Genomic DNA, 54,899 nt, shown 5'->3' on the forward strand with positions numbered 1-54,899 from the left:
GGCCACCGGGCCCCGGATCAGCATCCAGTTCCGGCCCGCCGGGGTGGGCTGACCCTCATCACAGGACGGCGCCCCTGGCCGCCGGGCGGGCCCCGGCGGCCCGACGCGGGCGGCGGTTCGCGTCACATGTGCGGCGTGAGCCGGGCCACGAGACGGCCCCCGGGAGAGAAAGATCCACTTCCAGCCGCCCCGGACAGGGCGGAACTTCCTGTTCCGGCACGCCCGCGGCAGCTCCGACAGCAAGATCATCTTGATTCAACTTTGCAGGACATGGCGGCACTTGTCCTGATCGTGGCCAACCACCCTTCGGCGATTTCCGGGTCGCGCCCGTCGGCGGATAGGCAGGACGCGTCACGTCAACCCCGCATTGACCCGGAGGATTCGCCATGCCCCGACTCACCCGCCGTCGCGCCCTTACGGCAGGCGCCGCCGTCGCCGCCGCCGGCCTCCCCGCCCCGTCGGCCGCGGCGTCGGGACACGCCCACGACGACGACCGCGGCCCGAGGCACGGCCACGACCAGAGCCACGGCCACGACCACGGCGCACCGGAAGACTTCGACGAGGTCTATCTGGGCCGCCGGATACAAGGCCGGTCCCGGGCCGGCGAGCACCACCACGGCGCGGGATACGGCGTGTTCATCGACGGGGTCGAGCTGCACGTGATGCGCAACGCGGACGGTAGCTGGATCAGCGTGGTCAGCCACTACGACCCGGTGCCGAGCCCGCGTGCCGCCGCGCGCGCGGCCGTGGTCGAGCTGCAGGGCTCTCCTCTTGTCCCCCTCACCTGACAGCCCGCACCGCCAGCACCGTCCGCACCGCCCGCACCCAGGACCCTTCGGAGCCTTCCGCACATGACCGTACGCAAGAACCAGGCGACCCTCACGGCCGACGAGAAGCGACGGCTGGTCGCCGCGCTCGTGGAACTCAAGCGCAGTGGCCGCTACGACGCCTTCGTCACCACCCACAACGCCTTCATCATGGGCGACACCGACACAGGGGCACGGACCGGGCACCGCTCGCCGTCCTTCCTGCCCTGGCACCGCAGATTCCTGATCGAGTTCGAGCAGGCCCTGCAGTCCGTCGACTCCTCCGTCGCCCTGCCGTACTGGGACTGGACCGCCGACCGCTCGGCGCGCTCCTCGCTGTGGGCACCGGACTTCCTCGGCGGCACCGGGCGCAGCCTGGACGGGCGGGTCATGGACGGGCCGTTCGCCGCATCCGCCGGCAACTGGCCCATCACGGTGCGCGTGGACGGCCGTACGTATCTGCGGCGCTCACTCGGCGGCGGACGCGCGCTGCCGACCCGGGCCGAGGTCGACTCCGTGCTCGCGATCCCCACGTACGACACGGCGCCCTGGAACAGCGCCTCGGACGGCTTCCGCAACCATCTCGAAGGATGGCGCGGCGTGAACCTGCACAACCGCGTCCACGTGTGGGTCGGCGGTCAGATGGCCACCGGGGTCTCCCCCAACGACCCGGTCTTCTGGCTGCACCACGCCTACGTCGACAAGCTGTGGGCCGAGTGGCAGCGCCGCCACCCCGGCTCCGGCTACCTTCCCACGGGCGGCACGCCGGACGTCGTCGACCTGGAGGAGCCGATGCGGCCGTGGAACGACGTGCGCCCCGCCGACCTGCTGGACCACAGGGCGTACTACACCTTCGACACCGACTGAGGGCTTGGGCCCGGGCAGCGGGGAGCCGGTGTCCGGGCACCGCCGGCGGCAGCCCGGGAAGTCGCCGGCCACACCGCCGGTCACCTCAGGTGTCGTCGGACGTACGGCACTCCGGGTGGCCCCAGCCCTGGGCGTTCTTGGCGATGGGCTCGCCCGCCGCGTACGAGCGGCCGCAGACGCAGCGGCCCGGGAACTTCGCCTTGATCGTGCGCGTGGTGGTCCGCTTCCGCGCGGGCGCGCCACGGCGGGCCGGCGCGACGGCGGCCGGCTCGGACGACGGCGGGGGCTCCGGGGAGCCGTAGGAGCTGCCCGCCGCCTTCTGCACGGTGGCCGCCTGACTCGCGGCACGGTCCGCGAAGTCGTTGAGGCGGTCGCCGCCGACCTGGTGGGCGGGCACATAGCGGAATTCCACCTCGCGGCCGGCCAGCAGCTCGTCGATGCGGACGACCAGTGCCTGGTTGGCGACGGGCTTGCCGGCGGCGGTCTTCCATCCCTTGCGCTTCCAGCCGGGCAGCCAGGTGGTGACCGCCTTCATCGCGTACTGGGAGTCCATGCGGATCTCCAGCGCGATCCCCGGGTCGACGGCGGTCAACAGCCGTTCCAGGGCCGTGAGTTCGGCGACGTTGTTGGTCGCGGTGCCCAGCGGTCCGGCCTCCCAGCGGCTCGGGATCTCGTCGTCGTCGGCGACGACCCAGGCCCATCCGGCGGGTCCCGGGTTTCCCTTCGAAGCTCCGTCGCAGGCGGCCACAACACGTTCAGGCATGCCCCTGATCATGCCACGCCCGGCCGCCGCCCCGGGACGGCCCGTCGAAGCCGCCGGGCCCCGGTGCTCCGGCCGCCCGCCCGGGCCGTGCCGCGCGCCGGAGCCCAGGCGTGGGGACACTGGAAGGAGGCAGTCGTGGACGGGACGGGGGCGCACGATGCGCGCATGGGTGGTGGACCGGCCGGGGCCCGTCGAGCAGGAGCCGCTCGCCCTCGTGGAGCGGCCGGTGCCGGTGCCGGGCCCCGGTGAGCTGCTGGTGCGCGTGCGGGCGTGCGGTGTGTGCCGTACGGATCTGCACGTGGCCGAGGGTGACCTGCCGGTGCGCCGGCCCGGGGTGACGCCCGGGCACGAGGTGGTGGGCGTGGTGACCGGGATCGGTGGGGGCGTGAACGGGTGGGCGACCGGCGACCGGGCGGGCGTGGCATGGCTGCGCCGCACGGACGGTACCTGCCGGTACTGCGTGCGCGGCGCCGAGAACCTGTGCCCGGACTCCGAGTACACCGGCTGGGACGCCGACGGCGGCTACGCCGAGTACACCACCGTGCCGGCCTCCTTCGCCTACCGGTTGCCCGCGGACGTGGACGACGTCTCCGCCGCACCCCTGCTGTGCGCGGGCATCATCGGCTACCGGGCGCTGCTGCGGACGTCGCTGCCGCCGGGCGGGCGCCTCGGGCTGTACGGGTTCGGCGGCAGCGCGCACCTGTGTGCGCAGGTCGCGCTGGCGCAGGGGGCCACCGTGCATGTGCTGACCCGCGACGAGGCCTCCCGGCGGCTCGCGCTCGACCTCGGCTGCGCGTCGGCGGGCGGTGCCGCCGACCTGCCGCCGGAGCCGCTGGACGGGGCGATCCTCTTCGCGCCGGCCGGCGATCTCGTCCCGGTGGCGCTGCGGGCGCTGGACCGGGGCGGGGTGCTGGCCGTCGCGGGCATCCATCTGAGCGACGTGCCCGCGCTGCGTTACGAGAGCGAGCTGTTCTACGAGAAGGAGCTGCGCAGCGTCACCTCGAACACGCGCGAGGACGGCCGCGCGTTCCTGGACCTGGCGGCCCGGTACGGCGTACGGGCGACCACGCACCCCTACCCGCTGTCCGGGGCGCAGCGGGCGCTCGGCGATCTGAAGGCGGGGCGCTTCGACGGGGCGGCCGTGCTGGTGAACGACTGGTGAGGGTCAGCGCGTGGGCAGGTGCAGCAGACGGCCGATGGTGCGCAGGACGCCGTTCTCGGTGTTGGGCGGAGCGAGGTAGCGGGCGCGGCGGACCACATCCGGGTGGGCGTTGGCCATGGCGAAGGACCACTCGGCGGCGTCGAGCATCTCGAGGTCGTTGAGGTAGTCGCCGAACACCAGGGTCTGCGCGGGGGTGATGCCGAGGTCGTGCTGGAGCCTGCGGAGGGCGGCGCCCTTGTTGGCGGTGCGGTTCATGATGTCCACCCAGTGCTCGCCGGAGACGACGACCTGGTGGGTGGCCGTGAGCGGCTCCAGGGCCGGGGCGGTGGTCCGCTCGACGGGTCCGAAGTCGAAGAGGGCCACCTTGAGGAACTCGTCGTCCACGGCGGTGAGGTCGTCGACGGGCTGGAGCAGCGCGTAGTACCTGCTCGCCTCGGCCATGAAGGCGTCGTCCGTGCGCTCGACGTAGGCCGACTTCTTTCCGCACAGGACCGCCCCGACGTCCACGCCGTCGGCCGCCAGCCGCCGCGTGGTGACGACGGCGCGGGCGGCCACCGCGGAGTCCAGGGGGTCGGAGCTGAGCTCCACGCCGTCGCGGACGACGTAGGTGCCGTTCTCGGCGACGAAGACCATGCCGTCGTCCGCGTCGGCGAACTGCCGCGCGAGCGTGGCGTACTGGCGGCCGCTGGCGGGGCTGAACAGCACGCCGCGGCGGCGCAGCTCGGCGAGGAGGGGCCACAGCCCGTCGGGGATGCGTCCGCTGCCGTCGAGGAGCGTGCCGTCCATGTCGGTGACGACGAGCCGGATGTCGACGGGGTCGCTCGGCAGCTCGGGGGCGGTGAGAAGGCACGCGGGCGTGGAGGACATGTCCTGCTTTCAGTGTGAGGCCGAGGGGGTGCACTCGGCGGGGGGTCTGCTGTCCTCGGCGCCATTGCCTCGTCCGGCACCCGATGATAGGGGGCGCTGTTCTCCAAGGTGGCCGCGGGTGCTCCCGGGGCCGTTCTCCGGGGTGGCCGAGGGTGCGCCTGGAGCCCCGGCCAGGCCGTCGCGACCTGGTCCGGGATGCCGAACACGGCCTGCGTAAGCTCGGGGGCGCAGGACGTCGCTCTCACACGGCTTCACACGACCGCCGTTTTTCCGGAAGACTTCTGCAAAGTTTCGAGATTGCGTACCGGAGCAACGGAGGTGGGGCACGTGGCAGCGCACGAGGCCGAGGAGGAGGCGCACGAGGAGCGCGGCAAGGTCAATCTCACGGAGATCGCCCGCCAGGCGGGGGTCTCGGTGCCCACCGTGTCCCGTGTCGTCAACGGCCGCTCCGACGTGGCCCCGGGGACGCGCGCCCGGGTCGAGGACCTGCTGCGCCGGAACGGCTACCGCAAGCGCGCCTCGGCGGCCGGCACCCGCGCCGCCCTGCTCGACCTGGTCTTCAACGACCTGGACAGCCCCTGGGCGGTGGAGATCATCCGCGGGGTGGAGGAGGTCGCCCACGCCGCCGGGGCGGGCACGGTGGTCTCGGCGATCCACGGGCGCTCCGGCGACGCCCGGGAGTGGATGCAGAACCTGCGGGCCCGGGCCTCCGACGGCGTCATCCTCGTCACCTCGGTGCTCGAGCCGGTCCTGCACGAGGAGCTGCGCATTCTGGGGGTGCCGATCGTCGTCGTGGACCCGGCGGGCTCCCCCGCCCTGGACGTGCCCACCATCGGCGCGGCCAACTGGTCGGGCGGCATGGCGGCCACCGAGCATCTGCTGAGCCTCAGGCACCGCAGGATCGGCCTGGTCGCGGGCCCGCCCCGGCTGCTGTGCTCGCGGGCCCGGCTGGACGGCTACCGGGCGGCCCTGGAGGGCGCCGGGATCGCCGTCGACGAGTCCCTCATCGTGCCCGGCGACTTCTACCACGAGTCCGGGTTCACCGGCTGCAACAGTCTGCTCGACCTGCCCGAGCCGCCGACCGCGGTCTTCGCGGCCAGCGACCAGATGGCCCTCGGCGTGATCGAGGCGCTGCGGCGGCGCGGGCTGCGGGTGCCGGAGGACATGAGCGTGGTGGGTTTCGACGACCTTCCGGAAGTCCGCTGGTCGGCTCCGCCGCTGACCACCGTGCGCCAGCCGCTGGCCGAGATGGGCAAGCTGGCCGTCCGTACGGTGCTGCGGCTGGCCCGGGACGAGCAGCCCGACTCGCCGCGCGTGGAGCTCGGCACGGAGCTGGTCGTGCGGGCCAGCACGGCGCCGCCGCGGAAGGGGGGCTGACGCGCGCGGCCCGGCGGTGCGGGCACCGCCGGGCCGGGACGCGGAGCGCCCTTACTTCTCCCCCAGCGCCTCCCGGAGCGCGAAGTACGCCGGCTTCGGCCGCAGTTGCTCGTCCCACGGCAGGGCGGCGCCCTCGCCGGGGAAGACCGCCGGGATCCACGAGTACTTGTCCGTGTAGTCCCACACCGTGATTCCGACGCAGCGGCGCACGGCCAGGCAGGCCTTGGTCAGGTCGCGGTACCAGGTCGCCTGCTCGGCCAGCTTCTGGTCGGTGGCGGGCAGTTGCATGCGCACGTCGACCTCGGTGAGCGCGGTGTCGAGGCCGAGCCGCGAGAAGCGGCGCAGGTTGTCCTCGAGCGTGGACGGATAGCCGTACTGCAGTGCCAGGTGGGTCTGGAAGCCGATGCCGTCCAGTGGGACGCCCTGCGCCTTGAGGTCCTTGGCAAGTCGGTAGTAGGCGTCGCTCTTGGGGCCGGTGGCCTCGATGTTGTAGTCGTTGAGGTAGAGCCTGGCGTGCGGGTCGGCCTGGTGGGCCCAGCGCAGCGCGTCGGCGATGTAGCCGGGGCCGAGCGTCTTGTACCAGATGGTCTGCCGGTAGGTGCCGTCCTCGTTGAACGCCTCGTTGACGACGTCCCAGGAGTACACCTTGCCGCGGTAGTGCCGTACCTCGGTGGTGATGTGCTTCTTCAGCACGGCGCGCAGCTCGTCCGGCGTCCAGTCGCGCGAGGTGAGCCAGTCGGGCAACTGGCTGTGCCAGACCAGGGTGTGGGCGCGGACGCGCTGGTGGTTCTTCCGGGCGAGGTCCACGATCTCGTCGCCCTTGGTCCAGTCGAAGACTCCCCGTTCCGGCTCGGTGGCGTACCACTTCATGCCGTTGCCGGGCGTGATCGTGTCGAACTCGGTGCCGAGGAGCGCGGTGTAGGCGCCGTCGGTCAGTTCGGGGTTGTCCGTCGCACTGCCGAAGTAGCGGCCGTGCCGCTGGGCGAGTTCGGCGAGGGTCGTCGGCTTCTCCTTCGCCTGGGCCGCCGGGCCGGCGGCGAGTCCGGCGCCCATCAGGAGGGCGGCGAGGGCGCCGGCGAGTCCGGCCCGGGCGCGGGACGGGGTGGTCGTGCGCATGGTGCGACTCCTCACAGTCAGGTGTGCGCTTGAGCCGTACGTTCGCGGGGCGGGTGGGTCATCCCTTCGTGGCGCCCGTGGTCAGGCCTCCGACGAGCTGGCGTTCGGCGACCGCGTAGAAGGCGAGCGCCGGAACCATGGCCAGCACGAGGTAGGCGAAGACGCGTGCGGTGTCCGAGGCGTACTGGCCCTGGAACTGCTGGACGCCGACCGGGATGGTCCACCACGTGGGTTCGTTGAACACGAGCAGCGGCAGCAGGAAGTTGTTCCAGCTGCCGACCACGGCGAGGACGGAGACGGTGCCGAGCGCGGGCCGCGCCATGGGCAGCAGGACCCGCCAGAAGAAGCCGTACGGGCCGCAGCCGTCGAGGGTGGCCGCCTCCTCCAGTTCGCCGGGGATCTGGCGGAAGAAGCCGCGCAGGATGACGATCGTCACCGGCAGTCCGAAGGCGGCCTGCGGGAGGATCACCCCGAGCGGGTTGTCGAGCAGGTTCATGGAGCGCAGCAGCAGGAACAGCGGCAGGACCGCGACCGCGAAGGGGAACATCAGCCCCACGGTGAACAGGGTGAACAGCACCTCCCGGCCGCGGAAGGCGAACCGGGCGAAGGAGAAGGCGGCCAGTGCGGAGACCGCGACGACGAGGAGGGTCGTGGCCACCGCGATGAACGTGCTGCTGCCGACCATCCGCCAGAACGAGCCCGAGCCGAGGATGCCGGTGTAGTTGGACGTCACCCACGGGCTCGGCAGCCCGATGGGGTTGCGGGAGAGCTGGTCGGTGGACTTGAAGCCGGACAGCAGGGCGTACAGCACGGGCACGGCCATCACCGCGCCGACGACGACCAGCACGGCGTGCACCGGCAGGGTGCGCGCCCGGGTGGCGCCCTTGCGCGGCCGCCGGGTGGTGGGACGGCCGGTCCTGGTGAGCGTCATGCGCCGCCTCCTCGCATCGTGGTGGTGGCTCCTTCGAGGTCGCGGCGCAGCACGAACCGCTGGTAGGCGACGGCGAAGACGAGGCTGATGCCGAACATGACCACGCTGATCGCGCTCGCGTAGCCGACCTGGTACCGCTTGAAGCCGTACTGGAACATGGTCACGGCCATCGTCTCCGAGTGGTGGTCGGGGCCGCCGGTGGTGACCACCCACACCAGGTCGAAGAGCTGGATGGAGCCGATGACCGACAGGAACGCGCTGATGCGCAGTGTGGGGGCCAGCAGCGGCAGGGTGACGCTGCGGAACCGCTGCCAGGGCCCCGCGCCGTCGATCAGGGCCGCCTCGGTCAACTCGGCCGGGATGGCCTGCAGTCCGGCCAGGTAGAGCATCATGTGGAAGCCGAAGTACTTCCACATCATGACGAGGAACAGGGTCGCCATGACGGTGGAGGGGTCGGAGAACCACTTCCCGCCGAGACCGCCGAGGCCGACGTCGCCCAGCAGGTGGTCGGCGAGTCCGTCGTCCGGGGCGAAGAGCATGCTGAACAGCACACCGGTGATGGCCTCGGACAGGACGTACGGGGCGAAGAACAGCATCCGGTAGACCGCCCGGCCGCGCAGCCGCTGGTTGAGCAGGACGGCCATGGCGAGCGCGAACGGCAGTTGCAGCGCGAGCGAGAGGACGACGAGCACCAGGCAGCGCCACAGGTCGCCGAGGAACACCGGGTCCTGGAAGAGCCGGGTGAAGTTGTCGACGCCCGTGTAGTCGGAGGGCATGCCGAAGCCGCCCCAGCGGAAGAACGCCGCGTACACGGCGAACAGCAGCGGCAGCAGGACCAGGACGCCGAACAGCACCAGGGCCGGGAGCTGGAACGACATGGCGGTGAGCCAGTGCAGCGCGCGGCGCCGGGCCCGCCCGCGGTCCGTGGCGGCGGCCGGGGGCGGGACGACGGCACCCGGGCCGGAGCGTTTGTCCGGGAGGAAGGTGGAGGTCATCGCCGGCTACTGCTCTTCCTTCGCCGTCTTGGTGATGGACTGCGCGACCTGCTCGGGCGACTTGGAGCCCGCGATGAGGGCGGCGACGCTGTCGTTGACCTCCTGGCCGACGGCGGGCGCGTAGGCCTGGTCGAGGTAGAGCTGGAAGCCGGTGGCGCTCTTCAACTGACCGTTGACGGCCTTGAGGTTGGGGTCGGCCAGCGCGTCCTCGGCCGCGGTGACCACCGGGATGACTCCGGTCTTGGCGACCAGGGTCCGGTCGGTGGCCGCAGAGGCGAAGAACTTCAGGAAGTCGATCGCGGCCTGCGGGGCGCCCTTGCGCAGGGCGTGCCCGCCCCCTCCGCCGAACACCTCGGTGAGGGAGCCCTTGCCGCCCTCGACCGCGGGGAAGGGGAAGAAGCCGAGGTCCTTGCCGATGCCCTTGCCTTCGCTCTGCTCCGTCTGGGGCGCCCACTGGCCCATCAGCTCCATGGCCGCCTTGCCGTTGCCGACGGCCGCGGCCTGGCCGGTGGGGGTGGAGTAGGCGGCGCCGAGGAAGCCCGTCTGGAACGGCTGCAGTTGGACGAGGTCCTTCAGGTGCTGACCGGCCTGTACGAACCCCGCTCCCGTGAAGTCCTTGCTGTCACTGGCCTTCTGCAGGGCGTCGATGCCGGCGGTGCGCATCGCGAGGTAGGCCCAGTAGTACATGCCGGGCCACTTCTCCTTGCCCGCGAGGGCGATGGGCGTGATGCCGGCGGACTTCAGCTTGCGCACGGCGTCGAGGAACGCGCTCCAGGTGGTCGGGGGCGTGCTCACGCCGGCCCGCCGGAAGAGCGCCTTGTTGTACCAGAAGCCGACCATCCCCATGTCGAACGGGATGCCGTAGACCTTGTCGTCCAGCAGGTACGGCTGCCGTGCCACCGACAGCAGCGAGCCGCTCCACGCCTTGGTGCTGTCGGTGAGGTCCTCGACCAGCCCGGCGTCGACCTGCTGTTTGAGGACGCCACCGCCCCAGGTGTGGAAGATGTCCGGCAGCTTCCCGGAAGCGGTCAGCGCCGTCATCTTCGACTTGTACGCCTCGTTCTCCAGCGCGACGATCTTGATCTTCACCTTGGGGTTCTGTGCCTCGAACTGCCGGGCCAGGGAGGCCCAGACGCTCTTCGCGGGGTTCGTGGTGGTGATGTTCCACCACTCGATCGTGGTCGTCCCCGACGACCCTCCGTCCGAGCCGCCGCCTCCGCAGGCGCTCAGTGCCGTCATTCCCAGGCCGGCGGCGGAGGCGGCCAGGAAGCCGCGGCGGGACAGAGCCGGGTCGCCCATCATGAGCTCCTTGGGGTACGGGACGGAACGTCCACATCCGTCCGACGAGTTGATCAGAACAGCCAGGACTGAAAATTTCCGAAACGCTCCGGAAACGGGACTGCTGCCGCACCCTAGAGACAGCCCATGAAACGTGGCAACCCCCTGTACGCCGCGAATCTCTCCTCAACCGGAACGCCGTTCGGGGGCGTTGACAGCCTCTGGGTCGCCCCGTAACTTCCGAGCACGTCCGTCCGAGAATTTCTGACGGATTCCGGAAACCCCTGGGATCAAGGAGTTCCATGGTCCAGCCCTGGCAGGACACGACGCTGCCCGCCCCCGTACGCGCGGCCGATCTGCTGGCCCGGATGACCCTGGAGGAGAGACTCGCCCAGCTCTACAGCGTCTGGCCCGGCTCCTCCGCCGACGGCGGCGAGGACGTGGCCCCGCTCCAGCACGAGGTGTCCGAGGACGTCGCCGTCGATGCCCTGCTCCCCCATGGACTGGGCCAGGTGACCCGCCCGTTCGGTACCGCTCCGGTCGACCCGGCCGAAGGTGCCGCACGGCTCGCGGCCCTGCAGCGGCGGATCGTGGCGGCGAACCGCTTCGGGATTCCCGCACTGGCCCACGAGGAGTGCCTGACCGGCTTCACCGCCTGGCGCGCCACGGTCTTCCCGACGCCGCTGGCGTGGGGCGCGTCCTTCGATCCGGCACTGATCGCGGAGATGGCGGCCGGCATCGGCGACGGCCTGCGCGAGGCCGGCGTCCACCAGGGGCTCGCGCCCGTGCTCGACGTGGTCCGCGACCCCCGCTGGGGCCGTACCGAGGAGTCGATCGGCGAGGACCCGTACCTGGTGGGGACCATCGGCACGGCCTACGTGCGCGGCCTGCAGTCCGCCGGGGTCATCGCCACGCTGAAGCACTTCGCGGGCTACTCGGCCTCGCGCGGCGCCCGCAACCACGCGCCCGTGTCGATGGGACCGCGGGAGCTGGCGGACGTGATCCTGCCGCCGTTCGAGATGGCGGTGCGCGACGGCGGGGCACGGTCGGTGATGCCCGCCTACAACGACCTCGACGGACTGCCCGCCCACGCCCACGCGCCGTTGCTGACCGAACTGCTGCGGGAGACATGGGGGTTCCAGGGCACGGTCGTCTCCGACTACTTCGCCGTGTCCTTCCTCGAGTCCGCCCACCGCGTGACGGGCTCCCCCGGCGGGGCCGCCGCACTGGCCCTGACCGCGGGCGTCGACGTGGAACTGCCCGCCGTACGCTGCTTCGGCAGCCCCCTGCTCGAGGCGGTCCGCTCGGGTGAGGCACCCGAGCCCGCGGTCGACCGCGCCGTGCTGCGTGTGCTGACCCAGAAGTGCGAACTCGGGCTGCTGGACCCGGACTGGGCGCCCAAGCCGCCGCCCGTCCTCGACCTGGACCCGCCGCGGCTGCGGGAGCTGGCGGCGCGGGTCGCCGAGGAGTCGGTGGTGCTGCTCGCGCACACGGGCGGTGTGCTGCCGCTCGGCGACGGGGGGCGGATCGCCGTCGTGGGCCCGCTCTCCGACGACCCCGCAGGGATGATGGGTTGCTACGCCTTCCCGCGCCATGTCGGCGTGGAACACCCCGATGTGGAGATGGGGGTGGCGGTGCCGACCGTGCGGGAGGCGCTGGCGGCGGAGTTCCCGAGTGCTCGGCTCGTCGACGACCCCGCCGGGGCGGATGTGTGCATCGCGGTGCTCGGGGACCGCTCAGGGCTGTTCGGGCGCGGCACCTCGGGTGAGGGCTGTGACGCGCCGGACCTGGAACTCCCCGACGGCCAGGGCGAGTTGCTGGACGCGCTGCTGGAGACCGGGACCCCGGTGGTCCTCGTGCTGCTGACCGGACGGCCCTATGCGCTGGGCCGCTGGGCCGACCGGGCGGCCGCCGTGGTGCAGGCGTTCTTCCCGGGGCAGGAGGGCGGCCGGGCCGTCGCCGGGGTGCTGTCCGGCCGGGTCAACCCCTCGGGGCGGCTGCCGGTGAGCGTGCCGCGGGAGCCCGGCGGACAGCCGTGGACGTACCTCACCCCGCCGCTGGGACACCTCAGTGGGGCGAGCTCCATCGACCCGACCCCGCTGTTCCCGTTCGGGCACGGGCTGTCGTACACGCGCTTCGACTGGGAGACGCCGCAGGTCGACGACCCGGTCCTGGCCACGGACGGCGAGACCTCGCTGCGGCTCACGGTCCGCAACACCGGGGAGCGCGCCGGCACCGAGGTCGTGCAGATCTATCTGCGCACTCCCGTGGCCCGGGTGACGCGTCCGGTGACCCGGCTGATCGGCTACGCACGGGTGCCGCTGCGGCCACAGGAGTCCGCGGTGGTCCAGGTCACGGTACCGGCGGACGTGGCGGCCTACACGGGCCCCGACGGCTCACGGATCCTCGAACCGGGTTCGCTCTTCATCGATCTGGCCGCCTCCAGCACGGACACCCGCCACACGGTCGAGCTGACGCTGACGGGCGGGAAGCGGGTGCTGGGGCACGACCGCCGCTTCGGGTGCGAGGTGAGCGTGAAATAGCCGGGCGGCCCGGCCGCTGCGGTGAAACGATCGGGGTCGAATCCACATCGATCACCGCCGAAAGGGAGGCGCCCGCGTGAAGTTCGTCCTGGAGGTCGACATGGGGGAGAACGGCTGGGACGGGAACGCCGCCGAGGAGTTGGGGCGGATTCTGCGGTACTGGGGCGGGAACCTCAAGCACTACGACATGAAGCCCGGAGACGAGTCGGCCGTATACGACTCAGCTTTCCGGGAGGTGGGGCGCTGGGCCGTCACGGCCAAGTGATTCCGGGGGCCGGCCGGCAGCCCCACTCTGTCCGGCCGGCCCCCGGCGGGGGATCGCGTGGCGCGCCGCGACAGGGCTCGCACTCCCCAGTCACGAGCCTTGGATCCATGCTCGCGTCAGTCCGCGCGATCCCGGTCTCTTAGAACGCGAAGACGTAGGTCCCGTAGGAGTTCTTCACGCACTCGTTGGCGAAGGTGCGCTGGTAGTCGACGCGCTTGCCCTGCCACACGCCCTGCACGGTGACGACCACCGGGTTGTACAACTTGGTGCACATGACGCCCTCCCGGTAGGTCAGGGCGTCGAAGTCGCCGCCGACGGCGCGGAGTTCGGCACAGGCGTCGGGGGCGTCGGGGTGGCTGCCGGAGGCGGTCGGGGCGCAGTTCAAGGTGACCGCGCGTTCCGGAGTGGCGGTGGCGGCCTGTTGGCCGTGGCCCACGGTCATCACGAGCGCCGAAGGGGCGTAGAGGCTCGCGGGGGCGGCGGTCGGGGCGGCGAGCGCGGACCCCGTGAGGGGGCCGCAGACGGCGGTGGCCGTCAGGGTGAGGGTCGCTGCCCAGCGCGCGGTGTTCGGCATCGTGTGCATCCTTCCGCTCGGGTCGGGTCGGCGGCACAGCTCCGACGGAACGTGTGCCGGAGCCGTCCGGTCGGGGTGCCGGTTCGGCGAGCGCGAGTCTGCCGACTCCCGACACGAAACTCACATCGGCACCGCACATTTCAGTAACTTTGAGTATTGAAACAGTGGCGTGAAGTCACAGAAGTCGAACGCTCGAGGCCTGAAACTGAGCGGTTGAGGGTCACTGAAATCGGTCGGATGGCCGGATTCCCCCTGTTCGGCAATAGGCCTGAAACATTCCGCTTAGCCGCTTGAGCAAGCGCTGTCTTCCCCCGGCGGCTGCGGGCCACGGCTCGCCGCGGCCCGGGGACCGGACGCCGAGGGCCGGGGCCCCGGGCGCACACGGGGGGGGTGGGCCGAACCGGTCGGCTCACCCCCTGGCCGGACTCCCGCGTCAGCCCGCGGCGGGGCCGCCCCGTTCGGCGTCGGCCCGCGGCCCCTCGGCCCCGTCATCGACGCGGGTGGCGCCGGACGGCGGCGGCCCCGTGACCGTCACCCGGGCCGGGCGCAGCAGGCGGTCGCCGACCCGGTAGCCGGGGGTCAGGATCTCCGTGCAGGTCAGGGTGTCGGCGTCCGGGGCGATCACATGGGTGACCGCCTCGTGCCACTCGGGGTCGAACGGCTCGCCCTCCTCCCCGAACGTCTGCAACCCCACGGAGCCGAGCTGGGTCTCCAGGACGTCCGCGACGGCCCGGAGACCCGGTGTCATCGCCTCCTGCCTGCGGGCGGCCTCGACGGCGTCCAGCACGGGCAGCAGTGCGCGCAGGACGTTCTCGGCGGCGATCTCGCGCACCGCCATCCGGTCGCGCCGCACCTGCTTGCGGTAGTTGTCGTACTCGGCCTTCATCCGCTGCAGGTCGGCGGTGCGCTCGTCGAGCAGACGCCGCAACTCCGTGCTCTGCGGCCGGCTCCGGTCCATGGTCAGCCCGCCCGTGACGTGTCGTCGTCGTCCACGATCTCGGCGTCCACGACCTCCTCCTCGGCCTTGGCACCACCGGTCGCCGCTCCCTGCTCCGAGGTCGCGCCGCCCTCCGCGCGCGTCTTCTCGTACATGGCGCTGCCGATCTTCTGGGCCGCTGCGGCGGCCTTGTCGAGGGCCTGCCGGATCGCCGCGGTGTCGTCGCCCTTGAGCTTCTCCTTCAGTTCGGCGAGGGCACCCTCCGTCTCGCTCCTCACGTCGGCGGGGATCCGGTCCGCGTTGTCGGCGATGAGCTTCTCCGTCTGGTAGACGAGCTGCTCGCCCTGGTTGCGGGTCTCGGCGGCCTCGCGGCGCGTGCGGTCCTCCTCGGCGTGCTGCTCGGCCTCGCGGACCATGCGGTCGATGTCGTCCTTCGGCAGGGCGGAGCCGCCGGTGACGGTCATCTTCTGCTCCTTGCCGGTGCCGAGGTCCTTCGCCGTGACGTGCATGATGCCGTTGGCGTCGATGTCGAAGGACACCTCGATCTGCGGCACACCGCGCGGGGCGGGCGGCAGACCGGTCAGCTCGAACATGCCGAGCTTCTTGTTGTACGCCGCGATCTCGCGCTCGCCCTGGAAGACCTGGATCTGCACGGACGGCTGGTTGTCCTCGGCCGTGGTGAAGATCTCCGAACGCTTCGTGGGGATGGTGGTGTTGCGCTCGATCAGCTTGGTCATGATGCCGCCCTTGGTCTCGATGCCGAGGGACAGCGGGGTGACGTCGAGGAGCAGGACGTCCTTGACCTCGCCCTTGAGGACACCGGCCTGCAGCGACGCGCCGACGGCCACGACCTCGTCCGGGTTCACGCCCTTGTGCGGCTCCTTGCCGGTCAGTTCCCGCACCAGGTCGGTCACCGCCGGCATGCGGGTGGAGCCGCCCACGAGGATCACGTGGTCGATGTCGGACACCTTGATTCCGGCGTCCTTCACCGCCTGGTGGAACGGCCCCTTGCAGCGCTCCAGCAAGTCGGCGGTGAGTTGCTGGAACTGGGCGCGGGTGAGCTTCTCGTCCAGGTGCAGCGGGCCCTCGGCGGACGCGGTGATGTAGGGCAGGTTGATGGTCGTCTCGGACGAACTCGACAGCTCGATCTTGGCCTTCTCGGCGGCCTCGCGCAGCCGCTGCACCGCCATCTTGTCCTTGGACAGGTCGATCCCGTAGGCGTTCTTGAACTGCTTCACCAGGTGGTCGACGAGCCGCTGGTCCCAGTCGTCGCCGCCCAGCCGGGTGTCGCCGTTGGTGGCCTTCACCTCGATCACGCCCTCGCCCATCTCCAGCAGGGACACGTCGAAGGTGCCGCCGCCGAGGTCGAAGACGAGGACCGTCTGGTCGTTCTCCTTGTCCAGTCCGTACGCCAGCGCGGCCGCCGTCGGCTCGTTGATGATCCGCAGGACGTTGAGACCCGCGATCTCCCCGGCTTCCTTGGTGGCCTGCCGCTGGGCGTCGTCGAAGTACGCGGGCACGGTGATCACCGCGTCGGTGACGTCCTCACCGAGGTAGGCCTCCGCGTCCCGCTTCAGCTTCTGCAGCACGCGCGCGGAGATCTCCTGGGCCCGGTACTGCTTGCCGTCGATGGTGCCGCTCTCCGGGAAGCGCCAGCTCTGGTCGCCCATGTGGCGCTTGACGGAGCGTGCGGTGCGCTCGACGTTGGTCACCGCCTGCCGCTTGGCGACCTCGCCGACCAGCACCTCGCCGTTCTTGGCGAACGCCACGACCGACGGCGTGGTCCGGGCTCCTTCGGTGTTGGTGATGACGGTGGGCTCGCCGCCTTCGAGCACCGAGACCACCGAGTTCGTGGTGCCGAGGTCGATACCGACCGGACGTGCCATGGGGCTCTCCCTCCTCGTCGTCCGTCTTCCTCCAGCGGGTCAAGCGGGTCAGAGGGTCCGTCGCACCCGGACCGGACCCGCGCGCAGCAGTGGCGTCCGCGCCGGAATCCGTCCGGTGCCGGTCGTCACGACGGCCGCGACACGCCGGGCCGGGGCGGGAGCCGCGCGCCGACGGCGGTCGAGGGCCGCGCGAGCGGCGGGGTCACGGAGGGTTTCGTAGGCGGCGAGCACCCGCGCGAACGCCTCCTCGGGCACCTCGTCCGACCGGGTGTCGGGGTGCAGTCGGCGCAGCAGGCGCCGGTACGCGGAGGTGATCCGCTCGGCCGGGGCCGAGGGGTCCACCCCGAGGACGTCGTACGGGTCCGGCACGGCGCCGGCGGCTGTCCGCATGTCCACCGGTCCCACCTCCTCGCCGACTGCGAGCGGCCCGGCGACTGCCCCTCCGGGCTGCGGTTTCGCACCTGACTTCTTCACTAGTCTGAATAAAACTTGAGTCACCTCTTGTCAAGACTGACCCAGCGGGGTATAGGGGGTGTCGGTGGGCACTCCGGGCTCCCGGAGCCCGGAACCCGGACGGACGGTCTCCGCCAGGCGAAAGGGGTCGACCGATGATCCTCATGCGTACCGAACCCTTCCGTGACCTCGACCGGCTCGCCCAGCAGGTCGCCGGCGCCCTCCCCGGCCCGGCACCGATGCCCGTGGACGCGTACCGGAGCGGGGCCTCTTTCATCGTCCACTTCGATCTGCCGGGCGTCGATCCGGAGTCCGTCGACGTGAACGTGGAGCGCAACGTCCTGACCGCGCGGGCCGAGCGTCCCGCTCCCGACGTGGAGGAGGCGGCCCTGCTGGTCGCCGAGCGGCCCCACGGTGTCTTCAGCCGCCGGCTGTTCCTGGACGAATCCCTGGACGTCGACCGGATCACCGCCGAGTACGAGGCCGGCGTGCTCACGCTGCGCATCCCGGTGGTGGACCGGGCGAAGCCCCGCCGGATCGAGATCAGCCGCGCGGAGCGGGAGGCCCGGCAGACCACCACGTGACAGACACCGGACCCGGCGGGCGCCCCCGTGGGCGCCGCCCGGAGCGTCCGTCCGCTGCGAACCGACCGGAGGTGGTGTATGTGATCACCGAACTGGCCGTCGAACGTGTCGAGTTCACCTGTGGCTCCTGCTGGCACCGCTGGAGCGTCGACTACGACGTCCAGCGGTCCGTGGACGGCCACGGGGACGAGTGGGAGTACTTCTACCGCGACAACACCCCTGTGCCCTCCCCGTACACGCTGGAGGGTGCACCGCCGTGCGCGCACTGCGGCCGCCGCTGGGTCGGCCGCCTGGTGGCGCGCCGCCCGGTGCCGCTGCCCGGCGGCTCACAAGCACCGCGCAGCGCGGTGACCGGGGAAGGCGGCCACCGCCCGGAGCGGCACGACGCACCGCTGTTGTCCGCCGACGCCCATCCTCAGCCGGAGGCGGCTTCCGGGCGCTCGTCCGGGTGACCGTCCGTCCCGCTCCGCGCCGCGGCCGCAGCGGCCGCGGCGCGCGCGGCGGCCAGGTCCTCCTCCAGGGTCCCCACCCGCTCGCGCAGCGTCAGCACGCGCCGCACTCCCGGCAGGGTCACCCCTTCGGCGATCAGGTCCATCACCTCGGCGACCCGGTCGATCTCCCGACGGGAGTAGCGGCGCTGGCCGCCCGCGGAACGGGAGGGGACCACGATGCCGTGGGCGTCCAGACGCCGCAGGAAGGCGGGCTGGACGCCCAGTATCTCGGCGACCTGACCGATCGTGTACAGCGCGGCATCGGCATCGTCGATGGAAAGGGACGCCATTCTCGGCTCCTCGGTCCGACGGGCCAGACCTCGAACTCAGGTTACAGATTTCCTGTCTGTCCGAGAACAGGGTCGGAGCGCAACCGGGCCATGTGCGCGCAGTGGACGATTCCTCCGCTGCGCGCACGGAAGGGCGGTGGCCAGGGTGGGTGGCGGGGCCAGGGACGTGACGCCGGTCAGGGGGCGAGCGTGCGCGCGATGTCCAGGGTGAGGCGCTGCCAGGGGTCGCGGGGGTCGCGGGACGTCAGGGTGTGCACGCGGCGCAGGCGGTAGCGCAGGGACTGGGGGTGGAGATGCAGAGCGCGGGCGGCGGCGGTGGCCGAGCCCGTGTCGATGTACGCCGTCAGGGCCTGGAGCAGGTGGCGTTGCTCCGGCTCGGTGAGCGGTCCGAGGACGAGGCGGGCGATGTGCTCCGGCGTGGCGGCCGGGCGGCCGGCGAGCAGGGCGAGGACGTGGGCGTCGGCGTCCGTGAGGAGGCGGCCGGGCCGGTGGGCGTGGGCGGGGGCCGTGTCGAGGGCGTCGGCCGCCAGCCGGTGGGCGACGGCCACCCGGTCCAGGCCCTCGCCGGTGATCGCACAGCCACGCCACGCGCGGGCGTCCAGGAGCGCCGCCGCCCTGCCGGTGGCCGTGGCGGGCAGCAGCAGGACGGCGCGGGACCCCCGCACCGTCGACAGTGACGCGGCGCCGTCGGCGAGCGCGCCCCCGAGCCCTGCGGCGGCCTCGTACGACATGTCGGGGCCGCCCCCGGTCGTGGGCTCGGCCACCAGCAGGCAGTAGGGGTCGGGGAGCTGGACGCCCAGCCGGGCGGAGCGGTCCGTCAGCGCGCCCGCCGAGGCGTGCCGGCCGGCGATCAGGTCGTCGAGCAGCAGTCGCAGCGCGCGGTCCCGGTCCCCGGACAGGTCCTCGGTGGTCGCGGCGTACGCCGTGGCCATCTCCTCCGACAGCGTGTCCAGGGCCGTCAGCAGCACCCGGGCCAGTGCGAGGCCGTCCGCCGCCGTGAGGGCGCGGGCACGGGCGGCGACCTGGTCGGTGAGGACGGTCGCGGCCACCCGGTAGGCGCGCAGCACGGCCTGCACGGGCCGGCCGTCGGCCGCGCGGGCCGCCGCGATCCCGCGGAAGCGGCGCAGATCGGCCGGTTCCAGGGCGCCGTCGGTGGCCCACAGGTGCAACAGCCGCTCCACGCCCCAGGCCGCGATGGCCCGCACCTCCGGGAGCCGGCTGCCGTCGAGCGCGGCGTACACCGGGACCGTCGCGTGGACGGCGGCGACGACCGCCTCCACGACCCGCGGGTCGGCGACGATCTCCGCCCGGACGGCACTCCGGGGCTCGAGCGGCTCACTTGTCACAGGGTGATGATTCCAGCCGTGCGATGTGCGCACCACGGTGGACGGGCCTTGTCACGGTCGCCAGGATCGTCGGCGTACGGCTCGGTCGTACAGCACGGTCGTACGGCGCGGCCGTACGGCGCGGTCTCCAGGACGAGCGGCGGGAGGTACGGGATGGCGAAGCACTGGGCCGACTTCCAGTACGAGATCTATCTCAACGGCATGACGGGCGCCGTACCGCGGCTGCCCACCGATCTGACCCGGCTGGAGGAGCTGACCGAGCGGCGGCTCGGACCCGGCCCAGTCGGCTATGTGGCGGGCAGTGCGGGCACCGGCAGCACCGCCCGGGCGAACCGCGCCGCGCTCGAACGGCGCCGGATCGTGCCGCGCATGCTGCGGGACGTGCACGAACGTGATCTGACCGTCGAGGTGCTGGGGCGGCGGCTGCCCGCACCGCTGGCCCTGGCTCCGATCGGCGTGCTGTCGATCATGCATCCGGACGCGGAGCCGGCGGCGGCTCGGGCCGCTGCGGCGCAGGGCGTGCCGTACATCCTGTCCTTGGCGTCCAGCACGCCGATGGAGCAGGTCGCCGAGGCGTCGGGCGACGGTGAGCGCTGGTTCCAGTTGTACTGGGCGAAGGATCGCGAGGTCACCCGCAGTTTCCTGACCCGGGCGAGGGCGGCGGGTTACACGGCACTGTTCGTCACGCTGGACACGCCGCTGCTGGCCTGGCGGCCCCGCGACCTGGACCAGGCGTATCTGCCGTTCCTGCACGGCGTGGGCACCGCGAACCACTTCACCGACCCCGCGTTCCAGGCGGGCCTCGCCAAGCCGGTGCACGAGGACCCCGACGCGGCCGTGCTGCACTTCGTGAACATGTTCGCGGATCCCGGCAAGACCTGGCCGGACCTGGCCTTCCTGCGTGAACACTGGGACGGCCCGATCGTCCTGAAGGGCGTCCTGCACCCCGACGACGCCCGTGCGGCCGCCGACGCCGGGATGGACGGTGTGGTGGTCTCCAACCACGGCGGCCGGCAGGTGGCCGGTTCCGTGGCCGCCGCGGACGCGCTGCCGCGGGTGGTGGAGGCGGTCGGGGACCGGCTGACCGTGCTGTTCGACAGCGGGATCCGCACCGGTGACGACGTGTTCAAGGCGGTGGCGCTGGGCGCGCGGGCGGTGCTCCTGGGACGGCCGTACGCCTACGGGCTGGGGCTCGACGGCCAGGCGGGCGTCGAGCATGTCATCCGCTGTCTGCTCGCCGAGTTCGACCTCACCCTCGCCCTGTCCGGGCACGCCCGCCCCGCCACTCTCGGCCCCGCCGACCTGATCGAGGAAACCCCATGAGCGACACGACCGACACGAGCGACACGAGCGACACGAGCGACACGACCGTCACGGCAGAGACGGCAGACACGGGAGATACGGCCGACGCGGCGGACACGGCAGGCACCAAGAACGTCCTTGCCGTCGTCTCGCCGCACGTGGGCGGGCGGCAGGCGGGCGCCGCGCTCGCCACCCTCTTCCCCGCCGACGCCCGGGTGACCGTGGTGGAGACGACCGGCGAGGATCCCGCGGCGCTGCGCGCGGCGCATGTCATCGTCACCGGACTGGGCCCCGTCACCGCCGAACACATCGCCGCGGCACCGGAGTTGACGCTGATCCAGTGCGCGAGCCATGGCTTCGACTACGTCGACCTGGACGCGGCCCGTGCCCGGAACATCCCCGTGTGCACCATCGGCTCCAGCGGCGCCGAGAAGCAGAACGTGGCCGAGCAGACCTTCGCGCTCATGCTCGCCCTGGCCAAGCAACTGGTGCCGGCGCACACCGCGCTGGTCGACGCCGACTGGGCGCTGCCCCGGCTGCAGCAGTCGATCACGGAACTGTCCGGCAAGACCCTCGGCATCGTCGGGCTCGGCCACATCGGCCAGGAGGTGGCGCGCCGGGCCGCCGCCTTCGACATGGCGATCGTGTACGCGGGCCCGGAGCCGGTGGACGCGGAGACGGAGGCCCGGCTCGGCGCCCGGTACGTGGACCTCGACGAACTGCTGCGCACCTCCGACTACGTGACGCTGCACGCGCCGCTCACCGACGCGACCCGGCATCTGCTGAACGCCGAGCGCCTGGCGCTGCTGAAGCCGACCGCGTTCGTGGTCAACACGGCGCGGGGTGCCCTGATAGACCAGGACGCGCTCGCCGACGCGCTGGAGCGGGGCGCGCTGGCCGGGGCCGGGATCGACGTCTTCGACCCCGAACCGCCCACCCCGACCCTGCGCCTGCTCAAGGCGCCGAACGTGGTGCTGTCCCCGCATGTCGCCGGTGTCACCCGCGAGACGCTGGTGCGCATCGCGCTGGCGGCGGTCCGCAACGCGGCGGACTTCCTGGCGGGCGGGGAACCCAGGGACGTCGTGTCCTGACGCCACCTCAGGACAGGTGCTCCCCCTGGGTGTGGCGCACACACTCCAGGACGACCTCGCGCAGGCTCCCGGTCCGCTCCATCAGCTCCCGCTGCACCCGGGCGCCGTTCCCCCGCTCCAGCAGTCCGGTCACGGCCTGGTCGGCCCGGTCGAGGTCACCGGTGCCGGCCAGCGCCTCACCGACGTGGTCGAGCAGGTCCCGCACCACCGACTCCGCCGGCATGCGCCGCATCGTCCTCGGGTGCAGCAGCTCTCGCGCCAGGCCGGCCCGGGCGGCCTGCCAGGCGGCCAGCCGCAGCAGACTCACGCTGTGGTCCACCGGCTCCCGGCCCTCCCGCCACTCGCGCGCGGCGGTCTCCACCAGGCCGCGGGCGAGGGTGGCGATCAACTGCGCGGTGTCCGCGTGCAGGCAGACGTCGGGAACCCGGATCTCCACCGTCGGGTACCGCTCGGACAGGCGCGCGTCGAAGTAGACCATCGCCTCGTCGAGGATGACTCCGGTGGCGACCATGTCGGCCACCCGCCGGTGGTACCGCTCGGGCGACCCGAACAGCTCGGTCGGCCCCGCGGAGGGCCAGCGCCCCCACACCCGGCTGCGGTAGCTGTCGTAGCCGGAGTCCCTGCCCTGCCAGAACGGGGAGTTGGCGCTCAGGGCGACCAGTACCGGGAGCCAGGGCCGCACGCGGTCGACCACCGCGACGGCCTCCTCGTCCGACTCGACCGAGACGTGCACATGGCAGCCGCAGACCAGTTGTTCCCGTGTGGCGATGCCGTACTGCTCGGCCATCCACTGGTAGCGGCGGTTCATGCTGATGGACGGGCTCACCGGCAGCGGTGAGGTGGCCAGCGCGGCCACCGTGCAGCCGATCTCCCCGGCGTGCTCGGCCGCCTCCCTGCGGCAGCGGACGATCTCGGCGCCGAGTCGCGTCATGTCCGTCTGCGGGTGCGTGGCGAACTCCAGCATCTGGCCATAGAGCTCCTTCTCGAACAGGCCCTCGTCCGCGTCGTCCAGCGCGGCGCGGGCGAGCACCGCGGCCGACAGCGCCTTCGGCTCACCTGTTTCCGGGTCGACCAGGAGGAGTTCCTCTTCCACTCCGACGGTCCGCACGTCATGCCGCCTCTCTGTCCGTCTGCCGCGACACCCGGGGATCACGGGGTCATCCGCCCACCCCGACTACCCTCCCGGACGGACGGTAGTCGGAAGCAGCGGCTCGCTCGCCGTGTGTCGCGGTGGGGCGGGACCGCGGCTCAGACGGTCTTCGCGGTGCGTCCGGTCACGGCCGCAGGCCGCCCGTGGGGGCCGGCGGACTGCGGGGCCGGTGCCGTGAGCGGTGGCTCGGTGCCGACCGGTGTCGTCGGCGGCTCCTCCGTCCCGGCGACGGACAGCGACCGGGGTGCGGCGGAGCGGTCGTCGGTGGCCCACCGCTGGGCGTCGGAGCCGTCGCGGTCCCTGACGACGATGCCGGCGTCCGGGGCGTCGCTCGCGGGCGTGACGGCGAGGCCCGCGCCCCAGCGCGGCAGCAACTCGCCGCCCACGGTGAGGTCGTAACGGACGTCGTCGGCGTGCGCCTGGCCCGCGTCGACGCACGGGGCGAGCGTGACGGCCCCGTCGGGGGCGTGGGAGTCGAGGCACATTCCCGGGTCGGCGACACTGCGCAGCAGGCCGTCGCTCTCGTACGACCACTTCTGGGTCCACGCCGACGAGCAGGTCGCCAGCCGGGTGCCCGCGCCGGCCCGCACCGTGCCGCGGATGTCGAGGCAGAGGCCGGCGGCGACGGCGCGCAGCCGGGTCTCCTGGGGGGCGACGGGAAGTCCGGCCGTGCCGGGCGGCGTCTGCGAGCGGGGCGAGGGGGCGCCCCCGCCGGCGCTCGCACTGGTCGAGGCGACCGGGTCGGCGCCACTGCCGTCGTCGGACCAGACTCCGGTGACCAGCAGGGTCAGCAGGACGGCCACGGTGGCGAAGCCGACACCGGCCAGCAGCGTCCGGGTGTTGTGCTCTCCCGCCGTGATCCTGCGGCCGGTGGCCGGGACGCGGGTGAGCAGCCGGTGACGTCCGCCGCCGCCCGGGCGCCGGCCTCGCGAGCCGGTGCGCGCGGGGTGCGGGGTGCGGCCGTGCCGGGAGTCGAGGTAGCGGCGGGCGCCCCAGCCGAGCACCGCCTCGGCCAGCAGCCCGCCGAGGCCGTCCTCGAACCGGCGGAGCTGTTCGGCGGCGGAACGGCAGTAGAGGCACTCGAGGATGTGCTGGTGGACCTCGGGCAGCAGGTCGCCGCCGCGGCGCAGGGGAATATCGAGGAGCCGGTTATGGAAGCGGCATTCGGGGTGCGGCGCGAGTTCCCGGTGGGCGCGTACACAGCCCGCCCGGAATTGTTCGCGTGCCTGTTCCAGTGCGGCCGCGGCCGTCTGGGAGTCCATGCCGAGCAGAACGGCCGGGACCGATATGTGTTCGGCTTCGACCTCGGTGTGCCAGAGCAGTGACTGGGAGAGTGGCGGCAGCGTGTGGAAAGCGTGTGCGGCGAGGGCGCTGTTTTCGGGGGTGGGGGACTTCGCGGCGCGCATACCGCGGGCCCCCGCGGGTTTCCGCAACTCCGGCAGAACACCGGATATCCGGTCCTCCGCCGCCCATTCCGCGACCGTGTCCCGGACCGCCACGAGAAGCCGCGGCCGCAGCGCCACGACGGAACGGGAGCGGGCGAGGTCGCCGAGCACCCGGTGGAAGGCGGCGGCGGTGGCCATCGCGGCGATATTGCCGGAGGAGGCGAGGCAGATGACGGCGTAGTCGTACGCCGCCTGCCAGTGCCGGGCCATCAGCAGTGCGACGGGCAGAGTGGTCTCGCCGACGGGCCGGCCTCTGAGCCGGGCGGCGAGGCTTTCGTCCGATTCTCCCGGTGCCGTGCCGGGACGGGGCGGATGGGACGGACGCGGGGGGTGGGGGGCGTGCACTGAGCGGGTTCCTTCCAGGGCGCAAGGCTGCACACGGAGTTCGGCTCGCCGAAAGGACCCGGTCGGTGGGCCTTTTCGGCGCCGGCGCCGGGAAAAGGTCGGGGATGACGGCTGCACGGCGACCGTCGGCGGATGAGCCTTTTGAGCTCGCCGGCGGCCCGGAATAGCGAGCAGCGATGCCGCCCCGGCCATTGCCCCTGCGCAGACAGGCCATCACCTTTGCACAGGACACTGATGACCAACAAGGCACTTGAACAACATCGGCAACAGGAAAGGGGAACGGGGAACCCTCGGCGCCAACTCCCCATTGCAGTAACCGTTTTCGCCGTCCCACGCACCCCGTGTGAACCGTGTGCCCGCACCGGTGCCGCACGCACACTCCCGTCCCGGCGAACTCCGTAGTCCACTGGGGACCGGCCTTCTCCACGGCCCCGCGCGGCACGGCGGCACTGCCGCGCGCAACGGGCCGCCGACCCCGATCTCCCGCCCTCGGTCGGCGGCCCCGAAGGCGGGCGGGACGGTGCCCGGTCAGATCTGCCAGGACCGCAGTCGGTCCGCGGCGCCGTAGACGTCGGCCTTGCCGGAGATCAGGTCACGGGTGAGGTCGACGAGGGCGCCGTAGGGCGGGTCGATGCCGACGCCGCTGACGAACATGTACGCGACCGCGGTGGCGCAGGCGAAGCGGGCGTTCGCGGCCGGCAGGGGTTTGAGCAGCGCGAGGGTGTGCAGCAGGGCGGCGGCGCGCCAGGCCGGGTCGGAGTCCACACCGAGGCGGGGCGGGTCCACGCGGTGCCGGGCGACCGCGGCGACCAGCGCGGAGAAGTCGTTGACGACGGGCTGGTCCGGCAGGACCTCTTCGTGACGCTGGAGCAGCCAGGGCACGTCGATGTGGATGACGGAGGTCATCGGTCAGGCGTCCCGCCCCTCGCCCTTCACGGCTGGCTCGTCGTCCGGGAAGGCCGCCGCGAACTCGTCGGCGTGTGTGGCGAAGAACCGGCGGAAGGCCTCGGCGCCCTCCTGAAGGGCCCGGTGGCGGGCGATGTCGGCCGCGGCGGCCTCGCGCACCAGGGCCTTCATCGACGTACCGCGCTCCTTGGCGATCTGCCGCAGGTCCTCCAGCTCCCGATCACTGAACTCCACGTTGAGGGCTGGCATGCCGACAACGGTACCGCGAGGGTACTTACTCGTAAATACCTCCAGGTCAGCAAGGGGTGAGGGTGGTACCGGCGGTCGCGCGGCACAACCGCCGGCACCTCGGGTGCCCGGCTCAGCCGGCCGGGGCCTCCAGCCGGCTGATGCGGACCGCGCCGTCGGCGGCGCCCGGGCGGGCGCTGGTCACCGTGAGGCGGAGGCGGGAGCCGCGGACCGCGTCGAAGGTGATCACTGTGGGGGTGTCGGAGGCGGTGGCCCAGTCCACGGTGGCGCCGGTGACGGGCACGTACCGGTCGCCGTCCCCGACGGAGACCTCGACCGAGGCGGGCAGGGCGTGGGTCGCGTCGACGGTGAAGGAGACCTCGACGCGGCCCATGGTCCGCCGGCGCCCGTAGTCGACCGCCACCCAGTCCTTCGGCCGGGCGCCGTCGAAGGCCGGCAGCAGGGCGGTGGCCGACTTGTAGAAGGCGTTGGACCACCCGGTGGCCGGGTCGCCGTCGAGCATGGCGGCCGGGAGGGTGTCGGGGCGCCCGGAGTAACTGGCGTCGGCGTGGGGATGGGTGGGGGCTGCCGGGGGGTCGGGCCGGAACACCGGCGCCGGGGTGAGGGCCGTGGACGGCGCGGCGGTGGTGCGGACGGTCGCGGTGGCGGTGCGCAGCCCGGCCGCGCGCGCCGTCACCTTCACGGTCCCCGCCCGGGTGCCCGAGCGGACGATGGCGAGCGCCTTGCCGTGGAAGGCGGTCCGGGTGGTGGCCTGGTAGCGTTCGGCGCTCTCCTCCCGGCCGTTGTCGAGCCCGGCGAGGGAGCCGCCCCGCACGTCGAAGGTGATCAGGTGCTCGGCGTCGGGCACCACCACGCCGTGGGCGTCGACGACTTCGGCGGTCACAAAGACGAGGGAGCGGCCGTCGGCGGCCAGCGACGGGCGGTCCGGGGTGAGGCGCAGGGCGTGCGCGGGCCCGGCGGTGCGCAGGACGTCGGTCGCGACCACCTTGCCGTCCCTGCGTGCGACCGCCTTCAGCTCCCCCGGCTCGAAGGGCACCTTCCAGGTGAGGTGGAGCTTGCCCGCGCTGCCGTTCGGGCTGGTGTAGCTGCCGGGGTAGGGACCGGAGGTGAACGTCTTGTCGTCGCCGGTCGCCTCGGTGGTCTCCAGGTAGCTGCGCCCGTCCGTGGTCTTCTTGGTGTCGAACCTCCTCGTCCCGAGGGACTTCCCGTTCAGGAACAGCTCGACGGTGTCGACGTTGGCGTACGCCCAGACCTCGACCGTGTCCCCCTTGTCGTGGTTCCAGGTCATGGGCACCAGGTGCACCATGGGCTCGCTGGTCCACTGGCTGCGGAACAGGTGGTACATGTCCTTGGGGAACCCGGCCGTGTCGACGGCACCGAAGAAGGACGCCTTCACCGGGAAGACGTCGTACGGCGTGGGCTCCCCGATGTAGTCGATGCCCGACCACAGGAACTGCCCGGCGAACCACTTCCGGTCGCGGTCCTTCTTGTGCCCGTACTCGCCGCTCATGGTCCAGGAGGCGAGGTTGTTGTCGTAGGAGGAGGTGGCGCGCCTGCCCGGGGTGTGGTTCTCGCCGGTGTTGAGGTGCTCGGGCCCCTGGTAGGCGCCGCGCGTCGAGGTCTCGGACGACGACTCCGACTCGAAGAGGAACAGGTGCGGGTAGGCGGCGTGCAGGGCGTCCACCGACTTGGCGGTGTTGTAGTTCAGGCCGAGCCCGTCGAGCTTGGCGAGCATGAGGTCGGCCGCCGAGCCCTTCTTCGGCACGCTGCGGTATTTGTCCGAGCCGATGACGAGCGGGCGCGTGTCGTCGGCGGCCTTGATCGCGCCGATGATCCGGTCCGCCATGGCGAGCCCGGCGGTGGACGTCGAGTCGGGGATCTCGTTGCCGATGGACCACAGGACCACGGCCGGTGAGTTGCGGGCCGCGAGCACCATCTCGGTGGCGTCCTTCTCGCACCAGTCGTCGAAGAACCGGTGGTAGTCGTACGTGGTCTTGCCGGTGCGCCAGCAGTCGAACGCCTCCACCATCATCACGATGCCCAGCTCCTCGCAGACCTGGATCATCTGCGGGGAGGGCGGGTTGTGGGAGGTGCGGAAGGCGTTGACGCCCATCGACTTCATGATCGTCATCTGCCGGCGTACGGCGTCGATGCTGATCGCCGCGCCGAGCGCGCCCTGGTCGTGGTGCAGGTCGACACCCTTGATCTTGGTGTGGTCGCCGTTGAGGGAGAAACCCTCGTCCGGGTCGAAGCGGAAGGAGCGGATGCCGAAGGTGGTGTCGTAGGTGTCGACGGTCCTGCCGCCGGCCCGCAGTTCGGTGTGCAGGGTGTAGCGGTGGTGCGGGGTCGCGAAGTCCCACAACCTGGGCCTGGAGACGGTGAGTTCGTGGGTCTCGGTGGTGGTGCCGGTGACGGTGGCCGTGGAGGACGTCCGGGCGACCGTCCGGCCGTCGGGGTCCGTGACCGTCGAGCGGATCTCCACCTCCCCCGCGGCGCCCGACTCGTTCACCACCGAGGTGCGCACCCGGACGACGGCGCGGGCGTCGGTGATGTCCGGCGTGGTGACGTGGGTGCCCCAGCGGGCCACGTGCACCGGCTCGGTGATGACCAGGCGGGCCTCGCGGTAGATGCCGCTGCCCGAGTACCAGCGGCTGCTCGGGAGCTGGTTCTGGACCTTGACCGCGAGCACGTTCTCGGTGGTGCCGTCGGTGTGCAGCAGATCGGTGAGGTCGAGGGCGAAACCGGTGTAGCCGTAGGGGTGGCGGCCGGCCTCGGTGCCGTTGCAGTAGACGTACGAGTCCATGTAGACGCCGTCGAACTCCACCGCGATCCGCTTGCCGGCGAGGGCCGGCGGCAGGGTGAAGGCGATGCGGTACCAGCCGAGGCCGCCGGGGAAGAAGCCGGTGCCGCTGGTGGTGCCGTGCTCGGTGGTGGGGGTCTGCTCGATGCTCCAGTCGTGCGGCACCGCGACCTCGCGCCATGCCGAGTCGTCGTACCCGGGCGCGGCGGCGTCGCCGAAGGCGCCCGTCGGGTCGGTTATGCCGCCCGGATTGACCAGGGCGAACCGCCAGCCGTCGCGGAGGGCGACCGTCCGGCGGCCCGAGGTGCGGGTGGCTGCCGCCGCCGGGTTGCTCCCGGCGCCGACGAGTGCGCCGGCCGCCGGGGCTGCCGTGCCGGCGATCAGGACCGATCTACGCGTGACCGTCATGGGCGGCTCTCCCTCATCAGGGCCCAGAAATACTCACAACTGATCGTTACCGAACAGATTCTGACGGTGCGACTCATGCGCCCGTCAAGAGTGCGGTGGCTTCCTTCCGCCTCTTCCGTCGCCTCGCCCCGGGCCCGTGCCCTTCGCCCGCTGGTGCCCGCGGGTTCACGGAGCCCCGGTTGGCACTACGCTGGAACACCAGTGACGCGCTCTGCTCACTGTGCGTGTGCGCGATGGAGTGGCGACGATGAGCTCCGGCTATCCGTTCGACGATGCCGACACGGCACGGGCGCTCATCGACGACGGGGGCGTCCTGGTCGAGTGGAACGAGGGCGCGCGCAGGCTGCTCGGCTACACGCCGGACGAGGTCCTGGGCCGGCCCGCGGCCCGCCTGCTGGCCGCCGGAGCGCAGACCGTCCTCCCCCGGGATTCCCGCTGGAGCGGTACCCTCCCCCTGCGGCACCGCGACGGACGGACCGTCTCCGTCTGGCTGCTGGTCCACCACCGGCCCGCGCGGGACGGCGATCACGGCGGCTGGCTGGTGGTCACTCCGCTGACGGGCGGCGGACGGCCCGCAGCGGACGATCCGCTGGCGCGGGCCGAGCTGACCCAGTCGCCCTGCGCCGTCGCGATCTACGACGACCGGCTGCGCCTGCACCGGATCAACGACCCCATGGCCGAGGTGATCGGCCTGCCCGAGGAGCGCCTGAGGGGTCTGCGCCTGCCCGAGATCGGCGGCCGGCCGCAGAGCGACGACATCGAACAGCACATGTACCGGGTGCTCACCACCGGCCGGGGCAACGACGTCCACACCTACGTGCCGATCGGCGACGACGGCAGCATGTACGCATGGCTGGCCCGGATGTCGCCGATCACGGACGCCGAGGGGCGGGTGCGGGGCGTGTGCGTGGCCGCCCACGACTTCACCGAGCAGTACCTGGCGCGGGAGCGGCTGCAGCTCGTCAACGAGGCGAGTGTCCGTATCGGCACCACCCTCGACGTCACCCGCACCGCGCAGGAGCTGGTCGACGTGTGCGTGCCCGCGCTCGCCGACTTCGTCAGCGTCGACCTGCTGGATCCGCCCGCCGAGGGGGTCGAGGGCTATCCGGCCTCGCTCACCGCCCCGGTCGCGCTGTGCCGGGCCGCCCACCAGTCGGTGACCCCGGGCTGCCCGGAGGCCGTCGTCGCACCCGGCCGTGTCGATGTCTACCCCAGCCCCTCACCGCAGGCGGACGCCCTGGTGGCCGGCCGGACGATCGTGGCGACGGGCGCCTCGCTCGGCCGATGGCTCGACTGGGACCCGGTGCGGGCCGCACGGGTACGGGACCACGGCATCCACTCCACGATGGCGGTGCCGATCCAGGCCCGCGGCGGAACCCTCGGAGTGGCCGTGTTCTCCCGTTTCCGGCGTCCCACGCCCTTCACGGCCGACGACGTGCTGCTCGCCGAGGAGGTCACGGCCCGGGCCGCCGTCTGTGTCGACAACGCCCGACGGTTCTCCCGTGAGCGCCGGACCGCGCTCGCCCTCCAGCGCAGCCTGCTGCCGCGCACGCTGCCGCGCACCGCGGCGCTGGAGGCCGCCTCCCGCTATCTGCCCGCGGCCCGCGCCGGGGTGGGCGGCGACTGGTTCGACGTGATCCCGCTGTCCGGGATGCGGGTCGCCATGGTCGTCGGCGATGTCGTCGGCCACGGCATCCAGGCCTCCGCGACGATGGGACGGCTGCGCACCGCCGTGCGGACGCTCGCCGACATCGACCTGGCACCGGACGAACTGCTCACCCACCTCGACGACCTCGTCATCCGCCTTTCCGGGGAGGCCGGTCAGGACGGCTTCACCGGCGAGGTCGGCGCCACCTGCCTGTACGCCGTGTACGACCCGGTCTCACGCCGGTGCGCACTGGCCCGCGCGGGCCATCCGACGCCCGTCATCATGGTGCCGGGCGAGCCGCCCCGGGCGGTCGAACTGCCGGCCGGGCCGCCGCTGGGCCTGGGCGGACTGCCCTTCGAGTCCGCCGAGATCGATCTGCCCGAGGGCACGGTCCTCGGCCTGTACACCGACGGGCTGATCGAGAGCCGCGAGCGCGACGTGGACACCAGCCGCGAGTTGCTCTGCGCCGCCCTGGCCGGACCGCCCGCCGCCGCGGACCCCGCCTGCGCCCCCGGCTCCCTGGACGAGGCCTGCGACCGTGTCCTGCACGCGTTGCTTCCCCTCGGCGGGGCGTCGGACGACGTGGCCCTGCTGCTCGCCCGCACCCGCGGGCTGCCCGCTTCCCAGGTGGCGACCTGGGACGTCCCCGCGGATCCGGCGCTGGTCGCGGCGGTCCGCAAACAGGTCGCCGGACAACTGGAGACATGGGGGCACAGGGATGCCGTGTTCACGGCCGAACTCGTGGTCAGTGAACTCGTCACCAACGCCATACGGTACGGCGAGCGCCCGATCCGGCTGCGGTTGATCCACGACGCCGCGACCCTCATCTGCGAGGTCTCCGACACCAGCCACACCGCCCCGCACCTGCGCCGGGCCAGGACCTACGACGAGGGCGGCCGCGGTCTGCTCCTGGTGGCCCAGCTCACCCAGCGGTGGGGCAGCCGCCACACCGCCGAGGGCAAGACGATCTGGGCGGAGCTGAACCTGCTCCAGGAGTGACACCCGGGCTCCCGCGCGGTCAAGGGCGGCCGCCCCCGCCGCCGTAGGGTCCCCGGCCGCCGTAACCGCCAAAGCCGCCCTGGCCGTTCGGCGCGCAGTACGGGTTGGAGCAGGTGCCCCCTTCGTGGGAGGAGGGCAGGCTCGTCCCCGGGTGGGGCGTGACGGGCGTGGGAACCGGCTTCGGGGTGCTCCGGGGAGCGGGCGTGGTCGTACGGAAGGGTGCGGCGCTCGGGGCCGCCCGGGCGGCCACCTCCTTGCCGGTGCCCCAGTCGACCGTCTGCATCCGCAGCGAGTTGGGCGCGTCGGTGAGCCAGCGCTGGGTGCCGTCCTCCGTGCGCGGCTTGACCACCAGCCCCGCGCCGGTGGAGGACGAGGCCGGGGTCAGGGCCAGGTCCTGGTTCCAGCGGGGGACGATCGCGCCCTGCACGGTGAAGTCGTAGCGGACGTTCTTCGACTCGGGCCGGGACTGCCCCGCGCACGGGGCGAGTTGCACCGAGTAGCCGAGGTGGGAGTCGAGGCACAGTCCGGGGGCGGCCACACTGCGCAGCAGCCCGTCCGTCTCGTACGCCCACTGCTGGGTCGCGGACGAGGTGCAGGAGACGAGCACGGCCTCCGCGCCGGCCACCGCCTGCGTCCGGTCGAGGCCGATGCACAACCCGCTGTCCTCGTTGCGCAGCCGGCCCTGGAAGGCTCCGGTGGGCACCTCGGCGGCGGCGCCCACCCACGAGGGCGAACCCGAGGCGCCGGCCCGTGCGCCGGGGCTCGGCGCGTCGGACGTTGCGGCGGTGCCGGGCACGGCGCCCCCGCCGGAGCGGGAGCCGGACCACACCACGAGCGGCAGCAGTACGAGCGCGCTCACCGTCCCCACGGCGAGGGCGAGCTGCCGGCGCTGCGAGGAACGGCGGGGCGCCTTGCGCGCCGCACTGGAGCGGGGGCCGCCGCCGGGTGCCTCCGCCGGCCTGTCGTCGGTTTCGGCGAGCGGGAGGGGCTCGGCGACGGGGAACCGCCGGTCCCGGTCGGCCGGGTCGGCCGGCGGCTCGGCGGCGGTGAACCGCCGGTCCGCATCGGCGGGGTCGACCAGCGGTTCTCCGCCCACGGGCGCCGCCGGGACCGGTTGGGCCGCCTGGCTGCGCGCGGCCGCCGCGTCGAGGTACGCCTGCGCGCCCCAGCCGATCACGCCCTCGGCGAGGAGGAGGGGGAGCCGGGCGTGGAAGCCCTCCAACTGCTCTACGGCGTGGTGGCAGTGCGCGCAGCCGTCCATGTGCAGGCGCAGGTCGGGGTCCAGAACGGCGTCGTCCCGGCGCAGCGAGACATCCAGCAGGCGGACGTAGCGGCGGCACTCCTCGTCGGGTGCGGACTCGCGGTGGACGTCCAGGCACGCCTCGCGCAGTTGTTCGCGCGCCCGCTCCAGCCTGACCTCGGCGTCGTCCGTGTCGATCCCCAACAGCGCTGCGGGCACGGCGAGTTCCTCACGTTCGACCTCGACATGCCACAGCAGGCAACGGGCCGGCTCGGTGAGCCTGAGGAAGGCGCGGGAGACCAGGCGCCGGTTCGGGGGCGGCAGCAGCCGTGCCACGGCGCGCTCGCCGGGGAAGGCCTCGGAGCGGAGGAGGGGGTGCAGCAGCTCGCGCCGGTGGTCGGTGTCCCATTCGGCCGCCAGGCGCCGTATGGCGACCAGCAGTTGGGGTCGCCAGGCCGCCGTGGGCCCGCCCTGGCGCGCGGAATCCTCGAAAAGCCGGGTGAACGCGGCGGTGGTGAGCATTCCGGCGGGATGGGCACCGTCCGTGCACAGCCGGGCGTAGGAGAAGGCGGCTTCCCAGTGGCGGTCGAGGAGTTCGCCGACCGGGTGGTGCACGGGCCTCTTCCCGGCGGACTTCTTCAGCTCGGCGGCGAGCTGTTCGTCGGTGACGTCGTACGACGGAACGGGGTCGGGGGAATGATGCAGACCCCCACCTTGCACGTCCACGTTCCTCCAAAAAGCCACGCGGGGTTTTTAGTACATACCAATGGAGGCACGACCCCGCCGAGAGCATTCGGGGGTGTCCATGGAAGGGTTGTCCGCAGGCCGAACACCGCCCTGGGCAGCTCTCGTGGAGCGGGGCGGGGATCGAAGCGCCTGCGTGCGTCGCGGTGAAAACGATGATCCGCGCGCGACGGGGACACCTTTGCACAGGTCGGCGAGCCTGAACAAGAGACTTCCTCAGTTTTGGTTTTCGCCCCGGGATTCAGTCTGTTGACGAAATGTCAGTCAACTCGGTGCCGGTGACCGAATTCCGCGCCCAAGAGGTTCCACCGCGCCCCGAGGCGAATTCCCGGTCACAGGCCGGGCGCAGGAAAACGCACCTGCCGGAAGGCCGGGCACCGGGCTCGATCCCGCGCCGGTGCGGCGGCGCGCCGTACGGCCGTGCCGCCGCACCGTCACGCGGTGAAGGCGAGGATGGCGTCCGCGACCGCCCGGGGGTTCTCCAGCAGCATGGCGTGCGTGCCGTCGATCGGGGCGACGGTCACGCCCGGCCGCTCCTCGGTGAGGGCGGCGAGATCCCGGGCGAGCCCCTTGGTGAGGGCGAGCATCATCGGATCGAACCAGTCCAGGCCGGGGACGGAGGGCACCTGCCGCTGGGCGCGGCCCAGGAGCAACGGCGCGGTCATCCGGCGGAACAGGGCGAACGCGTCCAGCGAGTCGATGACCTCGAGCATCTGCAGCGCCCGCTCCCGCCCCGGCCGCAGCTCCAGCGCCCCGTCGTCCCGCTGCCGCACGGAGCGCCGGATGCCGGCCTCCAGCAGTTCGTACGGGATGCCGAGGCGCTCGGAGATCGCGCGCTGCTCGGCGAGGAGGTCCTTGAGCCCGTCCGGGGGCAGCTTCCTGCCCTGGCCTTCCGCGCTCAACTCCCGTACCTGGGCGAGGTGCTGAGCCACGTAGTCCGGATCGAGGCCCACGTACTGGTCCGGGCGTCCCCAGCCGAAGCCGTCGAGGTCCACCGCCCCGGGGGTGACGCCCGGGTGCTCCAGCGCGTACAGCACGGCGAGCATGCCGCCGAAGGAGTGCCCGACGGGGAGAGCGTCCGGGACGCCGTGCGCCGTCAGGACCCGCTCGAGGTCGCCGAGCACCTCGGGCAGGCGCCAGGGCCCGTCCGGCGAGAGGCCGTGGCCGCGCAGGTCGACGGCGAGCACGCGGTGCCGGGCCACGAGGAGCGGGGCCACGGCGGCCCAGTCGGCGAGCGTGCGCCCGGCGCCGTGCAGGAGCAGCAGGGGCGGCCCGTCGCCCCCGTGGTCCTGGACGGCCAGCGCGATAGGGTCTCCGGTCATGGCACGACAGTAGAGCGTCGGCTCGGCGAATGCCCTGGTGGACGGGCGCGCGGTCAGGGGCGCGGCGCGAGCAGGTCCAGAGCCCGCTCCCAGCGGAACCGAGGGCGGGTGCCGTCCTCGGCGATGTCTCCGGCGTACGGGTCACCGAACCGCACCCCCATGCCGGTGAGCCGTTCGAGGCTCCCGCGATAGGCGGGGTGAACCGCCAGCGCCTCGCCCACGCAGGGCAGGACGGCGATCGGGACGCCGAGTCCGTACGCCTCGCACAGGGTGCCGAGGGCGAGGGTGTCGGCCAGGCCGGCGGCCCACTTGTTGATCGTGTTGAAGGTGGCGGGGGCCACGACCACCGCGTCGGGGTCCGGAAACGGCCGGGGGTCGCCCGGGGCGCGCCACGCGGACCGGATCGGGCGGCCGGTTCGCGCCTCGACGGCGGCCGTGTCGAAGAACCGCAGGGCGAGCGGGGTGGCGATGACGCCCACCTCCCAGTCCCGTTCCTGGGCGGCCGTGATCAGTTCCGGGACGTCCTGCGCGACGCCGGCGGCACAGACGACGACGTAGAGGAAGGGTTTCTTCTCGTGTCGGGTCACGCCTGCACCTTAGAGCTCCGCACGGTGATCACGGCGGGCGGACGGGTGGCCAGTTCGGTCAGTTCCGCTCCGCGCCGCAGGCCGCCGAGCTGGACGGGCACCGCCGGGTCGTCGAGGCGTTCCTCGCGGCGGCACGCGGCGGTGACCTCGGCGGGCTGCCGGCGGTGCCGGCGCCCGATGTCGTGCGGCGGGCCGATGCCGCGGCGCTGCCGCCGGGCGGGGCGCCGGAGCTGCGCGGGGCGAGGGCCGTGGCGGAGCAGACGGTGCTGCTGCGCGGGCGGGCCCGGTTCGCCGAGGCGGCGCTGGTGGACGGAGCGGTGGCGGCCGTGGTGGCGCCACTGGGCCGGCTGCGTCTGGTGCTGAAGGTGACGGTCGAGGACGGGAGGATCACCTCCTACGAGGCGATCGCCGATCCCGTACGGCTGCGCGGGCCCGCCCTCGCCGTCCTCGATGCGGGAGTCACCGCCCGGTGAGCGTCAGCTTCCCTTCTCGGAGAGGCTGATGGCGCCCACCGGGCAGGCGCGCGCGGCCTCCCGCACGAGTGGGTCGCCGCCGCCGTCCTCCTTGCCGGGCAGCACCTGGCTGAAGCCGTCGTCGTCCTGCGTGAAGACACCGGGTGCGGTCAGGGCGCACTGGCCGGCGCCGATGCAGACGTCCTGGTCGATGGAGATGGAGATGTCGGTCATGGCCGCAGCCTCCTACCAGCTCACGGGGAGTTCCAGCATCCCCTGCACCGTGTCGCCCGGTTTGAAGGGGATCTCCTCGGCCGGGGCGGCGAGTCGCAGTCCGGGCAGCCTGTCGAAGAGCGTGCGCAGGGCGATCTCCAGCTCGGCCCGGGCCAGGTTCTGGCCGAGGCACTGGTGGATGCCGAACCCGAAGGCGACGTGGTGACGGGCCGGGCGGTGCCAGTCGAGGGTGTCCGGTTCGGGGAAGGCGGCGGCGTCGCGGTTGATGACGGACGTGGAGAACAGGACGCCCTCGTCGGCCCGGATCGTCACACCCGCGACCTCGATGTCCTCGGTGGCCACCCGCACCAGCCCGTCGGCGATGGACAGGAAACGCAGCAGCTCCTCCACCGCGGCCGACATCAGACCCGGGTCGGCGCGCAGTTCGGCGAGCTGTTCGGGGTGGTGCAGCAGGGTGAAGGTGCCGAGGGAGATCATGTTGGCGGTCGTCTCGTGCCCGGCGACCAGCAGGAGCGTGGCCAGGGAGACCAGCTCGTCCCGGTCGAGCGCGCCCTCCCGGAGCTGCTCCTCGATCAGCTCGTCGAGCACACCGTCCCCCGGGGCGTCGCGCTTGCGGTCGATCAGTTCCTCGAAGTAGGCGTTCAGCCGGTCGCGGGCGTCCAGGGTGTCGGCCGGGGACGGGCCGCGCAGCAGCCTGCGGGACTGTTCCTCGAAGAAGTCGTGGTCGGCGTAGGGCACGCCGAGCAGCGCGCAGATCACCATCGACGGCAGCGGCAGCGCGAAGGCGCTCACCAGTTCGGCCGGCGGACCGGCGGCCTCCATGGCGTCCAGGAGCCCGTCGACGATGGCCTGGATGCGCGGGCGCAGCGCGCTGGCCCGTTTGAGGGTGAAGCTCGGCACCAGCATGCGGCGCTGGGTGCGGTGGTGGGGGTCGTCCACGCCCAGGAGGGCGAGCCTGCGGTCCCGGGCGGCGGCGAAGCGTGCGGTGACGGCGGGGAAGGCGGCCCGGGTCCGGTCGGAGGACAGGCGCGGGTCGGCGAGCAGCGCACGGGCGGTGGCGTGCCCGGTGACCACCCACACGTCGCGGCCGTCGTAGAGGGTGACGCGGGTCAGGGGGCGGGCCGAGCGGAGCGGTTCGTAGGCGGTGGGCGGGTGGTAGGGGCAGGTGCGGTCCTGGGGGAAGGTGACGGGTTCTGACACGGTCGTACCGGGTTTCGTCATCGATGACCTCGCACGAAGATTCCCTTTGGCGATCATCATTAGATGCCTCGGGCATCTACAGGACCACTCGAAGTTCGGCCATATGCGCCAGGTGCCGCATATGGCCAAAGTAATTCGCTTGCCCGTGCGCCGCCGCTCCTCCAGGCTCTGCGCATGCCGATCGCCGAAGCCCTTCTGCCGCCGTCCTTTGCCGCCGGTCACCGGGTGCCGGCGCGACAGCAGCGGTCCGGCCGGCCCCGGAGGCCCGTGGTTCCCCGGCCGTGACCGCGACACTCGTCGCGGGCCTGGTCGCGGGCTACGGCATCGCGGTGCCCGTCGGAGCCGTCGGGACCTACCTGGTGTCCCTCACCGCCCGGACGTCCCTGCGGACCGGAGCGTGCGCCGCGCTCGGCGTCGCCACCGCCGACGGGCTCTACGCCCTGGTGGCGGCCGCCGGGGGCACCGCGCTCGCCGCGGCACTCCAGCCGGTGCTGATCCCGCTGCGGTGGGCGGCGGCTCTCGTGCTGGCCGTACTGGCGGTGCACGGCGGCGTCCGCGCCGTGCACCGGTACCGCTCGTCGGGGACCGCCGCGACCAGCGACGCGGTGCCGCCGGGTCCCGCGCGGGCGTATCTCGGGCTGCTGGGCGTCACCCTGCTCAACCCGACCACCGTGGTCTACTTCGCCGCGCTGGTCGTCGGCAGCCGCGCGACGGACACCGTACGGCTCCTCGACCAGGGTGCGTTCGTGCTCGCCGCGTTCGCCGCGTCCGCGAGCTGGCAACTGCTCCTGGCCTGCGGCGGGGCGCTGCTCGGCCGGGCGCTGACCGGGCGGCGCGGCCGGCTGGTGACGGCGCTCGTCTCCTGCGCGGTCGTCGCGGCGCTGGCGGTACGGATGCCGGCCGGCGCGTGGTGAGGATGATTCCGCCCCCGGCTGGTGTTGAATCGTGAACCGCCCGTGCTCACACGGCCCGGACCGCGGGTCGGCGGGGCCACGGACGAGTCAGCAGTCGTACGCGACGATGGGACGGATGCCATGCCTCTTGAGGGCGAGTACGAACCCAGCCCGGAGCAGTGGGTGCGCGAACAGGTCGACCTGTACGAGAGTTCCGGCGGCACCAAGGGGACGACGCTCATGGACACGGGGATGCCGGTGGTCATCCTCACCACCCTCGGCGCCAAGTCCGGCAAGATTCGCAAGACTCCCGTGATGCGCGTGGAGCACGAGGGCCGCTACGCCGTCGTGGCCTCGCTGGGCGGTGCGCCCAAGCACCCCGTCTGGTACCACAACGTGAAGCAGCACCCCACGGTGGAACTCCAGGACGGGCCGCAGCGGCAGGAGATGACGGCCCGTGAGGTGACCGGCGAGGAGAAGGCGGTGTGGTGGGAGCGGGCGGTGGCCGCGTATCCGCCGTACGCCGACTACCAGAAGAAGACCGACCGGGTGATCCCCGTCTTCGTGCTGGAGCCGACCGGCACGTGACGCCGTCGCGCCCGAGCCGCACGGCCGCCCCCCCGCCGCTGGGATCGGGCGCGGTGCGGCTCGCCCGCGGTGCGGGCGGCGGGCCGCGGGTCAGTTCGGCAGGGGCTGTTCGGCCCAGATCGTCTTTCCCTCGCTGGTCTGCCGGCTGCCCCAGCGCTGGGTGAGCTGGGCGACCAGCAGCAGACCGCGGCCGCCCTCGTCGTAGGCGTGTGCGCGGCGCAGATGCGGTGAGGTCGAACTGCCGTCGGAGACCTCGCAGATCAGCGAGCGGTCGCGGATCAGCCGGAGCTGGATGGGGGGCCCGCCGTAGCGGATGGCGTTGGTCACCAGTTCGCTGACGACGAGTTCCGTGACGAACCCGGCCTCGCCCAGACCCCACTCGGCGAGCCGGTCCAGTGCGTACTGCCGGGCCGTGGCCACGGACGCGGGGTCCGACGGAACGTCCCAGGTGCCCACCCGGTCGGCGCCCAGGGCCCGGGTCCGGGCCAGCAGCAGGGCCACGTCGTCGCCGGGTTCCTCGGACAGCACCGACTTCAGGACCCTGTCGCACAGCGCGTCCAGGGAGCCGCTCGGCGGTTCCAGGGCACGGCACAGCTCGGTGGCGCCGTGGTCCAGGTCGCGCGCGCGGCCCTCGCCGATGAGCCCGTCCGTGTACAGGGCGATCAGCGAGCCCTCCGGCAGGTCCATCTCCCTCGCCTCGAAGGGGAGGCCGCCGACGCCGAGCGGCGGCCCGGCGGACATCGTGACCAGCCGGGCGGTGCCGTCGGGCGTGAGGACGGCCGGCGCCGGGTGCCCCGCGGCGGCCAGGGCCAGGCGGCGGGCGACGGGGTCGTAGACCGCGTACAGACAGGTCGCGCCGAGCTCGCCCACCTCGTCGCCGCCCTCGCCCGTGGCCAGGTGGGTGACCAGGTCGTCGAGGTGGGTGAGGAGTTCGTCGGGCGGCAGGTCCACATCGGCGAGGGTCCGCACGGCCGTGCGCAGCCGGCCCATGGTGGCCGAGGAGCGGATGCCGTGCCCGACGACGTCGCCGACGACGAGCGCGACCCGGCTGCCGGACAGCGGGATCACGTCGAACCAGTCACCGCCGATCCCGGCGAGCGACCCGGACGGCAGATAGCGGTGGGCCACCTCCACCGCGACCTGTCCTGGCAGGCCGCGCGGCAGCAGGCTGTGCTGGAGGGCGAGCGCGGTGGCGCGTTCGCGTGCGAAGCGGCGGGCGTTGTCGACGCAGACGGCCGCCCGGCTCGCCAGTTCCTCGGCCAGCACGGCGTCGTCCGCGGCGTAGGGGTCGGGGTTGACTATGCGCACGAACACCGCGACGCCCAGGGTGGTGCCCCGGGCCAGCAGCGGCACCGCCACCAGGCAGTGCGCGCCCCTGCGGTACGCCGGGTCGCCCACCCCTCGGGCGTTGCGCTCCTGCACCCAGCGGTCGAAGTCGGGTTCGCCGGTCCGGCGCAGTACGGCGCGGCCCTCGCGCAGGGCCCGCGCGGGCGGCGAGAGGGGGGCGTAGGTGTCGGCGTCTCCGATCCGGACGGCCGCCTCGGGCGTTCCCACGGTGACCGACCGGTGGGCGATGCGGCGCAGGACGACGTCGCCCTCCGCGGCGGCGGGCGGTTCCTCCGTGCCGAGCACCCAGTCGAGCAGGTCGACACTGGCGAAGTCGGCGAACCGGGGGACGACCACGTCGAGCAGCTCCCCGGCCGTGCGCGGCACGTCCAGCGTGGTGCCGATGGCGGCTGCGGCCTCGTTGAGCAGGACCAGGCGCCGGCGTGCCCAATACTGCTCGCTGTTGTCGACGGCCGAGATGGCGACGGCGGTCATGTCGCCGGATGCGGTGCACACCGGCCACATGTCGATGGTCCAGGCGTGATCCCGGCGCTCGGAGGGGCTGCGGGTGTAGCTCTCGTAGTGCACGGGAAGCCCGGTCCCGGCGACCTGGCGCAGATGGCGGTGGAAGCGGCGGCCGGACTCGTCGTCGGCCACCGTGTCGGGCAGGTGCCGACCGGTCAGCGTGGCCGAGTCGACGCGCAGGATCTCCCCTGCCCTGTCGTTGGCGCGGATGTAGCGCTGCCCCAGGTCGAAGACGGACATCGCGACCGGCGCCTGCTGGAACGCCCGTGCCACCAGCTCGGAGTCCGCGGTGGCGGGCGCGGTGGTGACCACGAATCCCTGCGGGGAGCCGTCCGCGCCCGTCACGGGGTGCACGCTCAGGCACAACGGCACCGAGTGGCCGTCGCGGTGACGCAGGACGGCCGTGCCGGTCAGGGCGGTCAGCCCCGGCAGGGGTGCGTCCTCGGCGAGCAGCTCCTGTGCCGCGCGTCCCACGACCTCCTCGGCCGTGTATCCCGTCAGCCGCCGGGCACCCTCGCTCCATGCCGTCACCGTGCCCCGGGCATCGACGATCACCGCAGCGGCGGCTTGCTCCATATCCTCAGAATGATCCCTCGGGTGCGTTGCCTCAACCGCGCGCCGGGCGTCGCGGCAACGGCCGTACGCTGCACGCGCGCGCCCAGCAGGCCCGACGCACCGTGCAGCTCGCCCCCGTGTCACCGCGAGTCGACCACCGGCGCCGACCGCAGGCCGAACCCCCGGAACTCGTGTGCATGACGCGCGCCCCGCCGGGCAACCGTCCCTCAGGCCCCGCCGTGTCCCCCCGTCGCGGCGGGGCTCTCCCTGTCCGCGCCGGGGCGTCGGGACGCCGCACGGGTCGGAGCGTCCGTGATGTCGAGGAAGATCTGGTCGGCCTCGGGGACCGCCCCGGCGAGCGAACGCTTGATGCGTACCGCGATGTCCTCGACCTCCTCGCTGTCCAGGCCGGGGACCAGATCGATACGGGCGGCGACCAGGACGGAATCCAGGCCGAGCTGCATGGTCAGCAGCGCTTCGACGCTGTCGATCTCGGACTGCTCCTCCAGCAGCCCCTGGATCCGGCGGCTGAGCTCCGGATCGGCGGCCTGCCCGATGAGCTGGTCACGGGCGTCGCGGCCGAGCCGGTAGGCGACGTACACCAGCAGCGCGCCGATCGCCAGCGACGCGGACGCCTCCCACACGACCTGCCCGGTGACCATGTGCAGCGCCATGCCGACGATCGCGAGGAGCACGCCCAGCACCGCCGTGCTGTCCTCGGCGACGACCGTGCGCAGCGCCGGGTCCCGCAGCGCCCGCAGGGACGTGCCGTGCTGCCGGCGCACCTGGTGCAGGGCCCGCACCAGGGAGACGCCCTCCGACACCAGCGCCACCCCGAGCACCACGAGCCCGGCGACATAGCCGCTGTGCGACTCCTCCGCGCCGCTCTTCAGCGCCTCGAAGCCCTGGAAGAAGGAGAAGCAGCCGCCCATGACGAAGATGCCGACGGCCGCGAGCAGCGACCAGAAGAACCGTTCCTTGCCGTAGCCGAAGGGGTGGCGGCGGTCGGCCGGGCGGCGGCTGCGACGCAGCGCGGCCAGCAGGAAGATCTCGTTCAGACTGTCCGCCACGGAGTGCGCCGCTTCCGACAGCAGCGCCGGCGAGCCGGCGAGGAGTCCGCCGACCGCCTTGGCCACGGCGATCAGCAGGTTGGCGGCGAGCGCCACGAGCACCGTGACGCGTGTCCTGCCGTCCGAGGACCCCTCACGCCGCTCCGGCCCGGATCCCGGCGACCGGTCGTGCGAGGGCGCCCGTGCGACTGTCGTAGTGTCCCGTTCCCTGTTCGAGGATGTCCCGCTCACCTCGCCCGACTGCCCCCGTCCGCGCCTCTCACACGGTGTCGGGGCGGAAAACGGGGAACCCGACAGGCCGCAGGGACGCCGGTGTGAGGAGGGGCGGCATGACCGACGGAAACAGCGCGTACGGGAAGAAGCAGTTCAAGCGGTCCAGGAGCCACTTCGCGGACCGCATCACCGCGGACGGGAGCGACGGCTGGCCGGTCGAGGCCGGCCGGTACCGGCTGGTGGCCAGCCGGGCCTGCCCGTGGGCGAGCCGGGCCGTGATCTCGCGGCGGCTGCTCGGGCTGGAGGACGCCCTGTCACTGGCGATCGCCGATCCCATCCAGGACGACCGGAGCTGGCGGTTCACCCTCGACCCCGACGGCCGCGATCCCGTCCTCGGCATCCGCTACCTCAGCGAGGCCTACGACGCGCGGGAGACCGGGTACCCCGGCGGGGTCAGCGTGCCGGCGGTCGTGGACGTGCCGAGCGGCCGCCTCGTCACCAACGACTACCAGCAGATCACGCTGGACCTGGCCACCGAGTGGACGTCCCTGCACCGCGGGGGCGCGCCCGACCTGTACCCGGAGCGGCTGCGGGACGAGATCGACGAGGTGATGCGCCTGGTGTACGACGATGTCAACAACGGGGTGTACCGGGCCGGTTTCGCCACCGGCCAGAAGGAGTACGAGGAGGCGTGCACGGATGTGTTCCGCCGGCTGGAATGGCTGTCGGAGCGCCTGGCCGGGCAGCGCTATCTGGTCGGTGACACGATCACCGAGGCCGACATCCGGCTGTTCACCACGCTGGTCCGTTTCGACGCCGTCTACCACGGTCACTTCAAGTGCAACCGCTGGAAGCTGGCGGAGGACCCGGTGCTGTGGGCGTACGCCCGCGACCTGTTCCAGACGCCCGGCTTCGGCGACACCGTCGACTTCGACCACATCAAGCGGCACTACTACCAGGTGCACACGGGCATCAATCCCACCGGGATCGTGCCGCTCGGACCGGACCTGAGCGGCTGGCTCACCCCGCACGGCCGGGAGGACCTCGGCGGGCGCCCGTTCGGTGACGGGACGCCGCCGGGGCCGGTCCGCGCGCAGGAGCAGGTTCCGGCCGAGGGGCGGCCCTGAGGCGCCGGGGCACCGACAGTCAAGGAGAGAAACGTGGCCCACGACAAGAAGAAACCGAAGCTCCCGCTCGTCTACCGGCCGGTCGGGTTCGCCCTCGGCTGGGCGAGCGGGGCCCTGGCGGGGTACGCCTTCCAGGCGACGTGGAAGGCGATACGCCATGAGGACGACGCGCCCGACGCGCTGGACCGGGACCGGGGCTGGGGCGAGGTGCTGCTCGCCGCGGCGCTCCAGGGCGCCCTGTTCGCGGTCGCCCGCAGCCTGGCGGACCGCACGGGAGCCAAGGCGATCGAACGGTCGACGGGCGTGTGGCCGGGCCCGGACAAGGGCGGCCGGGACTGAGCGCCCTGTCGGTGGGCGAAGGCGCCTCCGGCGCCCGGGGGCCCGGGGGCCCGGGGCCCGGACACCACGTGCCGGGCCCCCGGGCGCCGCAACCGGTCCGCTGTGCGCGGGCTCGGAGGGGCTGCCCGGGGCATCACCGACGCGCCCCTCTCTCCCCCGACGCCGGAGCGCGCGCCGCCCGGCCGACCCGTCCGGCGCCGTCGCTTTCCGGGCGCCGGAGGTCCCACCGGCCGTGAGCTGTCCGGCAGTCGAGGCCGGACTCCACCCCGGGGCACCGCCGAAGGCTCCGCCCCGGGGCACCGCCCCAGCCTCCGCCCCGGGGCACCGCCCAAGGCGTCGCCTCAGCCCTGCTTCGGCGCCGTCGCCCTGGTGCGGCGCAGGGTGAAGGAGTGGCCCGCGGGGTCGGCGTAGCCGCGTTCCTCGAAGGGGCCCGGGGCGTCCTTCGCCTCCAGCGGGCGCCCGCCCAGGGAGACCACCCTGCGCTCGGCCTCGTCGAGGTCCGGCACCAGGAAGTCGAGATGGGCCTGGAGGGAGTTCTCGGGCCGGGGCCAGCTCGGCGGGGTGGCGTTGACGTCGCGGCGGAACGCCATCCTGAACCCGTCGGCGCTGCGGATCTCCACCCGGTTCGCGGTGGCGTCGGTCTCCTCGGCGTCGAGCAGGTCCTTGTAGAAGGCGGCGAGTTTCTCGGGCTCGGCGCAGTCCAGGACCACGACGCCCGCCAGTACCGTGGGCATGCTTCCTCCGTTGGGTTCCCGGGCGGGCGCCGTGCCCGCCCGTATACGCTCCCCGGGTATCCGCCGGCCCCGTTTTCAGTCCGTCACTCGTCGCCCCGGAGCGGCTGCCGGCGTACGTCACCGAGCTGGACGCGCTGGGGTTCCAGTGTCACTTCCACGCGCTGGGCGACCGGGCCGTACGGGACGCGCTGGACGTTCAGCGGGCCGCCTGGAACGTGCGCCGGTACGCCTGCGGGGAGACGCCGATCGACGCGCGCAGGTGCCGGCGCAGTGAGGTGCCCGTCGCGAAGCCGATCTCGTGGGCGATCTGGTCCACCGTCAGGTCGGTTACCTCCAGCAGGTGGCGGGCGCGGGCGACGCGCTGCTGGACGAGCCACCGGCCGGGGCTCATGCCGACCTCCTCGGTGAAGCGGCGGACGAAGGTGCGCAGACTCATCCGGGCGTGCCCGGCGAGGTCCGCGAGCGCCAGCGGCTCGCCGAGGTGTTCGAGGGCCCAGTCCCGGGTGGCGGCCGTGCCGGCGGCCGGGGACGCGGGCACGGGCTGTTCGATGTACTGCGCCTGGCCGCCGTCGCGGAACGGCGGCACGACGCAACGGCGGGCCACCGCGTTGGCGAGTTCGCTGCCGTGGTCCTGGCGCACGAGGTGGAGGCAGACGTCCACGCCGGAGGCGGCTCCGGCGGAGGTGAGGATCCCGCCGTTGTCGACGAACAGGACGTCGGGGTCCAGGTCCACTTTCGGGAACATCCGGCGGAACCGGTCGGCCAGTTGCCAGTGCGTGGTCGCCTTCCGGCCGTCGAGGAAGCCGGCCGCCGCGAGGACGAAGGCCCCGGTGCAGATGGAGACCAGCCGGGCGTCGGGGCGGATGCGCGCCAGCGCGGCGGCGACCTCCTCGGGAAGTTCCTCGGTGATGCGGGACGGGGAGACGGAGGCGATGACCACGGTGTCGGCCGTGGCCAGGGCCTCGGGTCCGTGCTCGACGGCGATCGTGAAGTCCGCGTCGGTGCGCACCGGCCGCCCGTCGACGGTGCAGGTCACCACCTGGTACCGGCCGTCGGCGGCGCCCAGGATCCGGCTGGGGATGCCGAGTTCGAAGGGGTAGACGCCGTCGAGCGCGAGGACCACCACGCGTTCCGTGTGCCGCATGGCAGGATCTTATCGAAGAGTGGCCATCATGCCATTTCCCCGCCGGACGGGACCGGGCAGGCTGGACGACCATGAGCACTGTGAACACGATGCGCGCGATCAGTCAGGACGTCCTCGGCGGTCCCGAGGTCCTCAAGGTGGTCGAGGTGGAGCGGCCCGCGCCGCGGCCCAACGAGGTGCTGGTCCGGGTCCGCGCCGCCGGAGTCAACCCGACCGACTGGAAGCACCGCCAGAGCGGCGGCTTCCTCGGCAAGCCGCCGTTCGTCCTCGGCTGGGACGTCTCCGGGGTGGTCGAGGAGACGGGGTTCGGCGTCGCCCTCTTCCGGCCCGGTGACGAGGTCTTCGGGATGCTGCCCTATCCGTACGGCCACGGCTCGCACGCCGAGTACGTCACCGTCCCCGCCCGCGCCCTGGCGCACAAGCCGGCGGCGGTGGACCACACCCAGGCCGGTGCGCTGCCGCTGGTCTCGCTGACCGCCTGGCAGGCCCTCGTCGAGACGGCCGGACTGCGTCAGGGGCAGCGGGTGCTGATCCACGCGGCGGCCGGCGGGGTGGGTCACGTGGCCGTGCAGATCGCCAAGGCACGGGGCGCGTATGTGATCGGCACGGCGAGCGCCGGCAAGCACGATGTGCTGCGCGCGTTGGGCGTGGACGAACCGGTCGACTACCGGGAGACGGACTTCGCCGAGGCGGTGCGGGACGTCGACGTGGTGCTGGACACGATCGGCGGCGACTACGTCCGGCGTTCGCTGCGGACCCTGCGCCCGGGCGGCGTTCTGGTGACGATCCTGCCGCAGGGGGCGAAGGACCTGCCGCTGGAGGCGGAGAAGCTCGGGGTGCGCGCGACCGAGATGCTCGTCGACGCCGACCACCACGGCATGACGCAGATCGCGGCCCTCGTCGAGTCGGGGAAGCTGCGTGCCACGATCGCGGGGACGTTCCCGCTGGCCGGCGCCGCCGAGGCGCACGCGCTCGGCGACACCGGCCGGACCACGGGCAAGCTGGTGCTGCTCGCGGACTGACGCGCGCGCTCAGAAGGTGAGCACCGGCTTGATCGTCTTGCCCGCGCTCATGTCCCGCACCGCCTGGTCGATGTCCGCGAACGGATAGGTGCCGATCAGGCGGTGCAGCGGGAGCCTGCCCTCCTTGACCAGTTGCACGAGGGCCGGGATGAAGGTCTGCGTCTCGCTGTCTCCCAGGGTGATGCCCACGATCTGCTTGCCGGGCAGCAGGCCGTTGACGTCCAGGGCGACTTCGGTGCCGAAGGGCGGGGCGCCGACGACGACCAGGGTGCCGCGGGCGGCCAGCGCGTCGGCGCCCTGGCGCAGTACGGCGACGCTGCCGGTGGTCTCGACGACACCGTCGGCCCCCTGGCCGTCGGTGAGCAGCGCGAGCGCCTCCGCGAGGTCGGCCTCGGCCGCGTTGACGGTGTGCGTGGCGCCCAACTCCTTGGCCAGGGCGAGGCGTTCGGCGACCCGGTCGACGGCGATGATCCTGGCGGCGGGGGTGAGGGCGGCGGCCATCACCGCCGACAGGCCCACCGCACCGGCGCCGAGGACGACGAGCGTGCTGCCCGCGCGGGGCCTGAGCACGTTCCACACGGCGCCCACCCCGGTCTGCACTCCGCAGCCGAGCGGGGCGATGGAGACGAGCGGCACCTCCGGGTCGACCTTGACCAGGCTGCGCTCGTCGACCAGGGCCCGTTCGGCGAAGGAGGACTGGCCGAAGAAGTGGCCGCCGAGGGGGGCGCCGTCGCGGCTGATGGTGCTGGTGCCGTCGGCGCGGCGACCGCCGATCAGGTTCAGCGGCAGCCAGGTGGCGCAGTACGCCGGGTGCCCGTCGCGGCAGTTGCGGCAGCCGCCGCAGGAGGTGAAGGACAGCACGACGTGGTCGCCGGGTTCGACGCCCGTCACCTCCGCTCCGACGGCCTCGACGACGCCGGCCCCCTCGTGGCCGAGGACTCCGGGCAGCGGGAACGGCAGGCCGCCGCTCGCCACACCGAGGTCGGTGTGGCACAGGCCGGTGGCGACCATGCGGACCAGGACCTCGCCCGGGCCCGGGTCGTCGAGTTCCACTTCGCAGAGCACGAAGGGCGCTCCCCCGGACTCGACCACGGCGGCGCGTGTGGTGGTGGTCATACGGTGAACTCCTTTGCGCGGGCGCTCAGTCGAGCGAGACGACGACGGACTTGACCTTGCTGTAGGCGGCGAGGGCCTCGGGTCCGTACTCACGGCCGAAGCCGGAGTCCTTGACGCCGCCGAAGGGGACCGCGGGGTCGAGCATGGCCCAGTCGTTGATCCAGACGATGCCGGCCTGCAGCCGCTCGGCGACGCGGTGGGCACGGGCCAGGTGAGTGGTCTGGACGCCCGAAGCGAGGCCGTACGGTGTGGAGTTGGCGAGGGTCACCGCCTCGTCCTCGGAGTCGAAGGGCTGCACGGTGAGGACGGGGCCGAAGATCTCCTCCTGCACGACGCGGGAGTCGTTGGACAGGCCGGTGATCACGGTCGGCCGGTAGTAGTAGCCGCCGCCCAGGTCGAGCCGTTCACCGCCGGCGACGACCCTCGCGCCCTCCTTGCGGGCCAGTTCGACGTATTCCTCCACCTTCTTCAGGTGCTTCTCCCCCGCCATCGGCCCGACGACGGTGCCCGGATCGCGCGGGTCGCCGACGGGCACCCCGGCGACCGCCTCCGCGAGGATGCCGACCAGGGTGTCGTGCACCGGCCGGGCGACCAGCAGCCGGGGGCCGGCCATGCAGAACTGGCCGGTGTTGAAGACGAACGCCTTGATGATCGCGCCGACCGCCTTCTCGAGGTCGGCGTCCTCGAAGACGAGGTGCGCGGCGTTGCCGCCCAGTTCCATCATCACGGTCTTCAGCCCTTCGCCCGCCACGCTCGCCACATGCCGGCCGACCGCGGTGGAGCCGGTGAAGGCGACCTTGTCGATGCCGGGGTTGCGCAGCAGCGCCTCGCCCGCCACCGGTCCCGTGCCGGTGACGACGTTGACCACGCCGTCGGGGACACCGGCCTCCTGGAGCAGGCGGGCCATGTACAGGGCGCTGAGCGGGGTCTCCTCCGCGGGCTTGTGCACCACGGTGTTGCCGGCGGCGAGGGCCGGGGCGAGTTTGGAACCGGCGAGGATCAGCGGGAAGTTGAAGGGCGTGATGGCGGCGACCACACCGAGCGGCTCGCGCCGGGTGTAGGCGAAGGCGTTGAGGGCGGTGTCGCGGGTGGCGCCGTCCTGGCTCTGCGCGAGGGAGGCGTAGTACTCGTAGTCGTTGGCCGCGTTCGTGACGTCCACGGCGCCGCACAGCGAGATCGGCTTGCCGACGTCGAGGCTCTCCAGGGCGGCGATCTCGTCGGCGTTGGCGCGGATGAGTTCCGCGACGCGGTGCAGTACGCGTCCGCGTTCACGACCGCTCATCCGGGGCCACGGCCCGGAGTCGAAGGCCTCCCGGGCCGCGCGTACGGCGGCGTCGACGTCGGTGGCGGCCGCCTCCGCGACGGTCGTGATCACCTGGCCGGTGGACGGGTCGATGACATCCATGCGGGCGCCGTCCGCGGCCTCGCGCCACTGGCCTCCGATGAACAGCTGCCCGGGATCGGTGTCGAACGTGGTGGTCATGGCCCACTCCCCAGCATTGATCGCCAAAAGTTCAACAAACAGGATTCCTGTTGGTCCGCAGTCTGATTACAGACAGGTTTCCTGTCAATGCTCTAGGGTGCACGCATGGTCGGTACACAGACACGCCCGTCGTTGCTCTACATGGTCAAGCAGGTCGAACTCGTCGTGCGCTCGCACCTGGACGAGCTGGTCAAGCCGGCGGGGATCACCGCCCTGCAGTACACGGCCCTCACCGTGCTGGAGCGTCACGACGGACTGTCGGCGGCCCAGCTCGCCCGGGACTCGTTCGTCACCGCGCAGTCCATGGCCGATCTCGTACGGTCGCTGGAGAGCCGTGGCCTCGTGCGGCGGGAGCGCAACCCGCGCAACCGCCGGGAGCTGCTGATCCTGCTCACCGACGCCGGGCGCGAGCTGCTGGGCGGGTTCGCCGGTCCGGTGCGGGAGCTGGAGGAGCGGATGATCCGTGACCTCACGCCACACCAGGCCGACCAGTTCCGGCAGGCGTTGTCCAAGGCCTGGCACGCGTTGTCGTAGGTCCGCCAGGCCCTCGAGGGGTCCGTCGCGGGCTTCCCGGGGTGAGTCCACCCGCAATTCGAAGACATATGTCAATCGAACATGCTCAAATTCACCCTAATGAGGGTAAGTTGCAGGCGGGGGTGAGGAGTTAGCGGGAGGCGATGTCGACGTGGGGCAGGGCCCCGCACCGCTCACCCGGCATCTGCGCGTCCGCAGGGACCGTGGGCACACGGTGCTGGAGTTCCACGGTGAGATCGACATCGTCGCCGCGGTGGAGATCATCCCGTTCCTGGACTCCGCGACGATCCGGCGCGCCCCGCGCGTCGTCATCGACCTGCGCCCCGTGGAGTTCTTCGACTGCTCCGGGCTGCGCCTGCTGTACCGGGCCCGGCGCCGGGTGCTCGCGCAGGGCGGCACACTGCACCTGGTGTGCACCCATCCGCTGACCCTGCGCATCCTGCGTCTGACCGGGCTGGCACAGGTGCTGCCGCCCGCGGCGTCGCTCGAGGAGGTCCTGGGCGAGTCGGAGGCCGCCGGGTCCTTGTGACGGGCCCGTCCGGATGTTCGGATGTGACGGAGACGAGAGCGGCGGGGCCTGCCCGGCAGGCCCCGCCGCTCTCGTCCGTGCGCCCCGAGCGTGTGTCAGGAGTACCTGCGCGCGGACCGGCGCAGCACCACCAGACCCGTGATCAGCAGCACCGCTCCGGCCGCGGCCGGCCACAGGTGCGCGCCGGTCTCCGCCAGCCCGCCGCCCGCGACCGACTGGGGTTCGGTCCCCGGCGCGGTGGAGGGAGCAGCGGCCGGAGGCGTGGCGGTGACGGCGGACGGAGCGGCATGGGTCGCGTCCCCGATGGCGGGAGCGGTCCCGGAGGGAGGCGTGGCCGCGCTCGTGTGGTGGCCCTCCGAGGCGCTTCGCGGCTCGACGACCGCGCCGCCGCCGGCCGCCGACGGGGCCGCGGGGGCCCCGGGCGTCGCACCGCCGCGCACGTCGCCCGCGCCTGCGGCGGGCGCCGAGGTGACCGGTGCGGCCGTCGAGGGCTGCGCCTGCTGCGGGCCGGGGGTGCCGGACCCGTTCGCGGGTTCGCCACTCGGGGTGGCGGCCGGGGCGGATCCCGCCCCGGCACCGGGCGCGGTGGCCGAGCCGGAGCCGGCGCCGCCGCCGGACGGGGCGTCGGCGGACGGTGACGGCGTGTTCTGCGGCTGGTCACCGGCGTCGCCGCCGCACCGCCTGCCCGTGTTCACGCAGTCGACCACCTGGTTCATCAGCTCGTCGGTCATGACGTTGATGAAGTCGTCGTGATCGGTGATCGGCTTGTGCAACTGCTCGGGGAAGCCGTCCACGGCATAGGCGTTCTCCACCCGGCCGTTCTCGACGACCGGCTGCGGCACGTCGTACACCAGACGCATGGTCAGCTGCGGGATCGCCTTGAACCCGTTCTGGCAGGCGCCGCTCGCCGGGTCGGCGAAGGCCACGTGCGTGCGGTGGTTGGCGCTGTCGATGTTCTGCCCGTCCCAGCAGCTCTGGAAGGCGAACGTCCGCACCACCTGGCTGCCCTGCGGGCAGATGGGGTACTTGTCCGTCAGCTGCACCTTGTCCTCGAAGCCGGTGCAGCTCCAGTGCGCGTTGGCGTTCTTGGGCCCGTTGGTGAAGGCCTTGGCGTCACCCGTGATGATGCGCAGGAACCGCGGCATCGCGACGACCTTGCTCGTCGGGCTGCCGACGAACGTGATCCGGGCCTGCCGGGCCACCAGGATCCGCCCGACGTTGCCTTCCTTGCCGCCGCCGTCGTTGTTCTGGTCGAAGTCCTGGGTGCCGTCCTGGACGCGCAGCACCGGCCAGTAGTACGACGACTTGTCCTGCTGGTTCTGGCAGCTTGTCTGCGCCGCTGCAAAGGTGTCGTTGGTGGCGAAGGCGTCGTTCGACTGGTTGCCGACGTAGTCGTGGAGGTGGTGGGCGCCGTTCTTCACGCCGGGCGCCACGATCACGTTGTCGGTGTTGTGGTTCTTGTTGGCGTCGACACCGCACTCGGTCTCGAACGAACCGGTGGAGCCGCCGGCCTGCCGGGCGGGCTGGACGACGTTCGGCTGCACGGTCCGGATGTCCACGAAGTCGGAGGCGACGGGACCGCTCGCACCGGCCTGACCGCCGTCGCCCTGCTGCTGCCCGCCGTCGTTCTGCCCGTTGCCGCCCTGCTGCTGCCCGCCGTCGTTCGGGCCACCGGCGGAGGGCTGCGCCTGATCGGCCGGCACACCCGTGCACGGGGCCATGCCGTCGAGCGCGCCGGGGGCCGTGCCGCCCGCTCGCCGGTAGTCGGTCCTGATCCGGTCGATCACCGCGTCGCGCTGGTCCTCGAGGGGGCCGAGGATGGAGTTCTCGACGTAGTTCGCGTCGTCCGCCTGCGCCCGGCGCGTCGAGGCCAGCCGGTCGTAGGCCTCGGTGATCTGCTGGTCGAGGGTCGCCAGCTCCGCGTCGATCTCGGACTTCGCCGCACCCGGCACATCGGTCAGCCGCTGGCCGACGTCCGGGCAGTCGATGGTGACGGCTCCCGCGGACAGGACCCGGTCGCCGCCGTCGCGGTCCGAGCCGCCCCAGCCGCCCTCGGTGGCCGAGGCGTAGACGTTCGCCGCCACCAGCCCTCCTCCGCCCAGGATCAGCGCGACCGCGGCAAAGGTCGCGCGCCGTGCGCCCGTTGGACGTCTGCGCGAATTGCGTCTCAAGGCAGTGCTCCTACACGTCAAGGCCGACTCGGCATGGAAAGCCCCCCTCCGTGTACGTGGCGGAACCCGGCCGTGTTCAAGCACACCGGAAATTCACAGCGATCTCATGGCCGAGTCCGTCGCCGACGCGGTGGCCGACTGGGCGTTCGAGCGCGGCGCGCGGCGGGCAACCGGTTGTCAGAAGGGAGGACTGTCGACATGACGACGTCCACGAAGCAGGCACCCTCATCGGTGGCCGCGAGGCGGCGGATGCCCGGCTGGGGCAAGGCCGTGATCGCACTCGTCGCCCTGCTCGCGGTGTTCTTCGCCGGGCTGCGGCTCAGCGTGTTCCCGGGGCTGCGTGACCTGTTCGGCACGGACACGCACGACCGCTCCGGACCCGCCTTGCTCAAGTCCATCCAGGACATGAGCCGTTACGAGGCCGCCTCCGGCAACTTCCAGGTGGTCGTGGACCTGGAGAAGGACTCGAGGTTCCTGCCGTCGGCGATCCGCGGCACCCGCACCCTGTACGTGGGCGCCGGAACCGTCGACGCCTACGTCGACCTCGGCAAGGTCGGCGAGCAGGACGTCAAGGTCAACGGCGACCGCACGTCCGCCACCATCCGGCTCCCCCACGCCGCCCTCGGCAGGCCCGCCCTCGACCCCGACCGCTCGTACGCCGTCTCCAAGCAGCGCGGCCTGCTCGACCGCATCGGCGACTTCTTCTCGGACAACCCGGGCAGTGAGCAGGCCGTGCAGAAGCTGGCCGTCCAGCACATCGCCGAGGCCGCGAAGGAGAGCGAACTGACCGGCCGCGCCGAGACGAACACCACGAGCATGCTCGGCGGGCTGCTGAAGTCCCTCGGCTTCAAGGAGGTGAAGGTGTCCTACGGCACCTGAGCCCGGGGCCGGGGCTCAGCCGGTCAGGATGGCCGGCAGGGCGAGGGCCCCGAGCAGGGCCGCGCCCGCCAGGACCCACGCCACGTAGTCCCCGATGTGGCCGGACTGCAGGCGGCGCAGCGGCAGCGTCCACGCCCGGAGGCCGAGCAGTCCGGGGCGGGCGACGGCGAACGCGGCCAGGGCGACGGCGAGGACCGTGGACACGAGCCCCAGCAGCACGCCGGCCGCGGTCCAGTGCACCGAGACGGCCGCCCCGCCCGAGCCGGCCTCGTTCACGGAGCGCGCCACGCTCTGCGCGAACCCCGGGACGACGCCCACGGCGAGCGATGCGGCGAGCAGCGCGGCGGGCACGGCCGTCATGGTGTCCGGGATGCGGCCGAGCCGGTGCCGGGTCTCGGGTTCCTCTCCGGTGCCGGTGGTCTCGTACGACGAATCGATCTGCGGCTGGGGCCCGAGCCCGTAGAAGACGCGCGCGGCGACCCGCAGCACCGCGCCGCCCGTCACTGCGGACACGGCGACGTAGAGCACGGTCAGCGGCCCGCCCGCCTCCTCGAGGACCGCCTTGCCGAGGGAGGTGCCGAAGGGCGGCAGCCCGGCGAGCGCCAGTCCGCCGAGCACGAACATCACCGCGACGCCGCGCAGCGGACGGCCGCAGCCGTGCAGCGCCGCCTCGTCGACACAGCCGAACCGGTCCAGCAGGACGCCGCTGCAGGCGAACAGGGCGGCCTTTGCTCCGGCGTGGCCCAGGAGGTAGAGGGCGACCCCGTCGTCCGCCTCGGGCACGAGGGTGCCGACACCGACCAGGAACAGCCCCATGTGGGCGATGGTCGAGCAGGCGAGGAGCCGTTTGATGTGCCGTTGGTGCCAGCACATGAGGGCGCCGACGACGCCGGTCAGGATGCCGAGGACGACCAGTGCCCGCTCCAGGTCGGCCGCCGGAATCCCGCCGGGCCCGGAGAAGACGGTGGTGCAGACGCGCCAGACGCCGTACAGGCCGA

At 72.6% G+C, this 54,899-nt stretch carries 51 protein-coding genes (2 of these 51 cut by a window edge); 21 read left to right on the top strand and 30 right to left on the bottom strand.

Going from position 1 to position 54,899, the window contains the following annotated elements; genetic code table 11:
- From ACZ4SW_RS21580 to melC2, 3 genes are all read left to right on the top strand, one after another.
- Positions 1-52, top strand: the 3' portion of a protein-coding gene (locus ACZ4SW_RS21580) for an alpha-ketoglutarate-dependent dioxygenase AlkB (protein WP_468246456.1). It extends 575 nt beyond the left edge of the window; only the last 52 of its 627 coding nucleotides appear in the window; its start codon lies off the left edge, out of view; its stop codon occupies positions 50-52.
- A gap of 334 nt (positions 53-386) precedes the next feature.
- Complete coding sequence (gene melC1 / locus ACZ4SW_RS21585) at positions 387-788, top strand: apotyrosinase chaperone MelC1 (protein WP_468246463.1); 402 nt, start codon at positions 387-389, stop codon at positions 786-788.
- A gap of 63 nt (positions 789-851) precedes the next feature.
- Positions 852-1,673, top strand: coding sequence for a tyrosinase MelC2 (gene melC2, locus ACZ4SW_RS21590; RefSeq protein ID WP_468246469.1), 822 nt, complete (start codon positions 852-854; stop codon positions 1,671-1,673).
- A gap of 85 nt (positions 1,674-1,758) precedes the next feature.
- Here melC2 and ACZ4SW_RS21595 read toward each other — a convergent pair whose 3' ends face one another.
- A complete protein-coding gene (locus ACZ4SW_RS21595) occupies positions 1,759-2,448 on the bottom strand; it encodes a ribonuclease H family protein (RefSeq protein WP_468246475.1) in 690 nt (229 codons plus the stop codon).
- A gap of 145 nt (positions 2,449-2,593) precedes the next feature.
- On the opposite strand from ACZ4SW_RS21595, the gene ACZ4SW_RS21600 reads away from it, so the two are divergent.
- Positions 2,594-3,598 carry a zinc-binding alcohol dehydrogenase family protein gene (locus ACZ4SW_RS21600; RefSeq protein ID WP_468246481.1) on the top strand — a complete coding sequence of 335 codons (1,005 nt, stop codon included), beginning with the start codon at positions 2,594-2,596 and terminating at the stop codon, positions 3,596-3,598.
- Between the two features lie 3 nt (positions 3,599-3,601).
- Here the strand turns inward: ACZ4SW_RS21600 and ACZ4SW_RS21605 are convergent, their stop codons facing one another.
- Entirely contained in the window at positions 3,602-4,465 is an 864-nt protein-coding gene (locus tag ACZ4SW_RS21605) for a Cof-type HAD-IIB family hydrolase (protein WP_468246489.1), read from the bottom strand.
- Between the two features lie 327 nt (positions 4,466-4,792).
- Between ACZ4SW_RS21605 and ACZ4SW_RS21610 the strand changes: the two genes are divergently transcribed.
- A complete protein-coding gene (locus ACZ4SW_RS21610; RefSeq protein ID WP_468246496.1) occupies positions 4,793-5,842 on the top strand; it encodes a LacI family DNA-binding transcriptional regulator in 1,050 nt (349 codons plus the stop codon).
- A 51-nt stretch (positions 5,843-5,893) separates the two neighbouring features.
- Here the strand turns inward: ACZ4SW_RS21610 and ACZ4SW_RS21615 are convergent, their stop codons facing one another.
- Genes ACZ4SW_RS21615 through ACZ4SW_RS21630 form a run of 4 tightly spaced genes read right to left on the bottom strand, consistent with a single transcriptional unit; the run spans position 5,894 to position 10,183 of the window.
- Positions 5,894-6,958: an endo-1,4-beta-xylanase gene (locus ACZ4SW_RS21615; protein ID WP_468246503.1), complete on the bottom strand. Its 1,065-nt coding sequence runs from the start codon at positions 6,956-6,958 to the stop codon at positions 5,894-5,896.
- A gap of 58 nt (positions 6,959-7,016) precedes the next feature.
- Positions 7,017-7,889 (bottom strand): carbohydrate ABC transporter permease, encoded by an 873-nt coding sequence (locus ACZ4SW_RS21620; protein WP_468246509.1) that lies wholly within the window; start codon positions 7,887-7,889, stop codon positions 7,017-7,019.
- Positions 7,886-8,884, bottom strand: a complete 999-nt coding sequence (locus tag ACZ4SW_RS21625; protein WP_468246515.1) for a carbohydrate ABC transporter permease — start codon at positions 8,882-8,884, stop codon at positions 7,886-7,888. Before ACZ4SW_RS21625 ends, ACZ4SW_RS21620 begins: the two co-directional genes overlap by 4 nt.
- Positions 8,885-8,890: 6 nt before the next feature.
- Complete coding sequence (locus ACZ4SW_RS21630) at positions 8,891-10,183, bottom strand: extracellular solute-binding protein (protein WP_468246521.1); 1,293 nt, start codon at positions 10,181-10,183, stop codon at positions 8,891-8,893.
- Between the two features lie 281 nt (positions 10,184-10,464).
- On the opposite strand from ACZ4SW_RS21630, the gene ACZ4SW_RS21635 reads away from it, so the two are divergent.
- Both ACZ4SW_RS21635 and ACZ4SW_RS21640 read left to right on the top strand, forming a co-directional pair.
- On the top strand, positions 10,465-12,705 hold the full coding sequence (locus ACZ4SW_RS21635; protein WP_468246526.1) for a beta-xylosidase/alpha-l-arabinosidase: 2,241 nt from the start codon (positions 10,465-10,467) through the stop codon (positions 12,703-12,705).
- Positions 12,706-12,781: 76 nt separating this feature from the next.
- Positions 12,782-12,970 (top strand): hypothetical protein, encoded by a 189-nt coding sequence (locus tag ACZ4SW_RS21640; protein ID WP_468246534.1) that lies wholly within the window; start codon positions 12,782-12,784, stop codon positions 12,968-12,970.
- 139 nt (positions 12,971-13,109) lie between these two features.
- Here ACZ4SW_RS21640 and ACZ4SW_RS21645 read toward each other — a convergent pair whose 3' ends face one another.
- From ACZ4SW_RS21645 to ACZ4SW_RS21660, 4 genes are all read right to left on the bottom strand, one after another.
- Entirely contained in the window at positions 13,110-13,544 is a 435-nt protein-coding gene (locus ACZ4SW_RS21645) for a protease inhibitor (RefSeq protein WP_468246537.1), read from the bottom strand.
- A gap of 433 nt (positions 13,545-13,977) precedes the next feature.
- A complete protein-coding gene (gene grpE, locus ACZ4SW_RS21650; RefSeq protein WP_468246542.1) occupies positions 13,978-14,502 on the bottom strand; it encodes a nucleotide exchange factor GrpE in 525 nt (174 codons plus the stop codon).
- A 2-nt stretch (positions 14,503-14,504) separates the two neighbouring features.
- Positions 14,505-16,367 carry a molecular chaperone DnaK gene (gene dnaK, locus ACZ4SW_RS21655; protein ID WP_468246546.1) on the bottom strand — a complete coding sequence of 621 codons (1,863 nt, stop codon included), beginning with the start codon at positions 16,365-16,367 and terminating at the stop codon, positions 14,505-14,507.
- Between the two features lie 48 nt (positions 16,368-16,415).
- Entirely contained in the window at positions 16,416-16,757 is a 342-nt protein-coding gene (locus ACZ4SW_RS21660) for a J domain-containing protein (RefSeq protein ID WP_468246883.1), read from the bottom strand.
- Positions 16,758-16,975: 218 nt separating this feature from the next.
- Between ACZ4SW_RS21660 and ACZ4SW_RS21665 the strand changes: the two genes are divergently transcribed.
- Both ACZ4SW_RS21665 and ACZ4SW_RS21670 read left to right on the top strand, forming a co-directional pair.
- Positions 16,976-17,404: an Hsp20/alpha crystallin family protein gene (locus ACZ4SW_RS21665; RefSeq protein ID WP_468246552.1), complete on the top strand. Its 429-nt coding sequence runs from the start codon at positions 16,976-16,978 to the stop codon at positions 17,402-17,404.
- Between the two features lie 80 nt (positions 17,405-17,484).
- Complete coding sequence (locus tag ACZ4SW_RS21670; protein ID WP_468246555.1) at positions 17,485-17,856, top strand: hypothetical protein; 372 nt, start codon at positions 17,485-17,487, stop codon at positions 17,854-17,856.
- Here the strand turns inward: ACZ4SW_RS21670 and ACZ4SW_RS21675 are convergent.
- Both ACZ4SW_RS21675 and ACZ4SW_RS21680 read right to left on the bottom strand, forming a co-directional pair.
- Positions 17,820-18,185, bottom strand: coding sequence for a MerR family transcriptional regulator (locus tag ACZ4SW_RS21675; protein WP_468246559.1), 366 nt, complete (start codon positions 18,183-18,185; stop codon positions 17,820-17,822). The two genes, ACZ4SW_RS21670 and ACZ4SW_RS21675, sit on opposite strands and share 37 nt — an antisense overlap.
- Positions 18,186-18,361: 176 nt before the next feature.
- On the bottom strand, positions 18,362-19,531 hold the full coding sequence (locus ACZ4SW_RS21680; RefSeq protein ID WP_468246565.1) for a PucR family transcriptional regulator: 1,170 nt from the start codon (positions 19,529-19,531) through the stop codon (positions 18,362-18,364).
- 153 nt (positions 19,532-19,684) lie between these two features.
- On the opposite strand from ACZ4SW_RS21680, the gene ACZ4SW_RS21685 reads away from it, so the two are divergent.
- Together ACZ4SW_RS21685 and ACZ4SW_RS21690 are read left to right on the top strand one after the other, a co-directional pair.
- Positions 19,685-20,854 carry a lactate 2-monooxygenase gene (locus tag ACZ4SW_RS21685; RefSeq protein ID WP_468246570.1) on the top strand — a complete coding sequence of 390 codons (1,170 nt, stop codon included), beginning with the start codon at positions 19,685-19,687 and terminating at the stop codon, positions 20,852-20,854.
- Positions 20,851-21,924: a 2-hydroxyacid dehydrogenase gene (locus tag ACZ4SW_RS21690; protein ID WP_468246574.1), complete on the top strand. Its 1,074-nt coding sequence runs from the start codon at positions 20,851-20,853 to the stop codon at positions 21,922-21,924. The genes ACZ4SW_RS21685 and ACZ4SW_RS21690 overlap by 4 nt, the downstream gene beginning before the upstream one ends.
- Positions 21,925-21,931: 7 nt before the next feature.
- On the opposite strand, the gene ACZ4SW_RS21695 is transcribed toward ACZ4SW_RS21690, so the two are convergent.
- The 5 genes from ACZ4SW_RS21695 to ACZ4SW_RS21715 form a co-directional block, all read right to left on the bottom strand.
- Positions 21,932-23,032 carry a glutamate--cysteine ligase 2 gene (locus tag ACZ4SW_RS21695; protein ID WP_468246577.1) on the bottom strand — a complete coding sequence of 367 codons (1,101 nt, stop codon included), beginning with the start codon at positions 23,030-23,032 and terminating at the stop codon, positions 21,932-21,934.
- A 140-nt stretch (positions 23,033-23,172) separates the two neighbouring features.
- A complete protein-coding gene (locus tag ACZ4SW_RS21700) occupies positions 23,173-24,864 on the bottom strand; it encodes an RICIN domain-containing protein (RefSeq protein WP_468246581.1) in 1,692 nt (563 codons plus the stop codon).
- Between the two features lie 528 nt (positions 24,865-25,392).
- Positions 25,393-25,770 (bottom strand): toxin Doc, encoded by a 378-nt coding sequence (locus ACZ4SW_RS21705; protein ID WP_468246585.1) that lies wholly within the window; start codon positions 25,768-25,770, stop codon positions 25,393-25,395.
- Positions 25,771-25,773: 3 nt separating this feature from the next.
- Positions 25,774-26,019: a hypothetical protein gene (locus tag ACZ4SW_RS21710; RefSeq protein ID WP_468246589.1), complete on the bottom strand. Its 246-nt coding sequence runs from the start codon at positions 26,017-26,019 to the stop codon at positions 25,774-25,776.
- A gap of 112 nt (positions 26,020-26,131) precedes the next feature.
- Positions 26,132-29,227, bottom strand: a complete 3,096-nt coding sequence (locus ACZ4SW_RS21715; RefSeq protein ID WP_468246592.1) for a glycoside hydrolase family 2 TIM barrel-domain containing protein — start codon at positions 29,225-29,227, stop codon at positions 26,132-26,134.
- Positions 29,228-29,474: 247 nt separating this feature from the next.
- On the opposite strand from ACZ4SW_RS21715, the gene ACZ4SW_RS21720 reads away from it, so the two are divergent.
- The gene (locus tag ACZ4SW_RS21720) at positions 29,475-31,874 is read left to right on the top strand and encodes a SpoIIE family protein phosphatase (RefSeq protein WP_468246595.1); all 2,400 of its coding nucleotides are present in this window, start codon (positions 29,475-29,477) and stop codon (positions 31,872-31,874) included.
- 19 nt (positions 31,875-31,893) lie between these two features.
- Here ACZ4SW_RS21720 and ACZ4SW_RS21725 read toward each other — a convergent pair whose 3' ends face one another.
- From ACZ4SW_RS21725 to ACZ4SW_RS21735, 3 genes are all read right to left on the bottom strand, one after another.
- Positions 31,894-33,834 (bottom strand): ricin-type beta-trefoil lectin domain protein, encoded by a 1,941-nt coding sequence (locus ACZ4SW_RS21725; protein ID WP_468246598.1) that lies wholly within the window; start codon positions 33,832-33,834, stop codon positions 31,894-31,896.
- 458 nt (positions 33,835-34,292) lie between these two features.
- Positions 34,293-35,180: an alpha/beta fold hydrolase gene (locus tag ACZ4SW_RS21730; RefSeq protein WP_468246606.1), complete on the bottom strand. Its 888-nt coding sequence runs from the start codon at positions 35,178-35,180 to the stop codon at positions 34,293-34,295.
- Positions 35,181-35,233: 53 nt separating this feature from the next.
- Positions 35,234-35,767: a flavoprotein gene (locus tag ACZ4SW_RS21735; RefSeq protein WP_468246611.1), complete on the bottom strand. Its 534-nt coding sequence runs from the start codon at positions 35,765-35,767 to the stop codon at positions 35,234-35,236.
- A gap of 164 nt (positions 35,768-35,931) precedes the next feature.
- Between ACZ4SW_RS21735 and ACZ4SW_RS21740 the strand changes: the two genes are divergently transcribed.
- Positions 35,932-36,240 carry a hypothetical protein gene (locus ACZ4SW_RS21740; RefSeq protein ID WP_468246615.1) on the top strand — a complete coding sequence of 103 codons (309 nt, stop codon included), beginning with the start codon at positions 35,932-35,934 and terminating at the stop codon, positions 36,238-36,240.
- A gap of 3 nt (positions 36,241-36,243) precedes the next feature.
- On the opposite strand, the gene ACZ4SW_RS21745 is transcribed toward ACZ4SW_RS21740, so the two are convergent.
- Together ACZ4SW_RS21745 and ACZ4SW_RS21750 are read right to left on the bottom strand one after the other, a co-directional pair.
- Positions 36,244-36,444 carry a ferredoxin gene (locus ACZ4SW_RS21745; RefSeq protein WP_468246886.1) on the bottom strand — a complete coding sequence of 67 codons (201 nt, stop codon included), beginning with the start codon at positions 36,442-36,444 and terminating at the stop codon, positions 36,244-36,246.
- Positions 36,445-36,465: 21 nt separating this feature from the next.
- Complete coding sequence (locus tag ACZ4SW_RS21750) at positions 36,466-37,674, bottom strand: cytochrome P450 (protein WP_468246619.1); 1,209 nt, start codon at positions 37,672-37,674, stop codon at positions 36,466-36,468.
- Positions 37,675-37,934: 260 nt separating this feature from the next.
- Here ACZ4SW_RS21750 and ACZ4SW_RS21755 point away from each other — a divergent pair, with 260 nt between their 5' ends.
- Together ACZ4SW_RS21755 and ACZ4SW_RS21760 are read left to right on the top strand one after the other, a co-directional pair.
- The gene (locus tag ACZ4SW_RS21755) at positions 37,935-38,567 is read left to right on the top strand and encodes a LysE family transporter (RefSeq protein WP_468246624.1); all 633 of its coding nucleotides are present in this window, start codon (positions 37,935-37,937) and stop codon (positions 38,565-38,567) included.
- Between the two features lie 120 nt (positions 38,568-38,687).
- Positions 38,688-39,134, top strand: a complete 447-nt coding sequence (locus tag ACZ4SW_RS21760; protein ID WP_468246628.1) for a nitroreductase family deazaflavin-dependent oxidoreductase — start codon at positions 38,688-38,690, stop codon at positions 39,132-39,134.
- Between the two features lie 90 nt (positions 39,135-39,224).
- Here the strand turns inward: ACZ4SW_RS21760 and ACZ4SW_RS21765 are convergent, their stop codons facing one another.
- Positions 39,225-41,561, bottom strand: coding sequence for a SpoIIE family protein phosphatase (locus tag ACZ4SW_RS21765; RefSeq protein ID WP_468246632.1), 2,337 nt, complete (start codon positions 41,559-41,561; stop codon positions 39,225-39,227).
- Positions 41,562-41,767: 206 nt separating this feature from the next.
- Positions 41,768-42,712 carry a cation diffusion facilitator family transporter gene (locus ACZ4SW_RS21770; protein WP_468246636.1) on the bottom strand — a complete coding sequence of 315 codons (945 nt, stop codon included), beginning with the start codon at positions 42,710-42,712 and terminating at the stop codon, positions 41,768-41,770.
- Positions 42,713-42,939: 227 nt separating this feature from the next.
- Here ACZ4SW_RS21770 and ACZ4SW_RS21775 point away from each other — a divergent pair, with 227 nt between their 5' ends.
- Both ACZ4SW_RS21775 and ACZ4SW_RS21780 read left to right on the top strand, forming a co-directional pair.
- Positions 42,940-43,950, top strand: coding sequence for a glutathione S-transferase family protein (locus ACZ4SW_RS21775; protein ID WP_468246640.1), 1,011 nt, complete (start codon positions 42,940-42,942; stop codon positions 43,948-43,950).
- Positions 43,951-43,983: 33 nt separating this feature from the next.
- The gene (locus tag ACZ4SW_RS21780) at positions 43,984-44,289 is read left to right on the top strand and encodes a DUF4235 domain-containing protein (RefSeq protein ID WP_468246645.1); all 306 of its coding nucleotides are present in this window, start codon (positions 43,984-43,986) and stop codon (positions 44,287-44,289) included.
- Between the two features lie 341 nt (positions 44,290-44,630).
- Here the strand turns inward: ACZ4SW_RS21780 and ACZ4SW_RS21785 are convergent, their stop codons facing one another.
- Positions 44,631-45,023: a VOC family protein gene (locus ACZ4SW_RS21785; RefSeq protein ID WP_468246649.1), complete on the bottom strand. Its 393-nt coding sequence runs from the start codon at positions 45,021-45,023 to the stop codon at positions 44,631-44,633.
- 196 nt (positions 45,024-45,219) lie between these two features.
- Positions 45,220-46,167: a GlxA family transcriptional regulator gene (locus ACZ4SW_RS21790; RefSeq protein WP_468246654.1), complete on the bottom strand. Its 948-nt coding sequence runs from the start codon at positions 46,165-46,167 to the stop codon at positions 45,220-45,222.
- A gap of 71 nt (positions 46,168-46,238) precedes the next feature.
- Here ACZ4SW_RS21790 and ACZ4SW_RS21795 point away from each other — a divergent pair, with 71 nt between their 5' ends.
- Entirely contained in the window at positions 46,239-47,189 is a 951-nt protein-coding gene (locus ACZ4SW_RS21795; protein ID WP_468246660.1) for an NADP-dependent oxidoreductase, read from the top strand.
- A gap of 9 nt (positions 47,190-47,198) precedes the next feature.
- Here the strand turns inward: ACZ4SW_RS21795 and ACZ4SW_RS21800 are convergent, their stop codons facing one another.
- Positions 47,199-48,305 (bottom strand): NAD(P)-dependent alcohol dehydrogenase, encoded by a 1,107-nt coding sequence (locus tag ACZ4SW_RS21800; RefSeq protein WP_468246664.1) that lies wholly within the window; start codon positions 48,303-48,305, stop codon positions 47,199-47,201.
- Positions 48,306-48,330: 25 nt separating this feature from the next.
- Positions 48,331-49,788 (bottom strand): aldehyde dehydrogenase family protein, encoded by a 1,458-nt coding sequence (locus tag ACZ4SW_RS21805; RefSeq protein ID WP_468246668.1) that lies wholly within the window; start codon positions 49,786-49,788, stop codon positions 48,331-48,333.
- A 105-nt stretch (positions 49,789-49,893) separates the two neighbouring features.
- On the opposite strand from ACZ4SW_RS21805, the gene ACZ4SW_RS21810 reads away from it, so the two are divergent.
- On the top strand, positions 49,894-50,322 hold the full coding sequence (locus ACZ4SW_RS21810) for a MarR family winged helix-turn-helix transcriptional regulator (protein WP_468246673.1): 429 nt from the start codon (positions 49,894-49,896) through the stop codon (positions 50,320-50,322).
- Positions 50,323-50,473: 151 nt separating this feature from the next.
- The gene (locus ACZ4SW_RS21815; protein WP_468246678.1) at positions 50,474-50,851 is read left to right on the top strand and encodes an anti-sigma factor antagonist; all 378 of its coding nucleotides are present in this window, start codon (positions 50,474-50,476) and stop codon (positions 50,849-50,851) included.
- Positions 50,852-50,946: 95 nt separating this feature from the next.
- Here ACZ4SW_RS21815 and ACZ4SW_RS21820 read toward each other — a convergent pair whose 3' ends face one another.
- Positions 50,947-53,022, bottom strand: a complete 2,076-nt coding sequence (locus ACZ4SW_RS21820; RefSeq protein WP_468246682.1) for a DUF1996 domain-containing protein — start codon at positions 53,020-53,022, stop codon at positions 50,947-50,949.
- A 198-nt stretch (positions 53,023-53,220) separates the two neighbouring features.
- On the opposite strand from ACZ4SW_RS21820, the gene ACZ4SW_RS21825 reads away from it, so the two are divergent.
- Entirely contained in the window at positions 53,221-53,901 is a 681-nt protein-coding gene (locus ACZ4SW_RS21825) for a DUF4230 domain-containing protein (RefSeq protein ID WP_468246686.1), read from the top strand.
- A gap of 15 nt (positions 53,902-53,916) precedes the next feature.
- Here ACZ4SW_RS21825 and ACZ4SW_RS21830 read toward each other — a convergent pair whose 3' ends face one another.
- Positions 53,917-54,899, bottom strand: the 3' portion of a protein-coding gene (locus ACZ4SW_RS21830; protein WP_468246692.1) for a complex I subunit 5 family protein. Its footprint extends 775 nt past the window's final position; only the last 983 of its 1,758 coding nucleotides appear in the window; the start codon falls outside the window, past its right edge — the gene reads right to left on this strand; the stop codon is at positions 53,917-53,919.

It is taken from the genome of Streptomyces sp. NPDC028331, assembly GCF_055565775.1.

Coding starts and splice junctions, on each gene's coding strand:
- melC1 (WP_468246463.1), top strand. CDS start 387: ATGCCCCGACTCACCCGCCGTCGCGCCCTTACGGCAGGCGCCGCCGTC.
- melC2 (WP_468246469.1), top strand. CDS start 852: ATGACCGTACGCAAGAACCAGGCGACCCTCACGGCCGACGAGAAGCGA.
- ACZ4SW_RS21595 (WP_468246475.1), bottom strand. CDS start 2,448: ATGATCAGGGGCATGCCTGAACGTGTTGTGGCCGCCTGCGACGGAGCT.
- ACZ4SW_RS21600 (WP_468246481.1), top strand. CDS start 2,594: ATGCGCGCATGGGTGGTGGACCGGCCGGGGCCCGTCGAGCAGGAGCCG.
- ACZ4SW_RS21605 (WP_468246489.1), bottom strand. CDS start 4,465: ATGTCCTCCACGCCCGCGTGCCTTCTCACCGCCCCCGAGCTGCCGAGC.
- ACZ4SW_RS21615 (WP_468246503.1), bottom strand. CDS start 6,958: ATGCGCACGACCACCCCGTCCCGCGCCCGGGCCGGACTCGCCGGCGCC.
- ACZ4SW_RS21620 (WP_468246509.1), bottom strand. CDS start 7,889: ATGACGCTCACCAGGACCGGCCGTCCCACCACCCGGCGGCCGCGCAAG.
- ACZ4SW_RS21625 (WP_468246515.1), bottom strand. CDS start 8,884: ATGACCTCCACCTTCCTCCCGGACAAACGCTCCGGCCCGGGTGCCGTC.
- ACZ4SW_RS21630 (WP_468246521.1), bottom strand. CDS start 10,183: ATGGGCGACCCGGCTCTGTCCCGCCGCGGCTTCCTGGCCGCCTCCGCC.
- ACZ4SW_RS21635 (WP_468246526.1), top strand. CDS start 10,465: ATGGTCCAGCCCTGGCAGGACACGACGCTGCCCGCCCCCGTACGCGCG.
- ACZ4SW_RS21645 (WP_468246537.1), bottom strand. CDS start 13,544: ATGCCGAACACCGCGCGCTGGGCAGCGACCCTCACCCTGACGGCCACC.
- grpE (WP_468246542.1), bottom strand. CDS start 14,502: ATGGACCGGAGCCGGCCGCAGAGCACGGAGTTGCGGCGTCTGCTCGAC.
- dnaK (WP_468246546.1), bottom strand. CDS start 16,367: ATGGCACGTCCGGTCGGTATCGACCTCGGCACCACGAACTCGGTGGTC.
- ACZ4SW_RS21660 (WP_468246883.1), bottom strand. CDS start 16,757: ATGCGGACAGCCGCCGGCGCCGTGCCGGACCCGTACGACGTCCTCGGG.
- ACZ4SW_RS21665 (WP_468246552.1), top strand. CDS start 16,976: ATGATCCTCATGCGTACCGAACCCTTCCGTGACCTCGACCGGCTCGCC.
- ACZ4SW_RS21675 (WP_468246559.1), bottom strand. CDS start 18,185: ATGGCGTCCCTTTCCATCGACGATGCCGATGCCGCGCTGTACACGATC.
- ACZ4SW_RS21685 (WP_468246570.1), top strand. CDS start 19,685: ATGGCGAAGCACTGGGCCGACTTCCAGTACGAGATCTATCTCAACGGC.
- ACZ4SW_RS21690 (WP_468246574.1), top strand. CDS start 20,851: ATGAGCGACACGACCGACACGAGCGACACGAGCGACACGAGCGACACG.
- ACZ4SW_RS21705 (WP_468246585.1), bottom strand. CDS start 25,770: ATGACCTCCGTCATCCACATCGACGTGCCCTGGCTGCTCCAGCGTCAC.
- ACZ4SW_RS21710 (WP_468246589.1), bottom strand. CDS start 26,019: ATGCCAGCCCTCAACGTGGAGTTCAGTGATCGGGAGCTGGAGGACCTG.
- ACZ4SW_RS21715 (WP_468246592.1), bottom strand. CDS start 29,227: ATGACGGTCACGCGTAGATCGGTCCTGATCGCCGGCACGGCAGCCCCG.
- ACZ4SW_RS21720 (WP_468246595.1), top strand. CDS start 29,475: ATGAGCTCCGGCTATCCGTTCGACGATGCCGACACGGCACGGGCGCTC.
- ACZ4SW_RS21730 (WP_468246606.1), bottom strand. CDS start 35,180: ATGACCGGAGACCCTATCGCGCTGGCCGTCCAGGACCACGGGGGCGAC.
- ACZ4SW_RS21750 (WP_468246619.1), bottom strand. CDS start 37,674: ATGACGAAACCCGGTACGACCGTGTCAGAACCCGTCACCTTCCCCCAG.
- ACZ4SW_RS21760 (WP_468246628.1), top strand. CDS start 38,688: ATGCCTCTTGAGGGCGAGTACGAACCCAGCCCGGAGCAGTGGGTGCGC.
- ACZ4SW_RS21765 (WP_468246632.1), bottom strand. CDS start 41,561: ATGGAGCAAGCCGCCGCTGCGGTGATCGTCGATGCCCGGGGCACGGTG.
- ACZ4SW_RS21775 (WP_468246640.1), top strand. CDS start 42,940: ATGACCGACGGAAACAGCGCGTACGGGAAGAAGCAGTTCAAGCGGTCC.
- ACZ4SW_RS21785 (WP_468246649.1), bottom strand. CDS start 45,023: ATGCCCACGGTACTGGCGGGCGTCGTGGTCCTGGACTGCGCCGAGCCC.
- ACZ4SW_RS21790 (WP_468246654.1), bottom strand. CDS start 46,167: ATGCGGCACACGGAACGCGTGGTGGTCCTCGCGCTCGACGGCGTCTAC.
- ACZ4SW_RS21795 (WP_468246660.1), top strand. CDS start 46,239: ATGAGCACTGTGAACACGATGCGCGCGATCAGTCAGGACGTCCTCGGC.
- ACZ4SW_RS21800 (WP_468246664.1), bottom strand. CDS start 48,305: ATGACCACCACCACACGCGCCGCCGTGGTCGAGTCCGGGGGAGCGCCC.
- ACZ4SW_RS21805 (WP_468246668.1), bottom strand. CDS start 49,788: ATGACCACCACGTTCGACACCGATCCCGGGCAGCTGTTCATCGGAGGC.
- ACZ4SW_RS21810 (WP_468246673.1), top strand. CDS start 49,894: ATGGTCGGTACACAGACACGCCCGTCGTTGCTCTACATGGTCAAGCAG.
- ACZ4SW_RS21825 (WP_468246686.1), top strand. CDS start 53,221: ATGACGACGTCCACGAAGCAGGCACCCTCATCGGTGGCCGCGAGGCGG.